This is a genomic window from Mobilicoccus pelagius NBRC 104925, from assembly GCF_000247995.1.
Taxonomy (GTDB): Bacteria; Actinomycetota; Actinomycetes; order Actinomycetales; family Dermatophilaceae; genus Mobilicoccus; species Mobilicoccus pelagius.
Genome location: NZ_BAFE01000076.1, coordinates 1 through 57,671 on the forward strand (window position 1 = coordinate 1; position 57,671 = coordinate 57,671).

Below are 57,671 nucleotides of genomic sequence, written 5' to 3' on the forward strand. Positions count from 1 at the left end.
TGCACTCGGTGACTCGCGCCTTTGTGCGGCGTTCGCCTCCGGGGCAACTCCTCAACCTTACCCGATCGACCTTGCGGTGTCAACTCCGTGTTTCGGACTTCATCAGTTCGAAACCTTCGTTTCCCGGCCGTTCGGGCCTGTTGAAACTTACTGTGTCCGTCCGTCTCGGTCAAATCGGCCGATCCGGTGTGGGTTTCGCGGTTGCGATCCCCGTTCGGACAACTCGAGAACCATAGGACGGCCGGCCCGCAGGATGCAAATCGGCCCGGCCCTCCCCTCCATCGGGGTGGGCCGGGCCGATCCTGCGACGGGCGTACACCTGCCCATTCGCACTGGTCGTGGGGCCGGGACCGTGCCCGCCCCGATCGGTCACACCGGCGGGACGCCGTGCCGGCGCCGCGAGAAGTACCGCTCCCGACCACGGGCATACGTGAGCCGGGCGAGCAGATCCTCACGCAGGGCGTCGGCCTCGACGACGCTGTCGATGACGAGGTCCGCGGCGAGTCGCTCCAGGTCGACGTCCGCCTCGTACTCCGCGCGACGGGCGGCGACGAACTCCTCACGCTCCGTCTCGTCGGCGATCTCGGCGATCTTGTTCGCGTACACCGCGTTGACCGCGGCCTCCGGACCCATGACCGCGATACGGGCCGTGGGGAGAGCGATCGTCGCGTCCGGCCCGAAGCCCGGACCGCCCATCGCGTACAGCCCCGCTCCGTAGGCCTTTCGGATCACGACGCAGAACTGGGGCACCGTGGCCTCCGACACGGCGCTCACCATCTTGGCGCCGTGCCGGATGATCCCCCCGCGCTCGACCTCCGAGCCCACCATGAACCCGGGGACGTCGGCGAGGTACACGATCGGGATGCCGTAGGCGTCGCACTGCCAGACGAAGCGGGCCGCCTTGTCCGCGGAATCGGTGAAGAGCACCCCTCCCTTGACGGCGGAGTTGTTGGCGACGATCCCGACGGTACGGCCCTCCATGCGTCCGAACCCGATGACGAGCTCGGGGGCGAAGAGGGGCTTGATCTCGAAGAACGACTCATCGTCCAGGAGTCCGTCGATGACCGTGTGGACGTCGAAGGGGACGCTCTCCACCTCGGGGACCGTCGACGGCGTGAGCGGCGCGGCAGGCTCGTCGACCTCGTAGACCGGCGGCTCCTGCTCCCACGTGCTCGGCAGGTAGGAGAAGTACAGACGCGCGAGCTCGATGGCCTCGGCGTCGTCCTCGACGAGCAGGTCGCCCACCCCGGAGACCGTGCAGTGCATCCGCGCACCGCCCATCTCCTCGAGACTCACCTTCTCCCCCACGACCATCTCGGCCATGCGCGGGCTGCCCAGGTACATCGAGGCGTTGCCCTCGACCATGATGATGACGTCGGTGAAGCTCGGGATGTAGGCGCCACCCGCAGCGCTCGGGCCGAACAGACAGCAGATCTGCGGCACGCGTCCCGACAGCGCGACCTGGTTGTGGAAGATGCGCCCCGCGCCACGGCGACCGGGGAACATCTCCACCTGGTCGGTGATGCGCGCGCCCGCCGAGTCGACGAACCAGAAGACCGGCAGCTCCTCCCGCAGCGCCGCCTCCGTCGCCCGGATGATCTTCTCCACCGTGCGGGAACCCCACGAACCCGCCTTCACCGACGGGTCGTTCGCGATGACGATCGCCGGACGCCCCTCCACGGTTCCTCGACCGGTGACGACGCCGTCCGCCGGCAGACCCTTTGCCGTCGAGTTCGCGTACCGCCCGTCCTCGACGAAGCTCCCCTCGTCGAAGAGCAGCGCGATGCGGTCACGCACGAAGAGCTTGTTCTGCGACTCGAGCTTGGCCTTCGCCTTCTCCCCCGGCGCGGCCGACGTGGCGTGCGAGGCCGCGAGACGCCGCCGAATGTCCCCGACCCGGGCGTCACCCCCCTTCTCGACCGGTGTCGCCGGGGCGAAGGGTCCCTCGACGGAAGCGGATGCGGAACGGGGGCCGGCCATGACGACCTTCCTGATCGGGACGGACTCGGAGGCGCGCCGCGGAGGATGCGCCGCCTCGACACGTGCAGGTTATCGGGGAGAGAGGCCGTCCGGGTCGAAGCGCGCCAGAGTTCGACGCGCCGCCCGGCGACCGCCCCTCCCCGCGGCGAGATCGCCACGGGGACGAGAACGGGGCGGGAGGACGGGTGGGTCAGAGACCGTACGAACGCGCGATGAGCATGCGCTGCACCTCGGAGGTGCCCTCACCGATCTCGAGGATCTTGCTGTCGCGGTAGAACCGCGCGACGGGGTACTCCTCCATGAAGCCGTTGCCACCGAAGATCTGCGTCGCGATGCGCGTGGCCGACACGGCGGCCTCGCTGCTGTAGACCTTGGCGATCGACGCAGCCTTCTTGACCTCGGTGTGCGAGCGGCGACCCGCGTGCATCTCGTCCTTGAGCCACGCCGCCTTGTACGTGAGGAGACGCGCCGTCTCCGCCATGACCGCGAGGTCGGCGATCTTGAAGCTCACGCCCTGGTTCGCACCGATGGGCCGACCGAACGCCATCCGGGTACGGGCGTACTCCGACGCCTCCTCGAGCATCCGCTGGATGCAGCCGGTAGACAGGGCCGAGATCGCGATGCGGCCGTCGTCGAGGGTTGCGAGGAACTGCTTGAACCCGTGGCCTCGCTCACCGAGGAGGTTCTCCTCCGGCACGCGGGCGTCCTCGAACGTGAGGCCGTGGGTGTCGGAGATGTTCCAGCCGAGCTTGTCGTAGGCCGGCTCGACCGTGAACCCGGGCGTGCCGTTCGGCACCATGATCGCACTGATCTCGGGCTTGCCCTCGGCCGTCTCCCCCGTGCGCGCGGTGACCGTGACGACAGACGTGATCGACGTTCCGGAGTTCGTGATGAACGCCTTCGCACCGTTGACGACCCACTGGCCGTCCTCGAGACGCGCGCGGGTCTTCGTCGCGCCGGCGTCGGAACCCGCGTCGGGCTCGGTGAGGCCGAAGCCCGCCATCGCACGACCCGCAGCGAGGTCGGGGAGCCACTTCTCCTTCTGCTCCTGCGTGCCGTACGTGAGGATCGGGTTGATGCCGAGACCGACACCGGCCTGCAGCGTGATGCCCATCGACTGGTCGACGCGGCCGAGCTCCTCGATCGCGAGGCACAGGTACGTGAACTCGCCGCCGTCGCCCGCGTGACCGCCGAACTCCTCCGGCACGACGAGGCCGAACAGGCCGAGCTCACCCATCTTCGGGATGAGGTCGGCGGGGAAGTGGTGCTCCTTGTCCCACTGCGCGGCGTGGGGGGCGATCTCGGACTCGGCGAAGTCGCGGACGGTACGGCGGAAGTCCTCGTGGTCCGCGGAGAGCTCGAACATCGTTGTCCCTTCTCGACCTGTCAGGTCTGGGGTGGCTGGGTCGGGCCGGGCCTCGCCGGGTGGCGGGGCGGCCGGTGGGTCGGGCGGGCTCTCACGAGTCCCGCCGTCTCGCTTGACGTTGACGTCAACGTAAAGCACGGTGTGGCTCATGACAACCCGGCCGACACCCTCCGACGACGAGCCTCGCACCATCGCCCAGGTCGCGGAGGAGTTCGGGGTCACCCATCGCACGATCCGCCACTACGAGTCCCTCGGGCTCCTCTCCCCCGAACGGGACGGGACACGCCGCCTCTTCCACCGCCGCGATCGCATCCGACTCGACCTCGTCCTCCGCGGACGCCGACTCGGTTTCCCCCTCGAGGAGATCCGACGCATCGTCGACATGTACGACGACCAGCCGGGCGAGCGCGGGCAGCTCGAGTACCTCCTCTCCCAGATCGACGAACGACGCGCCGACCTCGAGCAGCGTCGCGCCGACATCGAGGTCGCCCTCACCGAGCTCGGCACCCTCGAGCGCCGCTGCCGTGAGGACCTCGACTCCCTCCGAGGCTGACCCGCCACCGCTCGCGCGCGACACCGCGACGCCGGTGACACCGAGCTCCCGAAGGACGAGGTCATCCCGCCTCCACGGGCCCTCCCGCGCCCCACACCCTGAGCCCGACCCCCGCACGACGCGACGGCCCTACCGATCGGTATCCCCCAGGAACACGAACGCATTACTATGACCGACCTAATTGCGCCGGTTCCTCCGCGAGGCCCCTCGCGCCGGTGCTAGCTTCACGCCAATGCGCAGGCACCTCCGACCGGAGGCCGGCTGCGCGCGGTACCCACGAATGCCGCCCCGGCCACCGGGCCGAGTCGGCGACGATGGACCCCGTCCGACGGGAGGAACGACGAGATGACCCACAGACTCGTGGCGCACCGAGGGGCGTCCTGCACGGGAGGACAGCGCCGATGGACCTGATCGTCTACATCCTGAAGCGGCTCGCGAACTACGTCGTCATGATCTTCGTGGCCACGTCCGTCGCCTACTTCGCGGCCGTGAGCTTCATGAAACCGCAGACGCAGCTCCTGCAGCGCACCCCCCGGCCCACGCCGGAGCAGGTCGACACCCAGCTGCGTCTCCTCGACCTCGACCCGCACATGAACGCGGTCGACCGCTACTGGCAGTGGCTCACGAACATCGTCCTCCACTGGGACTGGGGCTACAGCCCCACCGGCGCCCACGTCAACGACGAGTTCTTCTCCCGCGCCTTCATCAGCGCCCGCCTCGTGCTCCTCGCGACGCTCCTGTCGATCCTCATCGGCATCGCGCTCGGCGTCGTCGCCGCGGCCCGCCAGTACAAGCTGAGCGACCGCGTCATCACGTACGGCACGTTCCTCATCTCGGTCATCCCGTCGCCGATCATCTACCTCCTCGTGCAGATGGGCGGCATCAAGATCAACGAGAGCGCCGGCTCCCGACTGCTCTACGTCACCGGCATGCGCTCGGCCCGCCCGCCGGAGGGCACGTGGCCGCGGTTCCTCGACGAGATGCAGCACCTCGTTCTGCCGACCATCGCGCTCACCGTCGTCGCGTACGCGAGCTACACGCTCCTGCAGCGCTCGCTCCTCCTCGACAACGTCAACGCGGACTACGTGCGCACGGCCCGCGCCAAGGGCCTGACCCGCATGACGGCGATCCGCAAGCACGCGCTGCGCACGTCGTTCATCCCCGTCGCCCAGAGCATCGCGTTCCAGCTGCCGGGCATCTTCGTCGGCACGTTCATCATCGAGACGGTCTTCGCCTGGCAGGGCCTCGGCCGCTGGACGCTCGACGCCATCACGATGAGCCAGAGCGTCAACATCGCCGTCGCGAGCATCGCCTTCGGTGGCCTGATGTTCGCCATCGGCGCCATCCTCGCCGACCTGTCCGTCGCCATCGTCGACCCGAGAGCACGGGTGAGCTGACATGACCGACAACAACACCTTCGAACCCGCCGACGGCATCCGTCGTTCCTCCTTCGAGGACGCGGGTGACTACCTGCCCGAGACCCCCATCGCGGACAACGCCAATTCGGCCGAACGTCTCGGCAGCGGTGCCGTCCCGATGAGCTCCCTCCCCGAGGCCGTCGCCACGCAGGGCGGGTCCCCCGCCGAACGCGAGGGCGTCCTCGACGCCTCCTCGGTGGCCGCGCCCCTCCTCGCCGCCGCCCCCGAGCTCGTCGGCTCCGTGGACCCGGTGCAGGCCGAGGAACGCATCACCAACAAGACGGTCCTCATCCTCAAACGCCTCCTGCGCAACAAGGGGGCCGTCCTCGGGCTGATCATGCTCGCGGCCATCACCCTGTTCGCCCTCGTCGGCAACATGGGCCGCCCGTTCACGTACCACGACCAGGACGTCCTCAACCTCGGCTCACCCCCCGGCACCGACGGCCACATCCTCGGCACGAACAGCGGCGGCATCGACCTGTGGGCGATGCTCGTCCACGGCACCGGCAAGTCGCTCCTCATCGCCGCGTTCGTCGGCATCGGCGCCCCGCTCATCGGCGCCGTCTACGGCACCGCGATCGCCTTCTGGGGCGGCCGCCGCGAGAAGGCCGGCATGTGGATCCTCGACATGCTCATCCTCATGCCGTACTTCCTCATCGTCGCGGTCTTCATGGGCTCCACCGGCGGCAGCGCCGTCATCCTCGCCCTGCTGCTCACCGCGTTCGGCTGGATGGGCCTCGCCCGTGTCATCCGTGCGACGACCGCCTCGCTGCGCGAGCGGGAGTTCGTCAAGGCCGCCCAGTACATGGGCGTCTCCGACTGGAACATCATCCGCCGGCACATCATCCCGAACATCGGGTCGCTGCTCATCATCAACATCATCACCGGCACGTACGGCGCGATCATCTCCGAGACGGCCCTGTCGTTCCTCGGCGTCGGCGTCCGCGCCCCCGACGTGTCGCTCGGCTCCCTCATCGGGCAGTCCGCCAGCCAGCTCTACGCCTACCCGTGGATGTTCTGGGGCCCGGCCCTCTGCCTCGTGATGATCACCTTCTCCCTCGCGCTCATCGGCGACGGTCTGCGTGACGCCCTCGACCCGAACAGCAAGTCAGGAGGCCGGGCATGAGCACCGCCATCGACGGCACCGTCGCACCCACCGACCGTCGCGGGGAGCCCGTCCTCCGGGTCCGTGACCTCCACGTCCGGTTCGGCACCGAGGCCGGCTCCGTCCACGCCGTCCGCGGCATGGACTTCGACCTCCACCCCGGCGAGGTCCTCGGCATCGTCGGCGAGTCCGGCTCCGGCAAGTCCGTCACGTCGCTCGCGATCATGGGGCTGCTCACCGACAACGCCAAGGTCACCGGCTCGATCACGTACAACGGCAAGGAACTGCTCGGCCTCTCCGACAAGCAGATGAGCGCGCACCGCGGCAAGGACATCGCCATGGTGTTCCAGGACCCGCTGAGCTCGCTCACCCCCGTCCACACCGTCGGCGACCAGATCATCGAGGCGCTGCGCGTCCACGGCGACATCGACGACGCCGCCGCCCGGGCCCGCGCGATCGAGCTCCTCGAGATCGTCGGCATCCCCAGCGCGCAGACCCGCGTCGACTCCTACCCGCACGAGTTCTCCGGCGGTATGCGCCAGCGCGTCGTCATCGCCATCGCGATCGCGAACAACCCGCGCGTCATCATCGCCGACGAGCCCACCACGGCCCTCGACGTGACGATCCAGGCCCAGATCCTCGACGTCCTCAAGGTCGCCCAGAAGGAGACCGGCGCCGCGGTCATCATGATCACGCACGACCTCGGGGTCGTCGCCGGCATCGCCGACGAGGTCATGGTCATGTACGCGGGCCGTCCCGTGGAGAAGGGCCCCGTGGAGCGCCTCTACGGCAAGCCCCTCATGCCGTACACGATCGGCCTCCTCGGTTCGATCCCCCGCGTCGACCGGGGTGAGAAGCGGAGCCTCGTCCCCATCGAGGGCAACCCCCCCAACCTCATCCACGAGCCCACCGGTTGCCCCTTCGCGTCGCGGTGCCCGCTCACGATCGAGGCCTGCATGAACGGTGAGCCTCCCCTCGACCTCGTCGAGCCGACGCACCGCACCGCCTGCATCCGCAGCGAGGAGCTCCTCGGCATCGAGGGCGCGGAGGACATCTTCCCCGTACCGCCCGTCGCCGTGGGTCAGCTCGACGAGGTGCCCCGCGACCGACGTGAGACCGTCCTCTCCGTCGAGAACCTCCACCGCCACTTCCCCCTCATGAAGGGGGCCGTCTTCAAGCGGCAGGTCGGTGACGTCAAGGCCGTCGACGGGCTCAGCTTCGACATCCGCGAGGGCGAGTGCCTCGCCATCGTCGGCGAGTCGGGCTGCGGCAAGACGACGACGCTCCTCGAGATCATGGAGATGTCGCCCAAGACGAACGGCAACATCGTCGTCCTCGGCTCCTCGATCAAGGACGTCAAGAAGAAGGCCGAGATCACGGCGCTGCGCCGCAACGTGCAGCTCGTCTTCCAGGACCCGATGGGTGCCCTCGACCCCCGGTTCACGGTGTTCGAGATCATCGCCGAGCCGCTCCAGACCTTCGGCATGAAGAAGGAGGAGTGCGAGGCCCGCGTGCGGGAGCTCATGAAGACCGTCGGTCTCATGCCCGACCACCTCAACCGGTTCCCCACGCAGTTCTCCGGCGGTCAGCGCCAGCGCATCGGCATCGCCCGGGCCCTCGCCCTGAACCCCAAGGTCATCATCCTCGACGAGCCGGTCTCGGCCCTCGACGTCTCCATCCAGGCCGGCGTCATCAACCTGCTCGACCACCTCAAGGCCCAGCTCGGCATCAGCTACCTCTTCGTCGCGCACGACCTCGCCGTCGTCCGCCACATCGCCGACCGCGTCGGCGTGATGTACCTCGGCAAGTTCGTCGAGATCGGCGACGTCGACGAGGTGTTCGACAACCCCACCCACCCCTACACGCGCTCGCTGCTCTCGGCGATCCCCCTGCCCGACCCGGTCAAGGAACGCTCGCGTCAGCGCATTCTGCTCTCCGGCGACCTGCCGAGCCCGCTCGACCGCCCCGTGGGATGCGACTTCATGTCCCGCTGCCCGGTCTACAACGGTCTCGACGAGAATCGCCGTCAGCATTGCCGCACCGAGGAGCCCCCGCTGGTTACCGTCGGGTCGGCAGATCACCGGCAGGCCTGCTTCTACCCCGAGGAGAAGCTGGTCACCACCCGGGTTTCGACCCACAGCACGACGGCCGCCGACGCCCAGTCGCGGACGACCCAGGAAAGGAACACTCGATGAAGAGTCGTCGTACCAAGATCGCTCTGGCCGCGGCCATGAGCAGCGCTCTGGTTCTCTCCGCCTGCGCCGACGGCGGGTCCGCCGGCCAGGGTGACGGCAAGGACGGGGGCAACGCCGGCTCCGGCAACTCCCAGGTCAGCGACAAGGTCTCGAACAACCCGCAGGACCGCAACTCCCTCGAGCAGGGCGGCACCGTCACGATGGCGATGGAGTCGTTCCCGACGAACTTCAACGGCTTCCACGTCGACGGCAACCTGGGCGCGTGGAGCGACGTCACCCGCGCGACCGACCCGGGCCTCTACCTCTACACCCCGGAGGGCAAGCCCTCGCCGCGCACCGAGTACCTCCAGGACATGCCGAAGATCGAGCAGAAGGACGGCAAGGAGGTCATCACCTACAAGATGAACCCCAAGGCCGTCTGGAACGACGGCACCAAGATGGACTGGAAGTCCTTCGAGGCGACGTGGAAGGCCAACCGCGCCCCCGTCGACAAGGAGGGCTTCAACAACATCCTCACCACGGGCTACGAGGACATCGAGAAGGTCGAGCAGGGCTCGACCCCCGAAGAGGTCGTCGTCACGATGAAGAAGCCCTTCTACCCCGTGACGGAGATCTTCGGTAGCCTCATCCACCCGAAGCTCGGCACCAAGGACGCGTTCAACGAGCTCATGAAGAACGACGTGCACGCCGAGCTCCGCTCCGGCCCGTTCACGATCGACAAGGTCGACAAGCAGGCCCAGACGATCATCCTCAAGCCGAACGAGAAGTGGTGGGGCAACAAGCCGCTGCTCGACCAGGTCGTCTTCCGCCAGATGGAGGACCAGGCGACGATCTCCGCCTTCAAGAACGGCGAGATCGACATGACCGGCGTCGCGAACAAGGCCCGCCTCCAGCAGGTCCAGGGCACGCCGAACATGGAGCTGCGTCGCAGCCAGCGCCTCTCCACCGGCGTGTACGTCTTCAACACGAAGGCCCCCTCGCTCAAGGACGTCGCCATCCGCAAGGCCATCTGGCAGGGCATCGACCGCGAGCAGCTCAAGCAGGTCCGCTTCAACGGCCTCGACTACACCGAGAAGCCCGTCGGCTCGGCGCTGTACTACAACTTCCAGCCCGAGGCCGAGGACAACATGCCGGTCACCTTCGACAAGGCCGCGGCGGAGAAGACGCTCCAGGACGCCGGCTACGCCAAGGGTGCCGACGGCTTCTACGCCAAGGACGGCAAGAAGGCCACGGTCAAGTACACGACCTTCGGTGACGACCCGCTGTCGACCGCCCTCGCGCAGACGACGCAGAACCAGCTCAAGGCCGTCGGCATCGACCTCCAGCTCGACGTCCGTCCGAGCTCCGCGTTCGGCACGACCATGGAGAAGAAGGACTTCGACTTCCTCTCGATGGCCTGGAGCTCCAACACCAACAGCCCCGTCGGCGCGGTCTGCCAGTTCTACTGCTCCGACTCGACGAGCAACTACTCCGCCACGGGCAAGCCCGAGCTCGACGCCCGAATCAAGAAGATCGGTGCGATCTCCGACCCGGCCGCGCAGGCCAAGGAGATCAACGCGATCGAGAAGGAGTGGATGCAGGAGTTCGGCCAGATGCCACTGTGGAACGGCCCGGTCATCGCGGCCTACCGTCAGGGTCTCGCCAACTTCGGCCCCGCCCTCTACACCACCGTCACCCCGAAGTGGGAGGACGTGGGCTGGATGAAGGGCTCCACGCACAACTGATCGACCTCCCCACCGAGGTGACCCGGAGTCACCTCACGTGAGACACCACGGGCCGGGTTCGTGCGGACATCCTCCGCACGGGCCCGGCCCGTCGCCTTGCCCCCACCCGGTCGAACGACTTGGATGTGCTTGGACGACACGATGTTTCGCCCACTGGGAGGGCCGCCACCCGGAGATCACGAGAGGACGTCACGATGACGCCGCGCCGCAGGACCATCACCGCCGTCGGCGCGCTCGCCGGCTTCCTCGCTCTCGGCGCCTGCGCCGCACCGGTCGACCGGGCGGCAGCCCCCACCTCCCCCACGACCACCTCCTCCCCCGCCGGTGACGCGGCCTCCGCCGCACCCACCCCGTCCCCCGCACCGGCCGACCTCGTCGCCGACGACCCCCACCCCCGCGCCGACCTCGCACGGGGCGGCACCCTCGTCCTCCCCCTCGCGAGCCTCCCGGCGAACCTCAACGCGTTCCACGTCGACGGCACCGTCGCCCCCTGGCGAGAGGTCACCTCCGCCACCGACCCCGGCCTCTACCGCTACTCACCCGAGGGGAAGGTCCTCCCCCGCCGCGAGTACCTCACGGCCCTGCCGACCGTGCGCCGCACCGCCGACGGCACGACGATCACCTACCGCCTCGACCCGAGGGCGGTGTGGAACGACGGCACCCCCATCGACCACCGCACCTTCGAGGCGACGTGGCGGGTCCACCGCGCCCCCGTCGACAAGGGCGGCTTCAACGCCGTCCCCACGACCGCCTACGCGCAGATCAGCCGCGTCGCCCCCGGCAAGGACCCACACGAGGTCGTCGTCACGACCCGCGGGCACGTCCACCCCGTCACCGACCTCTTCACCCGGCTCGTCCACCCCCGGCTCGCCGAGGAGGGCACCTTCGACACCCTCATGAGAGACGAGCCCCACCCCGAGCTCCGCTCCGGCCCCTGGACGATCGCCGCGCTCGACCGGCAGGCAGGAACGGTCACCCTCGAACCCAGCCCCCGTTGGTGGGGCGACGAGCCCGTCCTCGAGCGCATCGTCTTCCGCAGCCTCGAACCCTCCGCGGCACTCCCCGCGTTCCGGGCGGGCGAACTCGACGTCGTCGACGTCTCCCACCCCGCGGCCAGCGCCCAGATCGACGGCGCGCCCGACCTCGATCTCCGCCACGGGCCGAGCCTCGCGACGACCGTCCTCGTCCTCAACTCCGGATCCCCCGTCCTCGCCGACCGACGCGTCCGCGCCGCCGTCCGGCAAGGACTCGACCGCGAGCAGCTCCTCGCCGTCCGCTTCGGCGGCCTCGGCCACACCGAGAAGCCCGCCGACTCGGCCCTCTACCAGCCGTTCCAGCCGGAGGCCCGCGACAACACGCCTCGCAACGGAGGCCCCGGCGCCGCCCGCGCCGCCCTCGACGCCGCCGGATGGACGCCGGGCGCCGACGGCGTGCGGACGAAGGACGGCACGCCCCTCGCCCTCCGGTTCACCCTCCACGGTGACGATCCCCTCGGCGTCGCCCTCGCCCAGACCGTACAGACCCAGGTCCGTCCCCTCGGCGTCGACGTGCGGATCGACACCCGCCCCGCCTCGGCGTTCGGCACGACGATGGCGAACAAGGACTACGACCTCCTCCTCGCCGGCGGCGGCTCCGACACCCCCTCGCCCGTCTCCGCGATGTGCCAGACGATGTGCTCGACGTCGCCGGGCAACGCCTCCGGCATCGGCACACCCGAGATCGACGCCCGCATCGCCGCCCTCCCCGACATCGCCGACGACGCCGCCCGCGCCCGCGCCGTCAACGACGTCGAACGCGACTGGCTCGCCCTCGACGGGCAGGTCCCCCTCTGGCACGGCCCCGCGCTGCGCGCCACCCGCGCCGGCCTCGCCAACCTCGGCCCCTCCGGATTCGCCGCCCTCACCCCCCGCTGGGAGGACGTCGGCTGGGTCGAGGGCTCCGCCGCCGCGAACCGCTGACACCCCTGGGCCGTCGTTCTCCCCGAGCGGACGGGGAGGAGGGCCGGGGAGCAGTGCCCACGCCGGGCCGCGACGCGATCAACCCCTCTGGGCCATCAGGACCCCGCCTCGACGCCCCCGTCGCTCTCGCCCGTCACCGTCGCGCACGAACCCCACACGAAAGGTTGAGCATCCCGACCCCGGGGGGGCGCCGACGCGGCGGTCCGCACGGGCGAGGACGGACCCCGCACCCCGCAGCGGCGGAACCGGGCCGCGTGGCGGAGAATCAGCCCGTGCCCCGATGAGGCACGATGAGACGCATACCCGATACACGACCACGGGCGCGACCCCGATGCCCGAACCCGATGCACATCCGACGCGCACCCCGGTGCGGACCCGGCACGAAGGAGCGGCGTGAAGAACTCGGCCCTCGCACCGATGCTGATGCTGCTCGGCGTGCTCGCCCTGGCGTGGGGAGGCATGTTCGGCCTCTCCTACGTCGCACAGCATCGGAGCAACTCGAACACCGCCTCCGCGCCCACACCGACGACGACCGTCACCACGGCGCCCCCACGGGACGGCGTCGGTGGCGGTGCGGGCAAGCACGCCCCGGAACGACCCTCCGGCACCTTCACCGATCGCGTCCGCGGCGGCACACCCGACCCGACGCGTCGAGCCACCGAGGGCGGCCACGGGGCCACCGACGAGGGGACCACCCGCGAAGGGGCACGCCGCGACCGTGCCGAGGGTGACGGCCGCGGCGCCTCCGACAGCGCGACCGCCCGGCCCAAGGCGCGTCACGACGACCCCGCCCCGCACGAGGTCTACACGGCCCCGCCGGACTCCCCCGCGGGACGCGACGCCCTCGCGGCCGGATCCACCGATGACGGCGCCTCCGGTCGAGGAGGGCTGCAGGGCCTGCTCGACCGGATCGCCTCCCACGACGCACGCTCCGACTCCGGCGATCCCGCCGGCCTCAGCGGTCGGGGCGCCGCGGCGCTCATCCTCGTCCTCCTCCTCGTCGGCGCCGGCTCCCGGCGTCACTGAGGCGACCGGACACGGCGCAACACCCCCGCCGCTCGTGTGGCGCCGGTCACGACGAGACCGTTGACGGCAAGACGACCATCGCCCCCCGCAGCGCGCTAAAGTCCGAATCATGGCGCCCATCAGCAAGGTTTTGATCGCAAACCGCGGCGAGATCGCCGTCCGTATCGCGCGCGCGTGCACGGACTCCGGCATCAAGTCCGTCGCCGTCTACGCCGACCCCGACCGCGACGCGCTCCACGTCAAGGTCGCGGACGAGGCCTACGCCCTCGGGGGCTCGACCCCCGGTGACAGCTACCTCGTGCAGGAGAAGCTGCTCGACGTCGCCAAGCAGTCCGGCGCCGACGCCGTGCACCCCGGCTATGGGTTCCTCGCCGAGAACGCGGACTTCGCGCAGGCCGTCATCGACGCCGGCCTCACCTGGATCGGCCCGTCCCCCGAGGCCATCGACGCCCTCGGTGACAAGGCCAAGGCCAAGCACATCGCCGTCAAGGCAGGCGCCCCTCTCGCCCCGGGCACCAAGGACCCGGTCAAGGACGCCGACGAGGTCGTCGCCCTCGCGGAGGAGTTCGGCCTGCCCATCGCCATCAAAGCCGTCTACGGCGGTGGCGGACGTGGCCTCAAGGTCGCCCGCACGATGGAGGAGATCCCCGAACTCTTCGACTCCGCCGTCCGCGAGGCCGTGACGGCCTTCGGCCGCGGCGAGTGCCTCGTCGAAAAGTTCCTCGACAAGCCGCGCCACGTCGAGACCCAGTGCCTCGCCGACGCCCACGGCAACGTCGTCGTCGTCTCCACGCGTGACTGCTCATTGCAGCGTCGCAACCAGAAGCTCGTCGAGGAGGCGCCCGCCCCGTTCCTCACCGACGAGCAGAACGCCGAACTCATCCGTGCCTCGGTCGCCATCCTCAAGGAGGCCGAGTACCAGGGCGCCGGCACCTGCGAGTACCTCGTCGCCGCCGACGGCACGATCAGCTTCCTCGAGGTCAACACCCGCCTCCAGGTCGAGCACCCCGTCACCGAAGAGGTCTCGGGCATCGACCTCGTCCGTGAGATGTTCCGCATCGCCAACGGCGAGGAGCTCGGCTACACGCAGGAGGACCTCCTCGCGGCCCAGCGCTGTCACTCCTTCGAGTTCCGCATCAACGGCGAGGACCCGGGCCGCGGCTTCCTCCCCGCTCCGGGCACCGTGCTCACGTTCTCCCCGCCGAGCGGCCCCGGTGTCCGCCTCGACTCAGGCATCGAGCAGGGCGACGTCATCTCCGGTCAGTTCGATTCGATGCTCGCCAAGCTCATCGTCACGGGCGCCACACGTCAGCAGGCGCTCGAGCGTTCGCGCCGAGCGCTCGCCGAGTTCGAGGTCGAGGGCATGCCTACCGCACTCACCTTCCACCGCGTCGTCGTCGACGACCCTGCCTTCGCACCCGAGGGCGACGAGCCGTTCTCCGTCCACACCCGCTGGATCGAGACCGAGTTCGAGAACGAGATCGAGCCCTACTCCGGCCCCACCGCGGACGCCGCGAGCGAAGAGGCCGACCGCCAGAAGGTCGTCGTCGAGGTCGGCGGCAAGCGCCTCGAGGTCAGCCTCCCCGGCGACCTCGCCATCGGCGGTAACGGTGGCGGTGGCGGCACGACCGCCCGTCGCAAGGCTCCCCGCCGCTCCAGCGCCGGTGGCCGTGGCGGCGCCGCCGCGTCCGGCGACTCGCTCACCGCACCCATGCAGGGCACGATCGTCAAGCTCGCAGTCGAGGAGGGCGCGTCCGTCAACGAGGGCGACCTCGTCGTCGTCCTCGAGGCCATGAAGATGGAGCAGCCGATCAACGCGCACAAAGCCGGTGTCATCACCGGACTCAAGGCCGCCGTCGGCGAGACCGTCACCAGCGGCACCGTCCTCGCCGAGATCAAGGACGCCGAGTAAGAACCCGAGCACGACCGGCAACCTCACCCGAGCGTCGGGAGGAGCACCACGGGGCGCCTCCCGGCGCTCGTGCGTGGCGGGGCCCATGCGTCGGCCCGGCCGACGGCGGCCCAGGCAACGTCGTCGACGTCGCCTCCTCGGGGCGAGCCGCAGGAGGTCGGGTGCCGCAGCCGGCCACCCCTCGCCGAGGCCGCGTCGACGACGGACGGCCCCCGGGAACGACCTCCCCGCCCGCACGCACGAGGCGTGGGGCAGTAAGGACAACGGCATCGGATCGTCACCGCGCCGGCGGCGAGGTCAGAGCGGTTCGGGCCTGTCGATGGGGGCGGGTGGCTCGATGGGGTCGGGCCGATAGCTCTCGGACCGTTCGCCCTCCCGAGCGGCCCCGGCGCGGAACGCGTCCCGCACCTCGGCAGGGGTGCGCCCGACGCGTCCGGCGACCTCCCCACCACGCTCGAGAACCTCCCCGAAGCGACCGCCGGTGCGTTCGTCGAGGACCTCGCTCACCGCACCGGCCGTGCGACGGGTCTCCTCCGCCGCCCGGCGGGCCTGCGGCGGGGCGTCCTGCGCGAGGTCACGCGCCTTGTCACGTGCCCGCCGGAACAGGCGGGGCAGGTCGGCCACGACCGTCAGTCCTCGGGAGTGACGTGGAGGCGACGTGCCGCCTCCGCGATCGACCCCGACAGCGACGGGTACACCGTGATCGTCGAGGCGACCTGGTCGACGGTGAGCCGCTGCTGGACAGCGAGCGCGATGGGGAAGATGAGCTCCGAGGCCCGCGGCGCCACGACGACACCGCCGACGAGGGTGTTCGTGCCCGTACGTGCGAAGAGCTTCACGAAGCCCTCGTGGAGGTTGTCCATCTTGGCGCGGGGGTTCGTGGCGAGTGGCATGAGGATCTGACGGATGCCCTCCTCGCCCTCGATGGGCGAGCCCATCTCCTTGGCCGCAGGCGAGGCGAGGCCCGTTCCCACGGTCGCGATCTCGGGCTCGGTGAAGATGTTCGCGCTGATGCCGCGCACCTGCAGCGGGGCCACCGCGTCACCGAGGGCGTGCGCGACGGCGATGCGTCCCTGCATCGCCGCGACGGACGCGAGCGGGAGGACGCCGGTGCAGTCGCCCGCCGCGTAGACCCCGCGGGCCGACGTGCGGGAGACGCGGTCGACGACGATGTGGCCGCTCGGGCTCGTCTCGACACCGGCCTCCTCGAGACCGAGGTCGGCCGTCTGCGGGATCGACCCCACGGCGATGAGCGCATGCGAGCCGGTGACCTCGCGGCCGTCCTCGAGGACGCACACGACCCCGTCGTCGGTACGGCGCACACTCGCCGCACGGGACCGGTTGAGGACCTCCATGCCCTGCGATCGGAACACCCGCTCGATGAGAGCCGCGGCGTCGGCGTCCTCGCCGGGAAGGACCCGGTCGCGCGAGGACACGAGGACGACCTCGCTGCCGAGACCCAGGTAGGCCTGCGCGAGCTCGGCGCCGGTGACACCGGAACCCACGACGATGAGCCGCTCCGGCACCTCCGTGAGGTTCCAGATCTGCTTCCACGTGAGGATGCGCTCGCCGTCGGGCGTCATCGAGTCGAGCACCCGCGGCGTCGCCCCCGTCGCGAGGAGGACCATGTCGGCGTGCAGCGTCGTCGGTCTGCCCTCGGCGGGCGTGACCTCGACGGTCGAGGAGTCGACGAGGCGACCCGTGCCCTCGACGACCGTGACGCCCACCTGCTCGAGGCGGCTGCGGATGTCGCGGCTCTGCGCCTGCGCGAGCGAGAGGATGCGGGAGTTGACCTCGGTGAGCTCGGCCTCGAGCCGCGCGTGGACGTCGTCGCCCCCCTCGAGGTGGACACCCCGCTTGCTCGCCTCCTCGACCTGACCCACGTACGCGGCCGTCGAGATGAGGGCCTTGCTCGGGACGCAGTCGGTGAGGACCGCCGCGCCCCCCAGCCCGTCGCGATCGACGACGATGACGGATCCTCCGATCGCCGCCGCCACGAGGGCTGCTTCGTACCCGCCGGGCCCGCCGCCCAGCACAACTACGGACGTCTGTCGCTCATTCACAGGCCCATCCTCTCAGAGTGGACACCGACCCACCTTCGGGTCGGTGTGGGTGATGATGACCGGGTACACGACATCGAGGAGGGGGCCGATGAGCCGCTGGGACGATCCCACAGGGGAATTCGACGACGGGTGGGGCGGCTCCAGCTCCTCGCACGGCACCGGCGGGGGTGCGGGCACCGGCACGAACGCAGGTGGCCCCCGTCCCGGTGAGGCACCGTCGGGGGCGGCCCCGTCGAGCCCGGTCCCGCCGAGCGCGCTCCCCCCGGGCGCGGTGCCGCCGTACCCGCCGGCGGATACGCCGCAGCCCGCCCCGGTCCCGCCGACCGCCCCGCCCGCGGACCGCCTGGGGTCATCGGGGGCGCAGGGCGCGGCGAACGTCCCCGGCGTCTATCACCGCGTCGCCCCCGACGGGACGCCCGAGCTGTGGCCCGGGCCGATCCCGCTGCGGCCCATGTCGTTCGGGGAGATGTTCGAGATCGCCTTCGGCGTGCTGCGGTTCAACCCGCGCACGATCTTCGGACTCTCGTTCCTCACCCTCGGCGCCTTCGCCCTCGTCGGCCTCGCCATCGCGGTGCCGCTCATCATCCTCGCCTCGACCGCGCAGCCCGACGTGCTCGGGGCCGGTGACAACGGGGCGTCGAACTCGTTCAACGCCGGTTCGAGTCTCGCCGGTTCGATCCTCGGCGGCATCATCGTCGCGGTCGTCGCCGACACGGCCCTCGGGCGCCGTCTCTCGTTCGGGGAGGCCTGGGCCCGTGTCAAGGGCCGCATCCTCCCCCTCATCGGATTCATCGTCCTCGAGGGGCTGCTCTTCCTGGCCCTCGTCGTGCCCTTCGCCGCGCTGTGGATCGCGCTCGCCGTCACGGAGAACTGGTGGGCGTTCGGTGTCTCCCTCGCCGTGGGGATCCCGGTGCTCATCGTGCTCTACACGTGGCTCGGCGTGATGTTCACCTTCGCGCCCTCCGCGATCGTCCTCGAGCACACCGGCCCCGTCGCCGCGTTCCGCAGGTCGAGGACGCTCATCCGGGGCGCCTGGTGGCGCACCTTCGGGATCATCGCCCTCACGGGCATCCTCACCTCCGTCGTCGTCGCCACGCTCATGCTGCCCCTCGGTCTCGGCATCGGCCTGCTCTCCGCAGGAGGGGCGGTCGCGGGCGGCGGCACGATGACGGCGACGACGATCCTGGCCCTCGTCCTCCTCGCCGCCGCGACGGTCCTCACGGGGAGCCTCGTCCAGCCGTTCTCCTCGGCGATGGTCGCCCTCCTCTACCTGGACCGCCGGTTCCGCACCGAGGCCCTCGCCGTCGACCTCCTCGCCGAGGCCGAACGCGACGCCGGCCGCCTCGCGCCTCCGCGGTGACGCCCACGGCCTCGCGCGCGGCGCACACGCCCAGGGTGGCGATCCACCGATGACTCCGACGACGACCACCGTGACGGCCTCGGTCGGCGCGGTGGTCGTCGCTGCCCTCCTGGACGCTGCGGGTTTCCGTCCCGTCGCTGCCACGCCCGCACCACCGGGTGCCGAGGAGGCCCGTCGCGCTCTTTCGGAGGAGCTCACCGACCCCCGATACGTCCGCAGCTGGTGGGGGCTGATCCAGCAGTGGATCCGCGAACGCCTCGCGCTCCCCCAGGGCGACACCGACCTCGCCTCGGTCCTCGCCCCCGCCCTCGTCCTCCTCGGTCTCCTCCTCGTGGGCGGTGTCGTCGCGCTCCTCCTGCGTCGTCGCCGGCGCCCGACGGAACCGGCGACGGCGTCGGTCTTCGGCGACACCGCGCCGCTCACGGCCGCCGAGCACCGGGAACAGGCACGCGCCCACCTCGCCGCGGGGCGTCACGAGGCCGCCGTCGTCGCCGCGTTCCGGGCGATGACCGCCGCCGCCGTCGTCCGCCACGAGGTCCGCGACGCGCCCGACCTCACGGCCCACGAGGTCGGGCGGGCGCTCACCCACGCGCATCCCGCCCAGGCGGACGCGGTCCGACGAGCCGATCGCACCTTCGCCGCCGTCCGGTACGGCGGCGCCACGGCCGACGCCGACACGGCCCGCGACGTCCTCGCCACCGCCGACACGCTCGACGACGCCCCGGCCGCGGCCAGCTCGTCGACCGGACGCACGGACTCCGTCGGCGGGGCCTCCTCGACTCGTCCCGACGGGGGTGGGCCCCGATGACGACACCCACCGGCGGCCGCCGGAACCTGCCGCGCGAATCGGATGCACGGATCGGCTCGACCCCCGCCGCGCCCACCATTCCGGCCACCGCACGCGAGGAGGCCCCGACCCGGCGCCCGCGCGCGGGGCGGGGCCGGACCGACGCGTCGCGTACGGCGAGGCGTCTGCCCCGTGCGGTCGTGCTCGTCACCCTCCTCGCCATCGCGGCCGTGGCCGCGGCGTCCCTGCTCCTCGCCTCCCGGTCGACCGTGCGGCTGCCCCTCGACCCCGAGACCACGGGGCCGCGGGGAACGCGAGCGGTCACCGAGGTCCTCACCGACCGCGGTGTATCCACCCACGTCGCCCGCTCCGCCGAGGACCTCGCGAGCGCGCGGATCGGTGCGGGGACGACGGTCGTCGTCCCCCAGCCGCAGCTCCTCTCCTCGACCGAACTCGACCGGGTCGCGCGCCTGCGCCCCGGACGCCTCGTCCTCGTCGCTCCCGGGGCCGAGGCGCTCGACGCCCTCGGGATCCCCGCGCACCCCGTCGGGCGGGCCGGGCGCGGCCCCCTCATCTCCGAATGCGCGACCGACCTCGCGGCCACGACGGACACGCTCGGGGGCGGTGGCCTCACCTACCGCGCGACCTCCCCCGGCATCGCCACCTGCTTCCCCGACCACACCGACGAGGACGACGACCCGAGCCACCCCCCGGCGGGCCTCCTCGACGTCCCCGCGCGCGGCGACCGCCCCCGGACGATCATCGTCGGGCTGCCCCAGGCGATGACGAACGTGGGGATCACCGAGGCGTCCCACGCGGCCCTCGCCCTCCGCACCCTCGGTGGCACCGGCGACGTGCTCTGGTACCTCCCCGAGCCCGACCCGGACGACCCGCGGGCAGGGTCGACCTCAGCACCCCCGGCGCCGGAGTGGGTGGATCCCGTCCTCCTCCTCGTCGCCACCGCCGTCGTCCTCTTCTGCCTCGTGCGCGGTCGACGACTCGGGCGGCTCACGACCGAGCCGCTGCCTGTCGTCGTCCCCGCCGAGGAGACGACCCTCGCCCGATCCCGCCTCTACCGTCGTACGGGTGACGTCCGAGGCGTCGGTGACTCCCTCCGTGACGCGGCTCGCGCCGATCTCCGCCACACCCTCCGCCTTCCCGCGGACGCCGACGACGGCCGCATCGTCGAGGCCGCCGCCGCCCGGCTCGGCGACGACGACGCCCGCACGCTCCTCGACCTCCTCACCCGCCCTCTCGCCGCCGGGGATCTCCCCGAGGCGACCCGAGCCCTCCACCGCCTCCGCAGGAAGGTCCGCCGCGCATGAGCGACACCCCCAACCCCGACGTCCCTCTCCCCGACTCGCCTCTTGATTCGCCCCTCTCGGAGAGCACCCACGAAGACACCACGCCTGCCGTGGACGCGCGGGCCGCCCTCGACGACGTGCGCCGCGAGGTCGCCAAGGTCGTCGTCGGGCAGGACGGTGTCGTCACCGGCCTGCTCATCGGTCTCCTCACCGGCGGGCACGTCCTCCTCGAAGGCGTCCCGGGGGTCGCCAAGACGCTCCTCGTCCGCAGCCTCGCCGCCGCGCTCGACCTCGACACGCGCCGCGTGCAGTTCACCCCCGACCTCATGCCCGGCGACATCACCGGCTCGCTCGTCTACGAGCAGCACCGCGACGCGTTCGCGTTCCGTGAGGGCCCGGTGTTCACGAACCTCCTCCTCGCCGACGAGATCAACCGCACCCCGCCGAAGACGCAGGCCGCCCTCCTCGAAGCGATGGCGGAGCGTCAGGTCACCGTGGAGGGGCACGCCCGCTCCCTCCCCACACCGTTCCTCGTCGCCGCGACGCAGAACCCCGTCGAGTACGAGGGCACCTACCCCCTGCCCGAGGCGCAGCTCGACCGATTCCTCCTCAAGCTCCACGTCGACCTGCCCGGTCGCGAGGACGAGATCGAGGTGCTCCGTCGTCACGCCCGCGGCTTCGATCCCGGTGACCTCGACGCGGCAGGTGTCCGGCCCGTCGCCGACGCCGCCGACGTCGCCGCCGCGGCCCGGGCCGTGTCCGCCGTGTCCGTCTCCGCGGAGGTCGGCGGGTACATCGTCGACATCGTCCGCGCCACGCGCGCCCTTCCCTCGGTCGCGCTCGGCGTGAGCCCCCGCGGCGCCACGGCCCTCCTCGCGACGAGCCGCGCCTGGGCCTGGCTCGACGGCCGTGACTTCGTCACCCCCGACGACGTCCAGGCCCTCGCCCAACCCACCCTCGCGCACCGCCTCGTGCTCCGCACCGAGGCCGAACTCGACGGGGTCACCGCCCGCGACGCCCTCGCCGGTGCCGTGGGATCGGTCGCCGTCCCCCGCTGATGTCGCTCACCGGCCGGGCCGTCGTGCTCACCCTCCTCGGGCTGCTCGCCGTCCCCTTCGCACCGCGACTCCTCACCGCGGTCGTGTGGCTCCTCCTCGTCGCCGTCATCGTGGCCGCCGACGTCGCGCTCGCCGCGCGGATCTCCGACCTGCGTCTCGTCCGCGTCCCGCTCGACCCCGTCCACCTCGACGAGGACACCGCGACGAGCCTCGTCGTCCACCACGGGGGCAGGCGGCACGCCCGCGGCGTCCTCCGGGACGCGTGGCAGCCGTCGGCCGGGGCCCGGATCGTCCACGACCTCGACCTCGCCCCCGGCGAGGAGACGACGCTCCTCACCCCGCTCCATCCCACCCGCCGCGGGCATCTCGCCGCCGACCGGGTCACCGTGCGCCTGCACGGCCCCCTCGGCGTCGCCGCGCGCCAACGATCGGTCCCCGTGCCCGGCGCACTGCCGGTCCTCCCCCGCTTCCCCTCCCGGCGCCACCTGCCCGGGCTGCTCCACCACCTCCAGCTCCTCGACGGCCGCGCCACTGTCCGCACCCCCGGCCAGGGCACGGAGTTCGACTCCCTCCGCGACTACGTCCGCGGCGACGATGTCCGCAGCATCGACTGGCGCGCCACCGCACGACGTCACCACGCCGTCGTCCGCACGTGGCGGCCCGAACGCGACCGGCACGTCGTCCTCGTCGTCGACACCTCCCGCACGAGCGCCGCCCGCATCGGTGACGTCCCCCGCCTCGACGCGGCGATGGACGCCGCCCTCCTCCTCACCGCCCTCGCCACGCGCGGCGGGGACCGGGTCGACGTCGTCGCCGGCGACCGCGTCGTCCGGTGTCTCGACCCCGGTGGACGCGGCGCCTCGGGCCCGGACGACCGTCTCCACCGCCTCGTCGACGCCCTCGCACCCCTGGAACCCTCTCTTGTCGAGGCGAACTGGCCGATGCTCGCCGCGGCGACACTCCGCCTCGCCTCTCGTGGCGCACTCGTCGTGCTGCTCACGCCCCTCGAACCCGTCGTCGTCGAGGAGACCCTGCTGCCCGCCCTCGAGGCGCTCGGGGACCGACACACGCTCGTCCTCGCCTCCGTCCGCGACCCCGGCCTCGACCACCTCGCGACGGGCGATCCGCGCACCGCCGGCGCCACCCGCGACGACGACCTCGACGCCGTCCACGACGCGGCCGCTGCCGAGCACGCCCTCGCCCGGCGCGCACGGACCGCCGCCGTGCTCACCGGCCTCGACGTCACCGTCCTCGACCGTCCCCCGGCCGACCTCCCCGTGGACCTCGCCCACACCTACCTCGACCTCAAGGCCCGCGGGCGGCTCTGAGCGTCATCCCATAGGGTCCCGGCCGACACGAGCGAGGTTCCGTGCGGCGGCACCGACGACGCGGGCGATCCACCGGTGCGACGCCACCCTCGAACGGTGGAGCGACGAGCCCCCGCACCCCGCGACGCGCGTCCCACGGCGGACCGCTCGCGAGCCATGACGATCCGACCACTCAGGCGCGAGCGCGCCGCCGTCGGGGCGGTGCCGCGTCCACGGGCCGTTCGGCGACGACATCGGCTCCCTCGACGTCACCCGTGACACCCAGGTCGGCCGCACGCCGCCCGGCGACGAACACGTAGGCGAGGAACGCGGCCTCGACGACGAGTCCGATGCCGATGCGCACCGGCGTGGGCCACCCCGACGGCGTGACGAGCGCCTCGACGACCGCGGCGGTCGCGAAGAGGGCGACGAGCCCCATCGCGATCCCGACGACCCGACGCCCCTCCGCCCCGAGCGACGAGAGACGCGACCGCGGGCCCGGATCCACCCACGACCAGAACAGGCGCAGCCCCGCCGCCGCGGCGACGAAGAGGCCCGTGAGTTCGAGGAACCCGTGCGGAAGGATGTAGGCGAAGAACTGCCCCACCTGCCCGTACCGCCCGTGGAGCGCACCCGCAGCGGCGAGACCGGCGAGGTTGCCGTGGAGCACCGCCGCCACCGGCAGGCCGAGGATGCCGAGCACGACGAGCTGGGCGCTCAGCCACGCGTTGTTCGTGAACACCTGGAGGAGGAAGCTCGCCGGGTGGTATCGGCTGTAGTACTCGACGAACGAGTGGTCGACGTAGCGGCGCGCGGACTCCTCGGCCCCGGCCGCGACGAGGGCGTCGGGGTGCGCGGCGAACCACCACCACATGCCCGCGGTGTAGAGCACCGACAGGACCATCACCGTGAGCCACCACCACCGCAGGCGGTAGAGGGAGGCGGGGAAGCTGCGCGTGAAGAACCGGGCGAGCGCCACGTGTGCGGGAGTGCGACGCCCACCGGTGAAGGCCCGCGCACGAGCGCGGGCGACGAGCCACGAGAGGTACGGGACGAGGTACGGATCGGGCGGCGACGTCGAGTGGAGAACCGACAGGTGCGTCGCCGTGCGCTGGTAGAGGTCGACGAACTCGTCGACCTCTACCGTCGTCGTCGGCGACCGGTCGCACAGCTCCTCGAGCCTGTCCCACGTGGCGCGATGCACCTCGGCGAACGCATCGACATCCATACCCCTCACTGTAGGGCCGCCCACCCGCGTGGGTCCTCATGCGCGGGCGGGCCCCCTACGCTGGGGTCATGAGAACGGGGACGCGCCGGGACGACATGATCACAGGCGAGGGCGTCGTCGTCGCCGTGCCCGTCGCCGGCCCCGCGATCCGGCTTCTCTCGGGGTTGATCGACGCGGCCGTGACGCTCGTCGTCGCGCTCCTCCTCGCCTGGTTCACGTCCTGGATCCTCAGCCTGCTCGACGTCCACCTCGACGACGCGCTCGCCGCCGCGTGGGGCACGGCCCTCGGCGTCCTCGTCCTGCTCGGGGTGCCCGTCGTCGGCGAGACGCTCGGCCGCGGCCGCACCCCCGGAAAGCTCGTCACCGGTCTCCGCACCGTCCGTGACGACGGAGCTCCCGTCGACCTCCGCCGCACACTCACCCGTCACCTCGTCGGCGTCGTCGAGGTGTGGGGACTCATGGGCTCGGCCGCGGTGATCTCGCTGCTCCTCACCCGCCCCACCCGTCGCCTCGGCGACATGGCGGCGGGCACGTACGTCGCCCGCGACCGGGTGCGTCTCGCCCTGCCCGCGGCGGCCGAGATGCCGCCCACCCTCGCCGACTGGGCTGCGCGGGCCGACATCCACGTCCCCGACGACCTCGCGATGCTCGTCCGGGTGTCCCTCGTCCAGCGGGCCCAGTTCTCCGCGACGACCGCCGACCGCACCGCTCACGACCTCGCCGGGCGGCTCCTGCCCTGCGTCCGACCGGCGCCGCCCGAGGACACCCCGCCCGCGGCCGTCGTCGACGCGATCATGGCCGAACGCCGCCGCCGGGAGACCGCCCGGCTCCTCCGGCGGCAGCAACGCCGCGACCGCCTCTTCCCCCGCTGACACCCGGTTGACGCGCGGACGCCGCCGACCGCGCCGCCGCGCACCCTTCTCAGAAGGACGGAGCCGTCGACATGCGCGTGGCCAGGGCGGTGAACGGCGCCGACGCGTACAGCCGGGCGCCGATGCCGATCGCCCGCTCGTCGACGACGAGATCACCCCGGTGCAGGTCGTGCGTGGGCCCGCCGGGCGTGCGAGTGCCGAGACGTGCGAGGGCGCCCTCCCGGTTCATCACGAGCCAGGCGAAGTCCTCACCGCCGAGGGACTGTTCCGCCGGGCCCACCGCCGACGCCCCGAGGAACCCCGTCGTCGCGAGCGACAACGCGTCGAATCCCCACTGCGTGTTGACGACGGGCGGCACGCCGGGGACGTGACGCAGCTCCGCCTCCACGCCGTACGGCGCGACGACCGCATCGACGAGCTGCTCGAGGAGCGGCCCGACCCCCTGCCAGGCGCTCGCGTCGAGCATGCGGAGGGTGCCGGTGACCTCGCCGGAATCGGGGATGACGTTGGGGACGCCGCCCGCATGGACGCCGCCCCACACGAGCAGGGCCCCCGTGCGGGGATCCATCCGCCGCGACATCGCCCCCGGCAGGTCCGTCATGACCTTGCCCAGGGCGAACGTGAGGTCCTCGGTGAGAAACGGCCGCGAGGTGTGACCGCCGTGACCGGAGAGGCGCACGGTCACCTGGTCCGCCGCGGCCGTGATCGGCCCGACCCGTAGCCCGATCTCGCCGACGTCCCGACGCGGGTCGCAGTGCACGGCGAAGACGATCTCGAGCGCGTCGACGAGACCCTTGTCGAGGACGACCTTCGCGCCGCCCGGCATCGACTCCTCCGCCGGCTGGAAGATCACCCGGACGCCGATACCCGCGTCACGGAGCGCATCCTCGTGCGCGACGAGCGCGAGCGTCGCACCGAGCAGCGCGGTCGTGTGGACGTCGTGCCCGCAGGCGTGTGCCGTGCCCTTGCGGCGGGAGGCGAACTCGAGACCCGTGTGCTCCGTGAGCGGCAGCGCGTCCATGTCGGCACGCAACCCCACCCGCACGATCGGGTCGGTCGCGCCGAGGTCGGCGTAGACGCCCGTCTGGTCGATCTTCTCCAGGCGCAGCCCCGCCGCCGTGAGCCGGTCGGCGACGACGCGGGTGGTGCGCACCTCCTGCCACGACGGCTCGGGGTTGCGGTGCAGGTCACGCCGGAACTCGACGAGCTCCGGTTCGAGGTCGGCCACCGCGGCGGAGAGGGAGTCGATCACTGTTCGAGGGTCCACAATCACGCGAGTCTAGGCCCGCGCGGCCGCCGGTGCGGCCGAACCTCACGCGGTGGTCACCACGTCACGGCCGCGTCGTACCCACCCGGGGTCGTGTCGGTGGAGAAACCGCGGCATCACCGGCCACCGCACGCGACCGCGTCACATGTCCCCCGGGCACGCCGACGGGGCGGCGGCACCCGGAGGTGCCACCGCCCCGTCGAACGGGCGTCGGCTCTACTCAGAAGGCGTCGACCGGGGTGTACATGCCCCACACGTCGCGCAGCGCGTTGCTGACCTCGCCACCGGTGGCGTTGGCCGCGAGCGCCTCCTTCATCGGGTAGAGGAGGTTGTCCTTGCCCTCCGCCGCACGCTTGACCTCGCCGAGGGCCTGCTCGACCTTGGCGTTGTCACGCGTCGAACGGAGCTTCTCGAGGCGCTCGTGCTGCTCCGCCTCGATCGCCGGGTCGACCTTGAGGGGGACATACTTCTCGTCCTCCTCGATCTGGTACTTGTTCAGGCCGACGACGATGCGCTCGCCGGAGTCGATCTTGAGCTGCTGCTCGTACGCGGAGCGCTCGATCTCCTGCTTCTGGAAGCCCTGCTCGATCGCCGCGGCGGCGCCACCCTTGTCGTCGACCGCCTGGATGAGCTCCATGATCTTGTCCTCGAGGTCGTTCGTGAGCGACTCGACGACGTAGCTGCCCGCGAACGGGTCGACGGTCTTGCAGACGTCGGTCTCGTACGCGATGACCTGCTGCGTGCGCAGCGCGAGGCGGGCGGCCTTCTGGGTCGGGAGCGCGATGGCCTCGTCGAAGGAGTTCGTGTGCAGCGACTGCGTGCCGCCGAGCACGGCCGCGAGGCCCTGCAGGGAGACGCGGACGAGGTTGACCTCGGGCTGCTGCGCCGTGAGCTGCACACCGGCCGTCTGCGTGTGGAAGCGCAGCATCTGCGACTTCGGCTTCTGCGCGCCGAACTCCTCCTTCATGATGCGCGCCCAGATGCGGCGTGCCGCACGGAACTTCGCGACCTCCTCCAGCAGCGTGGTGCGGGCGACGAAGAAGAAGGACAGACGCGGCGCGAACGTGTCGACGTCGAGCCCGGCGGCATGCGCGGCCTTGACGTACTCCTTGGCGTTCGCCAGCGTGAAGGCGACCTCCTGCGCGGGCGTCGCGCCGGCCTCGGCCATGTGGTAGCCGGAGATGGAGATCGTGTTCCAGCGCGGCATCTCCTTGGAGCAGTAGGCGAAGATGTCGCTGATGAGCCGCAGGGACTCCTGCGGCGGGTAGATGTAGGTGCCGCGGGCGATGTACTCCTTGAGCACGTCGTTCTGGATCGTGCCCGCGAGCTGCTTGGAGTCGACGCCCTGCTCGGCGGCGACGAGCTGGTACATGAGCAGCAGCGTCGAGGCCGGGGCGTTGATCGTCATCGAGGTGGAGATGTCGCCGAGCGGGAGGCCGTCGAAGAGGACCCTCATGTCGTCGACCGAGTCGATGGCCACACCGACCTTGCCGACCTCACCGGAGGCGAGGGGGGCGTCCGAGTCGTAACCCATCTGCGTCGGAAGGTCGAAGGCGACGGACAGACCGCCGGTGCCGGCGGCGACGAGCTGCTTGTAGCGCTCGTTCGACTCCGTGGCAGTGCCGAACCCCGCGTACTGCCGCATCGTCCACGGACGTCCGGTGTACATGGTGGGGTAGACGCCGCGCGTGTACGGATAGCTGCCGGGCTCCCCGAGCCGCGCCTGGGCATCGAAGCCCTGCAGGTCGGCGGCGGAGTAGACCGAACGCATCTCCAGGTCGGACTCAGTACGTGCCGTGGATTCACCCATGCATCCCAGGGTAGACGCGAAAGGGCACCGGGCGGGAGGTGAAGGGGGTGCGAGGACCTAGGTCCCCGCACACCCGAGGCTCACGTGAGGTCGGTGCGGCCGGACGCCTTGAGGGTGTCGACGACGCCCTTGACGTGCTGTGCTCTGCCCCTCGTGGTGACGAGGAGGGCGTCGGGGGTGTCGACGACGACGACGTCGTCCATGCCGATGACGGAGACGAGACGGCCCGTGCGGGACGCGACGATGCCCGTGGAGTCGACGGAGACGACGTCGGCGGTGCCCACCGTGTGCAGCGCGGTGTCGCCCGTACCGGCGTCGCTCGTCGAGCCGCCGTCCGCGCGCGCGTCGTCGACGGCGGAAGCGGTCGCGAGCAGCCCGGCGAGGGAGTGGAAGTCGCCGATGTCGTCCCACGGCACGTCGCACCGGACGACGGCGACCCGTCCGGCCGCGGCGGCGGGCTCGGCGACGGCGTGGTCGATGGCGATGCGCTCGAGGGAGTCCCATTCCTCGTCGAGGCGGGAGGGGTCGGCGGCGATGCGACGCAGACCGGCCGTGAGCTCCGGGTGCCAGGTGGCGAGGAGGTCGAGCAGCACCTTCGCCTTGACGACGAACATCCCGGCGTTCCAGCGGTACTCGCCCGTGGCCAGGTACTTCTCGGCAGTGGGGAGGTCGGGCTTCTCGACGAACTCGACGACGGCGTGGGCGTCGGGCGCCCCCTCGACGCCCAGGGCATCGCCCTCGCGGATGTAGCCGAATCCCGTGGCGGGATAAGTGGGTTCGATGCCGAGCGTGACGACGTAACCCTCGCGGGCCACGGCGACCGCCTGCTCGACGAGCTCGCGGAACCGTGCCTCCTCGCCGATGACGTGGTCGGCAGCGAACGACCCGATGATCGCGTCGGGATCCTGCTGTTCGACGACGGCCGCGGCCCAGCCGATCGCCGCCATCGAGTCACGCGGCGACGGCTCGGCGAGGAGGCGCCCACGCGCCACCTGCGGCACCTGCTCGGCGACGGCCTCGACGTGCCGACGGCCGGTGACGACGAGGAGGTGGTCACCGGCGAGCGGCTCGAGCCGGTCGACCGTCGATTGGATGAGAGTGCGGCCCGTCCCCATCAGGTCGTGCAAGAACTTGGGTGCGCCCGACCGCGACAGCGGCCACAGGCGCGTCCCCGCTCCCCCTGCGGGAATGACGCACCAGAAATCGTCCTGGGTGTTGGTCATGCCGTCACGGTAGACGACAGTTGGACGGTCGCTCGACTCACCCGAGATACCACGGCCCGGTGCGCCAGTGCGGAACAGGTGAGGACGTCACCGCCGCACCGGGATCCACCCTGGGTGAACCGCGGACGGACGAGGGGCGAGCCCCGGGTGTCGGAGGTCCCGAACAGGTCGTCCGCCCGTCACCGCGGCCACGTGTCGGGGTCGTCGTCCCGACACCGCCGCGGACGACGCTGACGACGTGCGCATCGCCATCGTGACGGAGTCCTTCCTGCCCTCGCTCAACGGCGTGACGACGAGCGTCTGCCGGGTGCTCGACTGCCTGCGTCGCCGTGGCCACGAGGCCGTCGTCGTCGCCCCCTCACCGGCCCCACGGGAGTACCACGGGTTCCCCGTGCACGGGGTGGCGAGCGTCCCGGTGCGTCAGTTCCAGGTCGGCCTCCCGACGCGGGAGATCGAGGCCACCCTCGCCGACTTCGCCCCCGACGTCGTCCACGTGGCCTCCCCCTTCTTCCTCGGGGCTCGGGGGTTGCTCGCTGCGCGGGCCCTCGACATCCCCGCCGTCGCGCTCTACCAGACCGACATGGCCTCGTACGTTCTCCAGCACGGCGGCGCCGCAGGACGCCCCGCCGCCCGCGCCACGTGGCGCTACCTCCGCTGGGTCCACTCCCTCGCCGACCTCACCCTCGCGCCCTCCTCCGCCGCCCTCGACGACCTGCACCGCAACGGCATCGGCGACACCGGCCTGTGGGGACGCGGGGTCGACACGGCACTCTTCCACCCCGGGTGGCGTGACGACGCGGGGTGCCGGGCCCTCCGCCGATCGCTCGCCCCGCGTGGCGAGACCGTCGTCGGCTACGTCGGTCGCCTCGCGCCCGAGAAGGAGGTCGAACGGCTGCGCGCCCTCCTCGATCTGCCCGGCGTCAAGGTCGCGATCACGGGGGACGGGCCGTCGCGACCGTCGCTCCAGGCCCTCCTACCCGGGGCGACCTTCCTCGGTCGCCGCGAGGGCGACGACCTCGCGCGGGCCTACGCCGCGTGCGACGTGTTCGTCCACACCGGCACGCACGAGACCTTCGGGCAGACGCTCCAGGAGGCCGCGGCGACGGGCCTGCCGGTCGTCGCCCCTCGACGGGGCGGGCCCGTCGACCTCGTCGACCACGGCCGCACCGGCCTCCTCTTCGACCCCGACGACGCCGACGACCTCCGCCGTCACGTCGAGACGCTCACCGTCGCCGACGACGCGTGGCAACGCCGCGCCGTCATGGGCGAGGCCGCCCTCACGCACGTCGCCGGACGCTCCTGGCTGCGGCTCGTGGACGACCTCATCGGGCACTACGCCGCCCTCGCACGCGTGCCCGTCGCCTGAGCTCACTCACCCCGGTCTCTCCCCGAGGGCCCGTCGTATTTCTCCCTGAGCCGGTGACCTGCACGAATGCGTTACTCTCGGAACGGGGCACACGTCGTCGTCATCGGGGAGAGCCAGTGGAACCACGCCGCGTCGCCTGCACGACGCTCGTCCTCGCCGCCGTCTGCACCCAGGCGACGGCCGCCGAGGCCGTCCCCACGCCGACCCCCACTCCCCCCGCGACGAGCGCCACGACGCCCGCCACGACGCCCACCGCCACCCCACCCACCCCGTCGCCGACATCGACGATCGGTGGCGCCGGGCTCCTTCGCCCGGGCGTGCTCCACAGCCTCCCCGCGGGGGTGGCGAAGCCGCCGGAGCTGCAGGCGGGTGCCTATCTCGTCGCCGACCTCGACGACAGTCGGGTCGTCCTCGCGAAGAACGCCCACGTGCAGTCACGGCCGGCGTCCACCCTCAAGACGCTCACCGCCCTCACCGTCGCTCCCAAGCTCGCGCCGACGCAGATCGTCCTCGGCACACCGGAGGACACGGCGAAGGACGGCACCAAGGTCGGCATCCTCCCCGGTGAGGAATACACGGTGAAGCAGCTCCTCGAGGGGCTGCTCCTCACCTCCGGCAACGACGCGGCGGAGGCACTCGCCCGCGCCAACGGCGGAGTCCCCACGACCGCCCGGGAGATGACGGAACGGGCCCACGCGCTGGGCGCACTCGACACCTACGCCAAGAATCCCAGCGGGCTCGACGCCACCGGGCAGCTCACCTCCGCCTACGACCTCGCGCTCCTCGGCCGGGCCGCCGTGAACGACCCGATCGTCGCGCCCTACCTCACGACCAAGACCGCGACGTTCCCCGGCGCGCGCACCAAGGGCAAGGGCAGCAAGCGCGCGACGTTCCAGATCGGGAGCCACAACCGGCTCCTGTGGAACTACGACGGGATGATCGGCGTCAAGAACGGTTTCACCAAGGCTGCGGGACAGACGTACATCGGCGCAGCCCGGCGCGGCGACCAGGCCTACGTCGTCACCTACCTCGCGGGCACCGGCGTCGACTGGCGCGACACCGCAGCCGTGCTGGACTGGGCGTTCGCGAACGGCCGCAAGGCCCGACCCGTCGGTCAGCTCGTCGACGCGGCCTCCTTCGACGCCTTCCGCACGGCGCCTTCCTCACCCGTCGAGAGCGCCGCCACCAAGGGACCCGAGGCTCCGGCCAGCACGGTGGGCGCGATGGACCTCTCCCCGGGGAGCGGGCGAGGCCGACTCGCGCTCCTCGGCGCGGGCGCCGCCGCCCTCGTCATCGGCGGGGCGCTCGCCTCCCTGCGCGTGCGGCGGATGCGACGCCGCGGTCGGCGCGGCTGAGCAGCCCGTCCCCCGACATCCCGGCGACGCTCACCGGGTCGGCGGTCGTGCGTCGTGGCGTCAGCTGCCGAGGGCGAAGGTCCCGACGATCTCCCACGGCGCCTCGACGGGGTGGGCGTAGAGCACGAATCCGCCGACGGTGAACCGTTCATCCACGTCGGCCATCTCCGAGCGCGCCCGGTCGAGACCTGCCTGCGGCACGTCATGAGCGAGGGTCACGTGAGGGTGGTAGGGGTAGCGCAGGTCGACGGCGAGAGGACCGCGGCGCACCGCATCCTGCACGTCGTCGAGCTCCTCCGCACCGCCGACGACGGCGAGGTACACGACGTCGGTGACCGGCTGGAACGTGCGTGTGCCCTGCAGATGCACCTCGAACGGACGCCCGAGCGCGGCAACCGTCGACAGGTGTTCGACGATCGCCGGCAGAGCCGCCGCATCGATCTCCGTGGGCGGGACGACCGTGACGTGCGGCGGGATCGGCCCGCCACGCGGGTCGCCGATCGCGGTGCGCAGCGCACGGACCCGGCCAGAGAGCGGCTCTGGCACGGGCACGAGCACCCCGATCTCGACACGCGGACCGCTGCCGGGCAGATCCTCACCGTCCGGCGCCGTCTCCCCCCGACTCATCTCGCCGACCTCAGCGGCGCGCCAGCAGACCGACCCGGTCGTACACGCGGGCCAGCGTGGCTGCGGCGATCGGACGCACCCGCTCGGCGCCCTCGGCGAGGATCCGGTCGAGCTCGGCCGGATCCGAGAGGAGCTCCGTGGCCCGCTCGCGGATCGGGCCGACGACACCGACGACGACCTCGGCGAGGTCCTTCTTGAGGTCGCCGTAGCCCTTGCCGTCGTAGTCGGACTCGAGCTGCTCGATCGAGCGTCCGTCGAGGGCACTGTAGATCGACAGGAGGTTGGAGACGCCCGGCTTCTCGGCCTCGTCGAAGCGGATCTCGCGGCCCGTGTCGGTGACCGCGGAACGGACCCGCTTGGCCGTGACCTTGGGGTCGGCGAGGAGGTCGATCGTGCCCGTCGGGGACGTCTTGCTCATCTTCGCCGTCGGGTTCTGCAGGTCCTGGATCTTCGCCGTGGCCTCGAGGATGTGCGGCTCGGGGACGACGAACGTCTCGCCGTACCGGCCGTTGAACCGCTGTGCGAGGTTGCGGGAGAGCTCGAGGTGCTGACGCTGGTCCTCGCCGACCGGCACCTTGGCCGCGTCGTAGAGGAGGATGTCGGCCGCCATGAGGATCGGGTACGTGAACAGGCCGACGTTCGTGCCCTCGGAGCCGCGCTTGGCCGACTTGTCCTTGAACTGCGTCATGCGGCTCGCCTCACCGAATCCCGTGAGGCAGGAGAGGATCCACGTGAGCTCGGCATGCTCGGGCACGTGGCTCTGGACGAAGACGGCGGACTTCGCGGGGTCGACGCCGGCGGCGAGGTACTGCGCGGCCGTCGCGCGGGTGCGCTGCCGCAAGACGTCAGGATCGACGTCGACGGTGAGGGCGTGCAGGTCGACGACGCTGTAGATCGCGTTGAACGACTCCTGCATCTGCACCCAGTTGACCAACGCTCCCAGGTAGTTGCCGATGTGGAGCGAGTCCTGGGTGGGCTGCATGCCGGAGAAGAGGCGCGGACGCGCCGTCGTGGGAGTGCTGGTCATGCCTGCCATTGTGTCAGCCGTGGGTGTGCACGACGTCACCGGTGCGTGGCCGGTGGATCGTCCTCCTCCGAGGCGTCGAGGACGAGGTCGGCGCCCCCGGCATCCTGGGCGGCGACGGTGATCCGGACTGCCCCGGAGTGGGAGACGAACGTCACGCCCGGCGGGAGGCTCCGGTCGTAACGACGCCCGCCCGGGGTCGCGTCGAGTTCGACACTCGCACCGTCCGCCGTCTCGCGGAGGACGCGGACACCGGGAGAGGGACGCCACGATCCGGCGACGATCCGCGCGTCCCGCCCCGCCGGAGTGCGGTACTCGACGAGGTACGCCGGCTCGTCCGGCACGAGGACGCGCAGGACGCGGACGCCGGTCCCCCGCGCCGACATCGGCACGAGACGTACCCTCACCGCCGTCGCGCGGGACGCCCCCGTCGCCGACACCGTCCGGATCGCACCGGGCTCCGCCCCCACCCGCACGAGACCCGCAGCGCCGAGCTGGCCGCCGCCGAACCCCTCACCGGAGTAGCCCATCACCTCGAAGAGGTCGTCGTACTCGTCCACGCGGCAGCCGCGCCAGGTGCGCCCCGTCCACTCCCCCTCGGAGCGGGAACCGCAGTCGAGGGCGCCTGCGTGCCCGAGACCCAGGTTGTGCCCGAGCTCGTGGGCGAGGAGATGCGGCGTGAGCGCCGTGAGGACGACGGCCCCACCGGGCCCTCCCGCCCCCTGCGTGTCGCCCGCGTCGACCGCATCACCCGCGTCGACCGCATCACCCGCGTCGGCCGCGTCGAGCGATCCGAACCCGTAGGGGCATCCGGGGTCCTCCGTGGCGACCGCACCGGGGGAGGACGACGACGAGATGGCCGCCGGACACGTCGGGGGCGACCCGGCGGGCCTCCCGCCACAGCCCGGCGACGTCGCGGCACGTGCGCCGCGTGTCCGTCCACGACGACACCGAGACGAGCCGGAACGCGATGTGCCCTTGCGTGTCCTCCGCCCAGAACCGGGAGGCCCCGTCGACGGCAGCCCGGACGGCGTCCTCCGTCATCGACGGGTCGGGTGACGATCCCGGCGGGGTCATCCGCACGACGGCGACGGGCCGGGGAACACCCGCGCGGGACTCGCCGGGCGGCGACGTGCTCGCGGCGGCCCCCCGCACGGGGGCGGCCGGGCCGAACACCGCGGCGGCACCGAGGCCCGGCGTCGACGCCTGCCCGGCCCCGAGGACGATCGTCGCGGCGGCGAGCATCACCACCGACACGGCCGACATCACCGACCTCATCCGGTCACCCGCCGACGGGCCGCGGTGCCCCCTCCGGACGGCGCGGGTCGAACCACGCACGGGGAGGGAGGGGCGGGACACGGCACTCCACGGGGAGGACACGGGGCGACGTCACGTCGCCCGCAACGACGACGGGCCCCTCCCTATCGGCCGAAACCCCACCTGCCGTAAGCGATTCACCTCGTCGACGACGAAACCCGGCCCGCCGGTACGAGACCGACGGGCCGGGCGTGGAGCAGGACGGGCCGCGAAGGACCGCGCAGGAGGGATCAGCGCATGGCGTCGATGATGCCGTTGAGCGTGGCGCTCGGACGCATCGCCGCGGCCGCCTTCTCCTCGTCGGGACGGTAGTAACCGTCGAGGTCCACCGGCTTGCCCTGCGCGGCGATGAGCTCGTCGTTGATCTTCTGCTCGTTCTCCGTAAGCTGGGCCGCCACCGGCTCGAAACGCTTCTTGAGGTCGGCGTCGTCGTCCTGCGCGGCGAGCGCCTGCGCCCAGTAGAGCGCGAGGTAGTAGTGGCTGCCGCGGTTGTCGATCTGGCCGAGTTTGCGGGCCGGCGACTTGTTGTCGTCGAGGAACCGGCCGATGGCCGAGTCGAGCGTCTCGCCGAGGACCTTGGCCTTCGCGTTGTCCGTGGTCTGGGCGATGTGCTCGAAGCACGCACCGAGGGCGGAGAACTCACCGAGGGAGTCCCAGCGCAAGTAGTTCTCCTTGAGGAACTGCTGCACGTGCTTGGGGGCCGAGCCGCCCGCACCCGTCTCGAAGAGGCCGCCACCGTTGAGCAGCGGGACGACCGAGAGCATCTTGGCGCTCGTGCCCAGCTCGAGGATGGGGAACAGGTCGGTGAGGTAGTCGCGGAGCACGTTGCCCGTGACGGAGATCGAGTCCTCGCCGCGGCGGCACCGCTCGAGGCAGTACGTGATCGCGTCGACGGGCGACTTGATGACGTACTCGATCTCGTCGCCACCGGCCTCCGGCAGGTACGCCTTGACCTTCTCGATGACGTTGGCGTCGTGGGCGCGCAGCTCGTCGAGGAAGAACACCGCCGGCGCACCCGTCGCCTTCGCACGCGTGACGGCGAGCTCCACCCAGTTGCGCACCGGGATGTCGCGCACGCGGCTCATGCGCCAGATGTCGCCCTGGTGGACCTCGTGGTCGTAGAGCTTCGCGCCGTCCTGATCGGTGACCGTGACGGTGCCGTCGGCGTCCATGACGAACGTCGTCGGGTGGCTGCCGTACTCCTCGGCCTTCTGCGCCATGAGGCCGACGTTGGGCACCGAACCCATCGTCGCCGGGTCGAGCGCGCCGTTCTTCTTGCAATCCTCGAAGACGGCCTCGTACATCGGGCCGTAGCTACGGTCGGGCACCATCGCGAGGGTCTGCTGGAGGTTGCCGTCCGCGTTCCACATCTGGCCGGAGTCACGGATGACGACGGGCATCGAGGCGTCGATGATGACGTCGTTCGGCGCGTGGAGGTTGGTGATGCCCTTGTCGGAGTCGACCATCGCGAGGCGCGGACGCGACTCGTACTGCTTGGTGATCGCGTCCTCGATGCGGGCCTTCTTGTCGGCGTCGAGCTTCTCGATCTTGGAGTAGAGGTCGCCCAGGCCGAGGTTGGGGTTGACGCCCACGGCCTCGAGGTCGTCACCGAACTCGTCGAAGACGTCCGAGAAGAAGACCTTGACCCCGTGGCCGAACATGACCGGGTCGGAGACCTTCATCATCGTCGCCTTGAGGTGCAACGACAGGAGGAGGTCCTCGGACTTCGCGGCCTCGATCTGGTCGCGGTAGAAGCTCTGCAGGGCCGAGACGTCCATGACGGTGCCGTCGACGATCTCGCCCTCGAGGACTCCGAGACCGTCCTTGAGGACCTTCTCGGAGCCGTCCTCGCCGCGGAACGTGATCGTCAGGGTCGAGTCGGCGCGGGCGACGACGGACTTCTCGTTGCCGTAGAAGTCGCCACCCTCCATGCTCGCCACGCGGGCCTTGTTGTCGGAGGTCCACTCGCCGAGGCGGTGCGGGTTCTTCTTCGCGAACGCCTTGACCGAGAGCGGCGCACGGCGGTCGGAGTTGCCTTCGCGGAGCACCGGGTTGACGGCCGAGCCGAGGACCCTGGCGTAGCGTGCCTGGATCTCCTCCTCCTCGGGATTCGCCGGCTTCTCGGGGTAGTCGGGGATGTCGTACCCCTTCTCCTGCAGCTCCTTGATCGCGGCCTTGAGCTGCGGCACCGAGGCGCTGATGTTCGGCAGCTTGATGATCGCAGCGTCGGCGTGCTGGGTGAGCTCACCGAGCTCGGCGAGCTTGTCGGGGATGCGCTGGTCGTCACCGAGGCGGTCGGGGAACTGCGCGAGGATGCGTCCCGCGAGAGAGATGTCGCTCGTCTCCACGTCGATGCCCGTGCCGCGGGTGAAGGCCTCCACGATCGGCAGGAACGAGTACGAGGCGAGCGCGGGAGCCTCGTCGATCCGGGTCCAGATGATCTTCTGCTGTGCCACGGCTGGCAGCTCCTTCGTCGAGCGGGATGGAAAAGGCGTCGGAATCGACACTACCCGGCAGCCCTGCACCCGGACGGCCCGACCGTGAGGAAGGATGGGCCACATGGCCGGCAACTCGTATCCGCACATCATCTTCGCCAAGGACGCCCAGGTTCTGCCCCAGCAGGCTCTCGCCGACGAACTCACGGGGATGTTTCCCGGTGCCGAGGTCGAGCAGGGCGAGATCAAGGCGGTGCTCCGCCTCCCCCACTTCGCCTACACCTTCTGGTACGACGACGACGCCGACGGTCTCGGGGAGCGGTACGCCGACTTCGCCACCCCGTTGCGGCGCAAGCGCGTCATGCGGTGCACGACGATGATCGACGCGTCCGGTGACGCCGATCCCGACGGCGCCCACGCCGACGACGTCGCCCGCATCATGGACGCCCTCGCGCGCCGTGACGGCGTCTACGTGTTCTCCGAGGAGACCAAGCGGTTCCTCGGCATGGACTACGACGGCACCCCCGAGGCCGCACCCGTGGTCGTCACCCCCGCCGACGCCACGACCGTCCACGACACCACCACCCCCGCGCACGACGCCTCCGCGCCGGTGGAGAGCACGACGATCTCCGAGGTCGCCGCCGAGACGGGCAGCCGCGAGGAGGAGTTCGTGTCCTCGCTCGAGGGCGGCGAGACCCCCGCGGCGAACCTGCAGTCGACGTACTCCAACCCGGCGCATGTCGAGGCCGAACACAGCGAGGTCGTCCTCGAGTCCGAGGAGCGCTCGGGCGACCTGCCCCACACCGAGGTCAGCCCCGTCGACGGGACCGTCCCCCCGGCGCCCGCCGGAACCCCCGTCCCCGACACCACCCCCACCGCCGGCGGCGACGCGGTCCACGAGGAACACCCCACCAGGACCCGTCGGGAGGAGCACGTCGAGCCCCGTGAGCCGGTCACGACGCCGCACCACGACGTGCCCGCCACCTCCACGGGGCACGTCGAGACGGTCGCGCCCGCCACCCCGACCCCCGCACCGGAGTCGCGGCCCACGACGCCGGAGCCCGTCACCGAATCCGCCGCGGAGACCGAGGAGGAGCAGGGCAGGCCCGGCTTCTTCAAGCGCTTCTTCAAGCGCAAGGGCTGACCACCGCGCCGGCCCCGCCCGGCCGGACGCCCACCCCGTGAGGGCCTGCCACGTGCGGGCCCTCACGCATGTGGCGGAGCGGACCGCCCGTCGCGGGTCGCGACCGCGCGCAACGGGCGATGCCGCGACGATCGGGTGGGGCAGAGGGCACGAGGCGCGCCGAGCGAGGCGGGGGCGAGACGAGCAGGAGCGGGCCGACGCACCCCGGGACGGGAGCCGAGCACAGGGGCGACCGGAAGGGTCAGGACGGGTAGGGCCGACCCCGGACCATCGGTCCACTCCGGATCGCCGGAGAGCGCCCCTTTGATAACGTCGAGAGCACTTCTGTTCCCTCGTTGGAAGGGTCACACCGTGAGCAACACCCCCGTCAAGGTCGCCGTCACCGGCGCCGCCGGCCAGATCGGCTACAGCCTCCTCTTCCGTATCGCCAGCGGTGCGCTGCTCGGCCCCGACACCCCCGTCCAGCTGCAGCTCCTCGAGATCGAGCCCGCGCTCAAGTCCCTCGAGGGCGTCGTCATGGAGCTCGACGACTGCGCGTTCCCGACCCTCGCCGGCGTCGAGATCGGCTCCGACCCGAACGTCATCTTCGACGGCGCGAACATCGCGCTGCTCGTCGGCGCCCGTCCCCGCACGAAGGGGATGGAGCGCGGCGACCTCCTCTCGGCCAACGGTGCGATCTTCACCGGCCAGGGCAAGGCCCTCAACGACCACGCCGCCGACGACATCCGCATCGGCGTCACGGGCAACCCGGCCAACACCAACGCGCTCATCGCGATGAGCAACGCCCCCGACATCCCCTCCGAGCGCTTCTCCGCGCTCACGCGTCTCGACCACAACCGCGCGATCTCCCAGCTCGCGGCCAAGCTCGGCGTGCCGGTCACCGAGATCAAGAAGATGACGATCTGGGGCAACCACTCCGCCACGCAGTACCCCGACCTGTTCCACGCCGAGGTCTCCGGCAAGAACGCGGCCGAGGCCGTGGGCGACCAGGCCTGGATCGAGAACGACTTCATCCCGACCGTCGCCAAGCGTGGCGCCGCGATCATCGAGGCCCGTGGCGCGTCCTCGGCCGCCTCCGCCGCGTCCGCCACGATCGACGCTGCCCGCGACTGGATCAAGGGCTCCGCCGAGGGCGACTGGATCTCCATGGCCGTCGCGTCCGACGGGTCCTACGGCGTTCCGGAGGGGATCATCTCCTCCTTCCCCGTCACCACGAAGAACGGTGACTGGGAGATCGTCCAGGGTCTCGAGATCGACGACTTCTCTCGCGGCAAGATCGACGCCTCCGTCAAGGAGCTCGAAGAGGAGCGCGACGCCGTCAAGGAGCTCGGCCTCATCTGAGTCCTCTCCCCACGCACGAGGGCGCCCGTCACCGGAACTCTCCGGGGCGGGCGCCCTTCGTCGTGTTCGGGGTGCGGGCATCGATGGGTGGGCCGACGGAGGGGTCGGGCAGCACGTCGATACCGGCGCGGGCGGCGAGGCCCGGGCAGGGCTGCTCCTGCGGTGCGCCGCAGCAGGTGGCTCAGGCCGCCTCGCGCAGCCAGACGAGGACGACGGCGGCCGCGACGGCGAGGGCGGTACCGGCCTGGAAGGCGGCGTCGAAGCGGGGGCCGCGCATGTGGAGCCCGCCGATGCGGTCCTCGGGGAGGACGAGGCGGAGGACCGCTGCGAGGGCGAAGCCCGCCGCCATCATGAGCCCCCCGCCGAGGAGGGCGTCGCCGACGACGAGCCAGGCGAGGCCTGCGAGGACGACGGCCGCCGCACACCACCACCCCGCCCCCAGCGCGATGCGGGGACGGGGTGGTGGTGGTGGGGTGGCCGTGCTCACGGGCCGATCATCTCAGGTGAGGACCGGCGACACGACGGGGCGGCCTCCCGCTCAGGCCTGGGCCTGGCGCTCGGCGACCTCGACGACGTTCGAGAGGAGCATCGCGCGGGTCATCGGGCCGACGCCGCCGGGGTTGGGGGTGAGCCAGCCGGCGACCTCGGCGACGTCCTTGGCGACGTCACCGGCGACCTTGCCGTCGCGGCGGGAGACGCCCACGTCGAGGACGGCCGCGCCGGGCTTGACCATGTCTTTCGTGATGATGTCGGGCACGCCCGCCGCGGCGACGACGATGTCGGCCTCACGCACGTGCTTGGCGAGGTCCTTCGTGCCGGTGTGGCAGAGGGTCACCGTGGCGTTCTCGGACTTGCGGGTGAGGAGCAGCCCGAGGGGGCGGCCGACGGTGAGGCCACGGCCGACGACGACGACCTCGGCACCGGCGATCGGCACCTCGTAGCGGCGGAGCAGCTCGACGACGCCGACCGGGGTGCACGGCAGCGGCGCCGGGCGGTTCATCACGAGGCAGCCGAGGTTGAACGGGTGGAGGCCGTCGACGTCCTTCTCGGGGTCGATGCGCGAGAGGAGCGCGAACTCGTCGAGGCCCGTGGGCTGCTGCACGATGTAGCCGGTGCAGGCCGGGTCGGCGTTGAGCTCGTCGATGACCGCCTCGACCTCGGCCTGCGTGGCCGTCGTGGGGAGGTCCTTGCGGATGCTGTGGATGCCGACCTCGGCGCAGTCTTTGTGCTTGGCACCGACGTACCAGCTGGAGGCGGGGTCGTCGCCGACGAGCACGGTCGCGAGCCCTGGCGTGATGCCCTTGGCCGCGAGTGCCTCGACGCGAGCCTTCAGCTCGGTCTTGATCTGTGCGAGGGTCGCCTTGCCGTCGAGAAGTTTCGCAGTCACGAGGCTCATCCTCCCATCGGGAGGGGCCGGGTGAGGGGCGCATTCGGGAACTCCGTCCCTCGGTGGCGGCTTCCTGCTCACCGCCGTCGACGAGGATCGCCGCGCCGTTGCGGTATCCCAGGGTCCTGGCCGCGGGAGGGTGCCGTTCCTATGCTGACAAGGTGAGAGCCTCCCGATCCGCCCTGTTCGCAACCGTTCTCGCGGTGTCGACGCTCTCCGGCTGCGCGGGTCTCGGGCTGCCGCCCGCCGCGCCGCTCTCGACGCCGGGCACGCAGACGCTCACCCCGGGCGCGACGTCGGCCGCCGAGACGCCGGCACCGTCGAGCACGGCGCCGGGCGCCTCCCCCACCGGCTCCGCGGCATCGGCGCCGACGGCGACCTCGCCTTCCGCGCCCACAGAGTCCACCGAGCCCGCCGACCCGGCCGACGGGGAGAGCTCCCCGCCCGACACTGTGGCCCGGATGAAGGGCGGCAACGGCAGCGCGTCGCCCCTCCTCGTCCCGACGTCGGCCCTGCCGTCGGGCTGGACGGCGACGAAGGCCCGCGACACGCGCGGCTACCGGATGACCGTGTGCGGGGTGGACCTCGAACCCACCGCGCCCCTCGACAGCGCGCAGCAGAACTGGCAGGGGTCGATCGCGGGGCCCTACCTCGAGCAGCACGTGCGCGTGTATCCCGACGCCACGGCCGCGAAGGTCGTCGCCGACCTCGCGAAGAAGGTGCCGGGCTGCCGCAGCTATACGGCGAAGGACGCGAAGGGCCAGAGCACGTTCGCCGTCGAGACGCTCGCGCTGAAGGGCGCCCCGTCGGGGACCGTCGCGTGGCGGCAGAAGGTGCCGCTGTTCGTGCCCGTCGCCGGCGCCTCGCCGAGCGCGTCCCCGACGATGCGGAGCGTCGAGGTCGTCCAGGACGTCGCCGTGCGCCGTGTCGGAGCGGCGATCGTGCTCCTCAACGCCTACGCGGTGGAGAAGAACCCCGATGACGCCGTGCTCGTCACCGCCCTCACGCACGCGGGCTGAGCACGCCACGTCGAACCGATGCCCTCGGGCCGGGAGTCCTCGCCGCGCCGACGCAGGCACGCGGAGGCACCACGACGCGACGCCCCGCCGTCCCCGGCGGACGGGGAGGACGGGGCGTCGATCGGCGTGCCCGCGGGAGCAGCCCGTGGTCTCAGGCCGCGGCGCGAGCGCGACGGAGCGTGGCGCGGCGGCCGGCGACGGCCGCGAAGATCGCGGAGGCGAGCGTGACGGCCACCCCCACGAGGACGAGCGCGGACAGGTGGGAGGTGCCGCCGAGGAGGTCGACGAGCACGGCCCCGATGAGCTGGCCCGAGAGAGTGAGCAGCGTCGCGAGCAGCACCCCGAGGTGGTGCACGACGACGGCGCCGGCACCGACGAAGAGGATGCCGATGACGCCGCCGAGGAAGGTCCACGCCGGGGAGTCCCACGTGCGGGGCGGGGTCCACGTGCCGCGGAGGACCTGCGCGAGGAGCACCCCGCCGATGAGCACGAGACCCCACGTGAAGTTCACCCACGTCGTCGACACGATGTTGCCGGAGTGCCGGTTGACGCGGCCGTTGATCGCCTGCTGCACGGCCATCCCGGCTCCGGCGGCCACGGCGAGGAGCACGGGGGCGAGGACGAGACCGTGCCCCCCGGCCCCCCGACCGAAGGAGGCGAGCGCGACGCCCGCGATGGTGCCGACCGCCCCGAGCACCCGGGTCCCCGTCACCGGTGACTTCCCGGCCGGGCCGAGGCCGACGGCGTCGACGAGGAGGGCGTTGAGGGTCTGCCCGCCGACGATCGCGATGGTGAACAGCGCGACGCCGATCTGCGGGACGCTCCACGTCTGCGCGACGACGAAGAACCCGCCGCCGAGGCCGCCGAGGAACATCCACCACCGCAGGTCGCTCCCGCGGAACGCCCGGTAGGCGTCGACCAGGCCGCCGCGCACCCGCGGGTGGAGCATCGCGAGGGTGAGCACCACCCACCCGCTGCCGAACGACCACAGCGCCGCGTCGATCGCCGAGGCGAACACGGTGGCGAGGGTGCCGTTGGCGCGGGACTGCACGGCGCCGAGGGCGCCCGCGAGGAACGCCGCGGCACCGGCGAGGACGACGGCGCCGCCCACCCGCTCCGGTGCGAGGGCGGACGTCGGGGTGGAGGTGGGCTCGCCCGACCCCGGGGTGGGGTCGGGCGAGCGGTACTGCGGATCAGTGGGCAAAGTGGCGGGTCCCGGTGAAGTAGAGGGTGACGCCGGCGGAGCGGCAGAGCTCGATGGTTTCGTCGTCGCGGATGGAGCCGCCGGGGGCGACGATCGCGCGCACGCCCGCGTCGACGAGGATCTGCGGGCCGTCGGAGAACGGGAAGAACGCGTCGGACGCCGCGACGGAGCCGCGCGCCCGCTCCTCGCCCGCGCGCTCGACGGCGAGCTTGCACGAGTCGACGCGGTTGACCTGGCCCATGCCGATGCCGACGGAGGCGCCGCCCGAGGCGAGGAGGATGGCGTTCGACTTCGTCGCCCGCACCGCGCGCCACGCGAACTGCAGGTCGCGCAGGGTGGCCTCGTCGGCGGCGTCACCGACGACGAGGGTCCAGCGGGAGGCGTCGTCGCCGTGGCCGGCGGTGGGCTTGTCGTCGTCCTTCTTCTCGATCTCCGCGTCGATGCGGTCGACGGTCTGGACGAGGAGGCCGCCGCTGATGGGGCGGTACTCGAGGTCGGCGCCGGTGCGTGCGGCCTCGGGCACCCGGAGGAGGCGGATGTTCTTCTTCGCCGTGAGGATGTCGAGGGCCTCGGGCTCGAAGCCGGGCGCGGCGACGACCTCGGTGAAGATGTCCTTGACGGTCTCCGCCATCGCGGCCGTGACGGGCCGGTTGGTGGCGATGACGCCGCCGAACGCCGACAGGGAGTCGCACTCGTGGGCGCGGCGGTGCGCCTCGGCGATGTCGGCCCCCGCGTCGGCGATCGCGATGCCGCACGGGTTGTTGTGCTTGACGACGGCGCAGGTGGGCACGTCGCCGTGGTCGTGGGCGGCGCGCCAGGCGGCGTCGGCGTCGACGTAGTTGTTGTAGCTCATCGCCTTCCCGTGGAGGAGCTCGGCGCCGGCGATGCCGCCGCTCTCCTCGCCGCGGTAGAGCGCGGCGCTCTGGTGGGGGTTCTCGCCGTAGCGCAGGCCCTGGACGCGCTCGTAGGTGGAGCCGGTGAACGCGGGGAAGCCCGTCCCGTCGTCGGTGTGGGCGTAGTCGGTCGCCATCCAGCTCGCGACGGCGACGTCGTAGGCGGCGGTGTGGGCGAAGGCCTCGGCGGCGAGGCGGGTGCGCATGCCGAGGGTGAAGCCGCCCGCACGCACGGCGGCGATCGCGTCCGCGTACTGCGCCGGGGAGGTGAGCACGGCGACGCTCGGGTGGTTCTTGGCCGCGGCGCGGACCATCGAGGGGCCACCGATGTCGATCTGCTCGACGCACTCGTCCGGCGTGGCGCCGGAGGCGACGGTCTGGCGGAACGGGTAGAGGTTGACGGCGACGAGCTCGAACGGCGCGACGTCGAGCTCCTCGAGCTGCCGCAGGTGGTCGGGCTTGCGCGTGTCGGCGAGGAGCCCGGCGTGGACGCGGGGGTGGAGGGTCTTCACGCGGCCCTCGAGGCATTCGGGGAACCCGGTGAGCTCCTCGACGCGCGTGACGGGCAGGCCGAGCTTCTCGATCGCGGCGGCGGATCCGCCCGTGGACACGAGCTCGACGCCCGCCTCGTGCAGAGCCGTGACGAGCTCGTCGAGGCCGGTCTTGTCGTAGACCGAGACGAGCGCGCGGCCGACGGGACGACGCCCCTCGGCGGCGTCACCGGCGTGCAGGGGGGCGGGTTCGGGCGTGGGGGACATGCGTGCTCCTGGGGTCTCGTGGACGCGACGAGCAACTCGTCGCTCGTGTGTCTCGGCACCCAGGCGGGCGATGCCGCACGTGTCACTCCCCGGTGGTCATCCACCCGCGCCAGTCGTGTGGGGCCACCCTATCGTCGGGCCGGTCAGGCCCCGGCGCGGAGGGCGTCGATGGGTTCGATGGTGGCGGCGCGCCAGGAGGGGTAGAGGCCGGCGAGCAGGCCGATGAGGGTGCCGATGACCGGCCCGGCGAGCAGGACCCATCGGTCGAGGGTGGGCGGCCAGCCCTGGACGGCGGCGACGGCGACGGTGATCCAGGCACCGGCACACGTGCCGAGGAGGGCGCCGAGGGCGCCGATGATCGTGCTGGTGGCGAGGAAGTGGGTGAGGATGTCGCGGCGGCGGGCGCCGATGGCGCGGCGCAGACCGATCTCGGTGGTGCGTTGGAGCACGGCGACGAGCGTGACGTTGGCGATGCCGACGCCGCCGATGACGAGGGAGACCCCGGCGAGGGCGAGGAGGAGTCCGCGGGTGTCGGAGGAGACGGCGTCGCGCGTGGTGGTCGCGGTGGGGGGTACGGAGGTCTGGACGATGCCGGGGTTGCCGGGCCGGAGCGCGAGGGAGGCCTGGGCGGCGACGGCGTCGGCGGCGCCGGGGCGGGTGAGCGCGACGACCTGGGTGGGCCCGTCGAGGTGGAATCGGGTGCGGGCGAGGCCGTCGGGCACGACGATGGCGCCGAGGACGGAGCTCTTGCGTGCGGTGGAGTCGATGATGCCGACGACGACGAGGGGCAGGCCGTCGGCGATGACGACGGGGCGGCCGCGGGTGTCGGTGATGCCGAGGCGGCGGGCGGCCTCGCGGCCGAGGACGGCGACGGCCTCGCCGCGGCGGTCGTGGAACTCGGTGAAGGGGGCGCCGGTGAGGTGGGCGCCGAGGGTCTCGAACACGCCGGGTGAGGCGGCGATGATGCGGAGGGTGTCGACGCGGGCGCGGGTGGGGTCGTGCACGGGGCTGCCCTGGACGGGGCGTTCGGGGGTGAGTTCGCTGAGGTTCGCGGCGGCGACGACGCCGTCGATGCGGGTGAGGCGGGCAGGTGCGTCGAAGGGGAGGGCGTCCGCGGCATCGGCCTGGGGGCGGCCGGGCGGGATCTTGGGCGTGATGGTGACCTCGCGGGGCGCGATGGCGTCGAAGCGACGGGTGATGCTCGATTCGAGGCTGGTGGCGAGGCCGAGGGCGGCGAGAGCACGGCGATGCCGACGAGGGTGCCGAGAGCGGTGAGCAGGGTGCGGCCGGGGCGGGCGAGGAGGTCGTCGGCGACGTCCCGCAGGATGTCGGTGAAGGCGACGTGGCCGGTTCCCGCGGTGGTGGCCCCGGTGGTGGTGGCCCCGGTCGCATCGGCCCGGGCGGTGCGCCGCAGTCGTGACCGAAGGCCCGGGCGGTGGCCAGGGGCTGCGTCGGGGTGGGCACGCCGGAGCGCCGGGAGAGGCGAGGTGGGCCGAGGCAGGGTGGGTCGTCGCATCACGCCACCGTGAGGACGCCGTCGGCCATGACGGCGACGCGGCCGGCGCGGGCGGCGACGTCGTCGCTGTGGGTGACGACGATGAGGGTGAGGCCGTCGGCGTGGAGTTCGTCGAAAAGCTGCAGGATGCTCTCGCCGGTGGCGGAGTCGAGGTTGCCGGTGGGTTCGTCGGCGAGGAGCACGTCGACGTCGGCGGCGAGGGCGCGGGCGATGGCGACGCGTTGGCGTTCGCCGCCGGACATGGTGGCGGGTGAGGCGTCGAGGCGGTGGCTGAGGCCGACGCGGTCGAGGGCGGCGCGGGCGCGGGTGGTGCGTTCGGTGCGGGGCAGGCCGCGGTAGAGCATGCCGAGTTCGACGTTGGCGGTGGCGCTCTTGTCGCCGAGCAGGTGGAACGCCTGGAACACGAACCCGATGGTGGCGCCGCGGAGGGCGGCGCGGCGGTGGTCGGGGAGGCCGTCGACGCAGGTGCCGTGGACGATCACGTGGCCGCTCGTGGGGCGGTCGAGCAGCCCGAGGAGGTTGAGCATCGTGGATTTGCCGGAGCCGCTCGCCCCGCAGATGGCGAGGTAGTCCCCGGCGGGGACGGCGAGGTCGACGGGTGAGAGCACGTCGACCTCGCCGAAGGAGCGGGTGACGCGGTCGAGTGCGATGACGGGCGTTTCGCCCGCGGTGAGGGCCTCGACCGTCATCAGGACACCACGACCCGGTCGCCGACGGTGAGGGGGTGTGCGGGGTCGGTGGGGGTGACCTCGACGAATCCGTCGGCGCTGAGTCCGGCGTCGACGGGGATGTCGTGGCGTTCGCCGCCGGCGTCGAGGACGGTGACGCGGGCTCCGCCGTCGGCGCGTCCCTTGACGACGGCGGTGGGGACGACGAGGACGGCGCCCTTGGTGGTGGAGGTGGCGACGGTGACGCGCAGGTCGCTGCCGCGGCGGTCGGCGGGGAGGGGTCGGGCGGGGGTGATGTCGAGGACGGTGTCGGTGCCCTTGGCGCGGATGGCGGTGATGGTGCCGGTGCCGCTCGTTCCGCCGCCGTCGTCGGCGAACTTCACGGCGTCGCCGCGGTGGAGCAGCTTGGCGTCCTGCGCGGAGACTCCGGCCTCGATGGTGAGGGCGCCCGGCGCGAGGGTGGCCCAGCCGGAACCTCCGCCGGCTGCCGCGCCGGCGGCGTTCGGGTCGTCGCCACCCTGGGGGGCGTCGCCCCCGGCCGCGGGGGCGGCGGCGTCGCCCGTGGGCGCGGCGGATCCGTCGGGGGTGGAGTGGGCGGCGACCACGGTGGCGGGCAGGCTGGGCACGAACACGATCTCGCAGTAGGGCACTCGGGTGCCGACGGTGGCGGCGACGCGGTCGCGTTCGGCGGCCGCCTCGGCGCGGCGGGTGGTGGCGGCGGTGAGGGCGGCGCGTTGGCTGCGGGTGTCGGGGGCGCGGCGGAGGGCGGCGACGTGGTCGCGGGCCCGGCCGGCCTCGAGGGCGAGGAGGTCGTGCTGGGGACCTGTCGCGGGGCCGGCGGCGAGGGCCTTGGCGGCCTCGTCCGCGGCGATGCGGGCGCGGAGCACCTCTTCGCGGGAGGGTCCGGCCTTCGCGGCGGTGAGGGCGGCGCGGGCGCGGGTGACCTCGGCGTCGGCGGCGCGGACGTCGTCCTGGGCGGTGCGCAGGCGGGTGCGTTCCTCGTCGGTGGGTCCGACGGGTGTGAATCCGGCCTTGGCGTAGACCGCGTCGACGGCGCGCTGGGTGCTGGGGCCGTAGGTGCCGCGGCGGTCGGTGATGTGGTGGCCGATGCGGGTGAGGGCGGCCTGGAGTTGGCGGACGTCGGTGCCGGTGGCGCCGGGGAGGAGGTCGCGGAAGGCGGCGACGGCGCCGGTCATGGCGATGACGGGGCGGCCGTTGACGGCGGCGACGACGCTGCCGTCGCCGATGCGGGCGCCGGTGGCGGGTCTGCGGGTGAACACGGTGGCACCGCCCGCGCCTCCGGCACCGCCGGTGGCGGGGGCCGCGGAGGTGCAGGTGAGGCCGACCTCGTCGTGGGTGACGACGCTGCCGCGGGTGACGATCTGGGCGGAGAGGGTGCGCTTCTCCACGGGTTCGGTGAGGGTCGTCGCCGGAGGCGCGGAGGAGGCCTCCCGCACGGCCTTGCTCGTCGTGGTGAGCAGCGGGATGAGCACCGTGCTCGCGAGGACGAGCACGACGAGAAGAGCCCCGAGTACCCACCAGGGGTCAACGCGGCGCAGCGCGCGGGGCCACCGGGGTTCCGAGCCTGCCCCCTCAGGTTCGAGAGGCGGCTGCGGGCCGGTGGCACCCGGAATGTCCGGAGTAGTGTCGTCACTCACCGTGCTGCCAGGGCGGTCGCCCGCTCCACCGCCTTCTTCTGTAGCTCCACGAACGCCATGATGTCGTTCTCGTGGGCGTCGAGGACGGACTTCTCGTGTTCGGCCATGACCTGCCGTCGCACCTCCGGCGCCCCCACGGCGTTGACACACTCGGCATCGGCCGTGGCCATCGCGATTTCCTGCTTCCTCGCGTCGGACTGATCGAGCTGCCCCGCACGGACCTTGTCCATGATGGCGTCGGGCGCCGTCTCCGGTTCAGTCACCTGATAACCCCGGCCAGCCATGCATTCCGCCCAGTCCCTCTTCTTCGCAGCAATACGCGGGTCGGCATCGACAGCCCGTTGAACCTCGTTCGCGAGGTCCTGCACGCGCGTCTGCGAAGACATCCACTGCACTTCGTCCCCCTGAACTTGCTCATCGGCATAGGTGCGGCAGGCGCTGCGACTGAAATAGCTCGCACCCTCGGCGGTTTTGATCTCCACCAGATCGGGGTCCTTTCCAATCGCGTCGGGATCGCCGACGGAGGCCCCGTTCAGCGCCGCCTGCCATGCCGTGCGTGTCGCGGCAGGAAGTCGACTGGGATCATTGCGGGGCGGCGCCTCCGTAGGGGTCGATGCGTCACGGTCAGGTTCGCCCGAGTAGTTCAGCCCGTACCCGTGTTCACGCGCATAGGCAACGTCACCCGACGAGTTCATGAGGTCATCCGGCGCCCGGTACGGCTCAGGCAGATACTCGAAACCCCGAGACTTCATGCATTGCGCGATGGCCGCTTCCTTGGCGTCGAAAATGGCCTTCTGCTGATCTGCGCTGATCTTGGTAAGACCCTCAAATGGATACCAAGACTCAGCTGCAGCGGATGTAGGGGACGACGAAGACCGGGCCTGGGACGAGCCCTTTTCGGCAACAGTCGAGCAGCCGGCGAAGAACGTAGATGCCACCAAGAGGGCGGCTGTGCACGACGCAACGGGGGGGCGCGGCCCCCTGGCGCCACGCATCAGCACCACTTGTTCGAGTTGACGATGTTTCGCCACACGTCAGACTTACCGGGGGCGATCACGTGACGGGTACCGCCCCAGGAATTGTGCACATAGGTGCAGGCGGAAGCAGACGCGCGGTTGTTGTAGAACCAGTCCGCTCGCGAGCCCCAGCCGAAGTCGGCCCAGCGGGCGTTCGCATCCTTGAGCCCGCGCGTCGTCTTGGTCTCGTAGTCCTGGATGCACAGCTGACCATCCGCACATGCGCCTGCCACAGCAGCCGGGGCCTGCACCGCGGTGGGCGCCGGCGACGGGGGCGTGGGGGTGGGGCCGGGCTCGACGGCCTGGGCGGCCATGGGGAGGGCGAGGATCGCCAGAGCGGGGAGGGCGGTCGTGAGAACGAGACGACGCATGGGACTTCACTCCCTTGTGAAAGGGTTGCGGGTGAGGGATTCACCCGCTGACTCCGATCCTGGCACCCCGCAACGGGTTGGAGAACTGGCCATTCGGCCAGGTTTTCGGCGACGCCCCTCACTCCCTGGCCGTTCGGCCAAGTGCCGGCTGGGTGTCGGGTGACGCACCACCGGAAGCGCCCCCTGGAGGCGACGTAGGGAGGAAGGCCTCCAGCACCCACTCCCCGTCGACCACGCCGGTCCGGAGCGTGCCGTGCAACAGTGCGCACCTCCGTTCGAGGGCCAGGAGACCCAGGCGCGTACCGGTCTCCCCGCCGCCCTCGCCCACCGTGTTGCGGACCTCGACCCGCACCCCCTCCGGCTCGACCTCCACCCGGATCGAGCACCGCGCCTGGTCCCCCGCGTGCCGCGTGATGTTGGCGGCGCCCTCCTCCACGATGCGCGCGACCGTGCCACGCAACGGCTCCCCCACCTCGTCGGGGCAGGACACCTCCACGTGATGGCCGTCCCCCCGCAGCCGCTCCGCCTCCGCGTGTACCACGCTCGACACCGCCGGTGGCGCCACCCCCGACGGTTCTCCCTCACCCGCCGTCAGAGTGCGCATGAGCAGCCTCAACTCGTTCGTCGCCTCCTGACACAGCCTCTCCACCTCCGAGACCTCCCGCAGCCCGCGCGTCTCCGCGAGTAACCCCAATTGCATCGACGCCAACGCCAACTTGCGAGCCACTCCGTGATGCAACTCGTCGACCAGTGCACGCCTCTCGGCCTCCCGAGCCTCCGCCAACCGGCGTTCGACCTCTCGACGAGCCACCTCGGCCTCCGACGCCCGCCCCTCCGCCAGCGCCGCACGACGCTGCCCGTCGCCCACGGCGAAGCCCAACCCCAGCACGAGCGTCGCGCCGATCAAGGGCAGCCACAAACCCGGTACCCGGATCAACGGGACCCCCCGCCCGTACAACGCCCCGACCCACACAGCCACGGTGACGCCCCACCCGATCACGAGCCGTCGACGCCCCGTGTACGCCGCGGCGAAACCGGCCACCAGCAGCGTGAAGGAGGACGCCACTCCGAATCCCCACACACCGTCGAACAGCGCTCCCAGCACCGCGAGAACGACACCCGCGGTCGCGCCCGACGCGCCCCGCCACAGCACGGCACAGACCGCGATGAGAAACAGCTGTGAGACCAGGTCCCGCCAGGCGCCCGTGGCCATGTCGAGGCGCACGTCGTCCACGGCGCTGATGACGACGACGGCGAGCACGGCTCGCGCGACGACCGATCGGGCAGTACGACGCCACATCACTCAACCTCTGGGACACAACCGGGGGAACACGCGGCACAGCGTTCCTCCCCCGCCCGCCGGCGTCCCGTCGAGGAGCACCGCCACACACACTCACGGCCGCCCACCGTCCCGCCGCCGACGGGCACCTGGGGACCGCCCACGACCACCGCCAGAACCGCCCACACCGCAAGCGTCTTCGACACGACGCACCCCCGTTCTCCATCCGGACCCCCATCCTGCCCCGCGCACGGTGGCCGGGGGCGTCACGGCTCACCGCGGGCGGCAAACCTGGCCGTTCGGCCAGGTTCCCGACCTCGCAGGGTGGCCGTTCGGCCACATCTGCGGGCTTCGCGACCTCACCACACGCGCCACGGCCCTCGATCCGGTGCACCGTCCCTACACTCACCACCATGACGACCGACACCGCCACCGCCCCCGTCCGCGTGTTGATCGTCGACGACGACGACGAGTTCCGGTTCCTTCTGGTGAAGTTCTCGGACCTCGCCGACGACCTCGAGGTCGTGGGCGACGTGTCGGCGGGCGCGGAGGTCGTCCAGGCCTGCGAGGAGTTGCGCCCCGAGGTCGTCCTCATGGACATCCACATGCCCGACGTCGACGGCATCGAGGCCACGACCAGGCTGACGAAGGCCCACCCGGAGATCGTCGTCCTCGCCCTCACCGTCATGGCCGACCCCGCCACCGTCGCGCGGATGCTGCGCGCCGGCGCGCAGGGCTACCTCCTCAAGTCCACCAACCCGAGCGAACTCGCCGCCCACGTGCGGGCCGTCCGCGCAGGGGGCGGCGCTCTCTCCCCGAGCGTCGCGGCCGCCCTCATCGACGACCTCCGCCGCCGCCCCGAGCCCTCTGCCGCCACGTCATTGCCCCCGCCCAGCGCGGCCGAGCAACAGGTGCTCGACGGGTTGGCCCGAGGCCTCACCAACGCGCGGATGGCCGAGGACCTCGGCATCTCGCCGAGCGCCGTCAAAGCCCGGCTGGAGTCGCTGTCGAGGAAGTGGGAGATCTCCGGCCGCACCCGCCTGCTCATGGCCGGTGTGCAGGCCGGGTACGTCACGCCCCCGGAGCAGCCGAGGTCGTCCATCCCCCCGATCCCGCCCATCGTGCCCGAGCCGGTGGAGCCCTCACCCCTGATGACCTGGTGGCGTCACCTCACCGGCCCGAAGCGCACCTGACGCCCGTCGACCCGCCAGCCCTCGCGGGCGAGACGCCCGACGACGTCGACGAGCATCGCGCGTTCCTCGACCTTGATGCGGTCGTGGAGGGAGTCGGCCGTGTCGTCGTCGCGGACCTCGACGGCGCGTTGGGCGATGATCGGGCCCGTGTCCACGCCCGCGTCGACGAAGTGGGCCGTGCAGCCCGTGACCCGCACGCCGTACGCGAGGGCATCCGGGACGCCGTGGGCCCCGGGGAAACTCGGCAGCAACGCCGGATGGGTGTTGACGACCTTGCCCTCGAACCGGGTGAGGAACGCCGCCCCGAGGATCTTCATGAACCCCGCCCCCACGACGAGATCCGGCTCGAACCGCGCAACCTCGTCGGCGAGCGCTGCATCCCACGCGGGCCGGTCGGCGTGGTCACGCACCCGGACGACGAACGTCGGGATGCCCGCACGCTCGGCGCGGGCGAGACCCTCGATGCCGTCCCGGTCGGCACCGACCGCGACGACCTCCACGCCGTAGCCAGGATCGGCCGCGGCGTCGAGAAGGGCCTGAAGGTTGGTTCCACCACCGGAGACGAGCACCACGACGCGCATGAGGCGAACTCTACGGGGCGGCCGGGCCGGGACGGACCTGACGGAGCAGAGGGTGAACAGGGGACGAGGACGGGTGGGCAGGAACGATCACCGTCGTGCACCCCGGTACGGATCCGGCCCTCCTCGGTCCTCCTCGACCCTCCTCTCCCCCGGACGCACGACGGCCGCCTCACCCCGAGGGGGGGAGGCGGCCGTCGTGCGTCACCGGGAGACGCCACGCCCGGTGCGAGCAGGATTCAGGGGCGAGGCGCGTCGTCCTCGCCCGACGCGGACCCGACCGGCTGCTCGGCGGAGCGATCGACGCGACCGTGCGGGCGGGCGAGACGCGCGCCCGTGACCGCGGCGACGAGCAGGGCGACACCCCCGACCTCACCGGTGAGCACGAGCGTCGTGAGGACGGCGTCGACGCCGACGTGTGCGTAGCGACCGGCGCCCACAGGGCCGGAGGCCGCCACGGAGAGGACGAGCATCGCGAACGCGTAGAAGGCGATGGCGACCGCGGTGACGCGCATCCGCGCCGCCCACGTCCGTTCGCTGTGCCGCACGCACTGCCACCCGAGGAACACCCCGACGCCGAGCGGGACGAGGACCCCGATCGGCGCCCACGACGGCATCGGCCCGGGCGGCGGAACTGCCGCGAGCACCGGCACCATCGGGATGACCCCGGGCCCCGAGTGCAGCCACGTCACCGCCGTGTCGCCCCCGAGACCGAACCCCGTCCCGGCGAGCCACGAGGCGCCCCACACCGTGAGGGTCGGGAGGTAGCCGAGCTGCGCGATCGTGAGGAGCGTGCCGCCGACGACACCGCCGCCGACCCGCGCGTACACCTCACCGATCTGCCCGGCGGACAGGACGATCGCGACGACCACGAGCAACGCCCCGCCGACGAGCGTCGCGAGGACGGCCCCCATCGCCGGACGCACCGCGTGCCCCACCCACGCGGGCACGTACTCCCGGCGGGCCCATTCGACGCGGGGAGCGAGATCCCCGAGGTGGCCGTGGAACCCGGGACGCAGTGCGAGACCGAACGCGAGCGCGGCGACGACGAACGCGCCGAACATCGTCGCGGGGAACGAGGGCCGCGCCCCGCCGAGGTGGGCACCGAACCCGATGACGACCCCGGTGAGGACGTACCCGCCGACGAACGACGCGACGGTCGTCGCGACGTCACGCCGCACCCCGCCGAAGCCCCGCAACCGCGGCGAGCGGGTCGTCCGCGACGGGACGACCCGTTGCGCGGACAACCAGGCGCACAGCAGCGGCCACCCGGCGAGCAACCACGGGACGAGCCCCACGCTTCCCTTGTCGAGCGCGAGGGGTGCACCGTGGGAGAAACACCAGGCGGCGAGCCCGGCGGCGACCGTCGCCCCGGCGGACTCCGAGCCGCCCGCGCCGGTGAGCCAGCCGAGCACGGCGAGCACGACGAACATCGTCGCCGACGCCGCGGCCGCTCCGGCGCCCGAACCGGCGGCGATCAACCAATCGGGGAGGACCTCCTCCTCGGCGGAGGGGCCGGCTTGTTCTCTCACACGCCTCAGGGTGTCACGCATCAGGGCCTCATCCTCACCCGCCCCGCGACGCGCCCCACGCTCCCACGCCGAGAGGACGACCGTCGCCCCGACGCCCGGGGACGAACCGCGGGAGAGACCACCCCGCGGGGGCTCCGAGGCAGGGGCGGCCGCGCCACGACGCGCGCGCCTGGGGAGAACGTCGTCGGGGTGACCACACACCACCGGCGGGGTGACAGAGTCCGACTCACCCCGGTAGCGCCGGCCCGGGCGGTAGGAGGCGGACCATGACCCACCCCGGCTGGTCGCCGTCCCTCTCCGCCGCCCCGGTGCCGGTCCCCGCGTCGACCTCCTTATCGACGTCCGCGTCGATCGCCGTGCCACTCCCCGCATCGAACGTCGCATCGAATGCCGTGGCGCCTCCTGTGGCGCTCCTCGTCCTCACGCTCGCCCTCGTCGCCGGGATCGCCCTGGAACGGCGTCACCGCCGGGGCCGACATCTGCGCCCCGAGGAGATCCCCGTCCGGCGCGTCCCCACCGGCACGATCACCACCGCCACCGTGGTCGTCACCGGGCTCCTCCTCGACACCCTCCCCCACGACACGCCCGCCGCGCGCGTCGCTCTCGGCCTTCACCTCGTCGTCGCGGTCGCGGGCGTCGCCGCGTGCGTCGTCGACGCGGCGGTCCACCGCCTCCCCGACACGATCACCATCCCCCTCGCCGGGGTCACCATCGTCGGGTTCGCCACCCTCGGCGCCGTCGCCGCCGCAACCTCCCAGGAGACCGCCGCCCTCGACGCGGGTCGCGCTCTGCTCGCCGGCCTCGCCGCCCCGGTGGTGTTCCTCCTCCTCACCCTGACGATCGGGGGCATCGGTCTCGGAGACGCGAAGTTCGCGTGCCCCCTCGGGGCGGTACTCGGCTGGCACGGATGGGGATGCGTCGTCGAGGGATTCGCGCTCGCCTGGGTCCTCGCCGGACTCACCGCCGCGTGGTGGCTCCTCCGCCGCCGCGCCCACCGCGACAGTCCCCTCCCCCTCGGCCCGTTCCTCGGCGCCGGCGCCCTACTCGCGGTCCTCGCCGCCTGACCCGGCCCTCCTGCACCGATCACCCCCGCACCTCCCACACCCGCGCCGCCCGCACCTCTCCCCCACCGGACACGCCGACGGCCGGCCCCCGCAGCGGGGACCGGCCGTCGTGGACGTCGAAGGTCAGAGATGGACGTCGAAGGTCAGAGACCCTTGACGATCTCGCGCATGAGCTCGGCGGTCTCGGTGGGCGTCTTGCCGACCTTGACACCGGCGGCCTCGAGGGCCTCCTTCTTGGCCTGCGCCGTGCCGGAGGAGCCCGACACGATGGCGCCGGCGTGACCCATCGTCTTGCCCTCGGGAGCCATGAAGCCCGCGACGTAGCCGACGACCGGCTTCGTCATGTTTTCCTTGATCCACGCGGCGGCGCGCTCCTCGGCGTCGCCACCGATCTCGCCGATCATGACGACACCGATGCACTCCGGGTCCTTCTCGAACGCCTCGAGGCAGTCGATGTGCGTCGTGCCGACGATCGGGTCGCCGCCGATGCCGACGCCCGTCGTGAAGCCGATGTCACGGAGCTCGTACATCATCTGGTACGTGAGCGTGCCCGACTTCGACACGAGGCCGAGCTTGCCCGGGCCCGACACGTCGGCCGGGGTGATGCCCGCGTTCGACTTCCCGGGACTGATGATGCCGGGGCAGTTCGGGCCGATGATGCGCGTCGTGCCCTTGTCCTTGCCGTAGTTGAAGAACTCCGCGGTGTCCTTGACCGCGATGCCCTCGGTGATGACGACGACGAGCGGCATCTCGGCGTCGATGGCCTCCATGACGGCCGCCTTGGCGAACGCCGGGGGCACGAAGACGACGGACACGTTCGCGCCCGTCTCCTTCATCGCGTCGGCCACGGCGCCGAAGACGGGGATCTCCTCGCCCTGGGGGAACGAGACCGTCTGACCGGCCTTCTTGGGGTTGACGCCACCGACGATCTTGGTGCCGCAGGCGAGCATGCGTGTCGTGTGCTTCATGCCCTCGGAGCCGGTCATGCCCTGGACGATGACCTTGGAGTCGGAATCGAGAAAGATTGCCATGAGTGTGTCTGTCCTTCTGCTCAGGTCGTCGATTACTTGGCGGCGAGCTCGGCGGCCTTGCGGGCAGCGCCGTCCATGGTGGCCTCGACCGTGACCAGCGGGTGGTCGAACTCGGCGAGGATGCGGCGGCCCTCCTCGACGTTGTTGCCGTCGAGGCGGACGACCAGAGGCTTGGTGGCGGAGTCGCCGAGCGTCTTGAGCGCCCCGACGATGCCGTTGGCGACCGCGTCGCACGCGGTGATGCCACCGAAGACGTTGACGAAGACGGACTTGACCTGCTCGTCGCCGAGGATGACGTCGAGGCCGTTGGCCATGACCTCCGCGGAGGCGCCACCACCGATGTCGAGGAAGTTGGCGGGCTTGGCGGCGCCGCCCGTGT

The 57,671-nt window shown here is 71.9% G+C and carries 48 protein-coding genes, 2 pseudogenes and 1 riboswitch (1 of these 51 running past the window's edge); of the genes and pseudogenes, 21 read left to right on the forward strand and 29 right to left on the reverse strand.

All coding sequences use genetic code 11. The features are described 5' to 3' along the window. Positions 1-369: 369 nt before the first annotated feature. Both MOPEL_RS11575 and MOPEL_RS11580 read right to left on the reverse strand, forming a co-directional pair. Complete coding sequence (locus MOPEL_RS11575; RefSeq protein WP_009483098.1) at positions 370-1,980, reverse strand: acyl-CoA carboxylase subunit beta; 1,611 nt, start codon at positions 1,978-1,980, stop codon at positions 370-372. A 190-nt stretch (positions 1,981-2,170) separates the two neighbouring features. Then, on the reverse strand, positions 2,171-3,346 hold the full coding sequence (locus MOPEL_RS11580) for an acyl-CoA dehydrogenase family protein (protein ID WP_009483099.1): 1,176 nt from the start codon (positions 3,344-3,346) through the stop codon (positions 2,171-2,173). A 148-nt stretch (positions 3,347-3,494) separates the two neighbouring features. Here MOPEL_RS11580 and MOPEL_RS11585 point away from each other — a divergent pair, with 148 nt between their 5' ends. The 8 genes from MOPEL_RS11585 (at position 3,495) to MOPEL_RS11620 (ending at position 15,237) form a co-directional block, all read left to right on the forward strand. Then, the gene (locus tag MOPEL_RS11585) at positions 3,495-3,899 is read left to right on the forward strand and encodes a MerR family transcriptional regulator (protein WP_040634273.1); all 405 of its coding nucleotides are present in this window, start codon (positions 3,495-3,497) and stop codon (positions 3,897-3,899) included. A 407-nt stretch (positions 3,900-4,306) separates the two neighbouring features. Further along, complete coding sequence (locus MOPEL_RS11590; protein ID WP_040634311.1) at positions 4,307-5,296, forward strand: ABC transporter permease; 990 nt, start codon at positions 4,307-4,309, stop codon at positions 5,294-5,296. A 1-nt stretch (position 5,297) separates the two neighbouring features. Then, a complete protein-coding gene (locus MOPEL_RS11595) occupies positions 5,298-6,443 on the forward strand; it encodes an ABC transporter permease (protein WP_009483102.1) in 1,146 nt (381 codons plus the stop codon). Continuing rightward, positions 6,440-8,617, forward strand: coding sequence for an ABC transporter ATP-binding protein (locus MOPEL_RS11600; RefSeq protein WP_009483103.1), 2,178 nt, complete (start codon positions 6,440-6,442; stop codon positions 8,615-8,617). Before MOPEL_RS11595 ends, MOPEL_RS11600 begins: the two co-directional genes overlap by 4 nt. Further along, positions 8,614-10,341 (forward strand): ABC transporter family substrate-binding protein, encoded by a 1,728-nt coding sequence (locus MOPEL_RS11605; protein ID WP_009483104.1) that lies wholly within the window; start codon positions 8,614-8,616, stop codon positions 10,339-10,341. Before MOPEL_RS11600 ends, MOPEL_RS11605 begins: the two co-directional genes overlap by 4 nt. A gap of 194 nt (positions 10,342-10,535) precedes the next feature. After that, positions 10,536-12,299, forward strand: a complete 1,764-nt coding sequence (locus MOPEL_RS11610) for an ABC transporter family substrate-binding protein (protein ID WP_009483105.1) — start codon at positions 10,536-10,538, stop codon at positions 12,297-12,299. Between the two features lie 393 nt (positions 12,300-12,692). Then, positions 12,693-13,325 (forward strand): hypothetical protein, encoded by a 633-nt coding sequence (locus MOPEL_RS11615; RefSeq protein WP_009483106.1) that lies wholly within the window; start codon positions 12,693-12,695, stop codon positions 13,323-13,325. 109 nt (positions 13,326-13,434) lie between these two features. Continuing rightward, a complete protein-coding gene (locus tag MOPEL_RS11620) occupies positions 13,435-15,237 on the forward strand; it encodes an acetyl/propionyl/methylcrotonyl-CoA carboxylase subunit alpha (protein ID WP_009483107.1) in 1,803 nt (600 codons plus the stop codon). Between the two features lie 297 nt (positions 15,238-15,534). Here the strand turns inward: MOPEL_RS11620 and MOPEL_RS11625 are convergent, their stop codons facing one another. Beyond that, positions 15,535-15,861, reverse strand: a complete 327-nt coding sequence (locus MOPEL_RS11625) for an antitoxin (RefSeq protein WP_009483108.1) — start codon at positions 15,859-15,861, stop codon at positions 15,535-15,537. A gap of 5 nt (positions 15,862-15,866) precedes the next feature. Beyond that, positions 15,867-17,300: an NAD(P)H-quinone dehydrogenase gene (locus MOPEL_RS11630; RefSeq protein WP_009483109.1), complete on the reverse strand. Its 1,434-nt coding sequence runs from the start codon at positions 17,298-17,300 to the stop codon at positions 15,867-15,869. Between the two features lie 88 nt (positions 17,301-17,388). On the opposite strand from MOPEL_RS11630, the gene MOPEL_RS11635 reads away from it, so the two are divergent. The 5 genes from MOPEL_RS11635 (at position 17,389) to MOPEL_RS11655 (ending at position 23,137) form a co-directional block, all read left to right on the forward strand. Beyond that, positions 17,389-18,660, forward strand: a complete 1,272-nt coding sequence (locus MOPEL_RS11635; protein ID WP_009483110.1) for a DUF7847 domain-containing protein — start codon at positions 17,389-17,391, stop codon at positions 18,658-18,660. 49 nt (positions 18,661-18,709) lie between these two features. Then, positions 18,710-19,468 carry a DUF4129 domain-containing protein gene (locus MOPEL_RS16100; protein ID WP_009483111.1) on the forward strand — a complete coding sequence of 253 codons (759 nt, stop codon included), beginning with the start codon at positions 18,710-18,712 and terminating at the stop codon, positions 19,466-19,468. Between the two features lie 179 nt (positions 19,469-19,647). After that, positions 19,648-20,772, forward strand: coding sequence for a DUF4350 domain-containing protein (locus MOPEL_RS11645; RefSeq protein ID WP_141631324.1), 1,125 nt, complete (start codon positions 19,648-19,650; stop codon positions 20,770-20,772). Further along, positions 20,769-21,809, forward strand: a complete 1,041-nt coding sequence (locus MOPEL_RS11650; RefSeq protein WP_009483113.1) for an AAA family ATPase — start codon at positions 20,769-20,771, stop codon at positions 21,807-21,809. Before MOPEL_RS11645 ends, MOPEL_RS11650 begins: the two co-directional genes overlap by 4 nt. Continuing rightward, positions 21,809-23,137 carry a DUF58 domain-containing protein gene (locus tag MOPEL_RS11655; RefSeq protein WP_009483114.1) on the forward strand — a complete coding sequence of 443 codons (1,329 nt, stop codon included), beginning with the start codon at positions 21,809-21,811 and terminating at the stop codon, positions 23,135-23,137. The genes MOPEL_RS11650 and MOPEL_RS11655 overlap by 1 nt, the downstream gene beginning before the upstream one ends. Before the next feature lie 172 nt (positions 23,138-23,309). On the opposite strand, the gene MOPEL_RS11660 is transcribed toward MOPEL_RS11655, so the two are convergent. Next, complete coding sequence (locus MOPEL_RS11660) at positions 23,310-24,344, reverse strand: stage II sporulation protein M (protein WP_009483115.1); 1,035 nt, start codon at positions 24,342-24,344, stop codon at positions 23,310-23,312. A 68-nt stretch (positions 24,345-24,412) separates the two neighbouring features. On the opposite strand from MOPEL_RS11660, the gene MOPEL_RS11665 reads away from it, so the two are divergent. After that, the gene (locus MOPEL_RS11665) at positions 24,413-25,216 is read left to right on the forward strand and encodes an RDD family protein (RefSeq protein WP_169316315.1); all 804 of its coding nucleotides are present in this window, start codon (positions 24,413-24,415) and stop codon (positions 25,214-25,216) included. A gap of 49 nt (positions 25,217-25,265) precedes the next feature. Here MOPEL_RS11665 and MOPEL_RS11670 read toward each other — a convergent pair whose 3' ends face one another. The 3 genes from MOPEL_RS11670 to MOPEL_RS11680 all read right to left on the reverse strand — a co-directional run bounded on the left by MOPEL_RS11670 (position 25,266) and on the right by MOPEL_RS11680 (position 29,516). Further along, positions 25,266-26,468, reverse strand: a complete 1,203-nt coding sequence (locus MOPEL_RS11670; protein ID WP_009483117.1) for an amidohydrolase — start codon at positions 26,466-26,468, stop codon at positions 25,266-25,268. Between the two features lie 235 nt (positions 26,469-26,703). Then, positions 26,704-28,293, reverse strand: a complete 1,590-nt coding sequence (locus tag MOPEL_RS11675) for an acyl-CoA mutase large subunit family protein (RefSeq protein ID WP_009483118.1) — start codon at positions 28,291-28,293, stop codon at positions 26,704-26,706. 80 nt (positions 28,294-28,373) lie between these two features. Further along, positions 28,374-29,516: a mannose-1-phosphate guanylyltransferase gene (locus tag MOPEL_RS11680; protein WP_009483119.1), complete on the reverse strand. Its 1,143-nt coding sequence runs from the start codon at positions 29,514-29,516 to the stop codon at positions 28,374-28,376. Between the two features lie 238 nt (positions 29,517-29,754). Between MOPEL_RS11680 and MOPEL_RS11685 the strand changes: the two genes are divergently transcribed. After that, positions 29,755-30,882 carry a glycosyltransferase family 4 protein gene (locus MOPEL_RS11685; RefSeq protein ID WP_009483120.1) on the forward strand — a complete coding sequence of 376 codons (1,128 nt, stop codon included), beginning with the start codon at positions 29,755-29,757 and terminating at the stop codon, positions 30,880-30,882. A gap of 116 nt (positions 30,883-30,998) precedes the next feature. Beyond that, positions 30,999-32,237 carry a D-alanyl-D-alanine carboxypeptidase family protein gene (locus MOPEL_RS11690; protein ID WP_009483121.1) on the forward strand — a complete coding sequence of 413 codons (1,239 nt, stop codon included), beginning with the start codon at positions 30,999-31,001 and terminating at the stop codon, positions 32,235-32,237. A gap of 60 nt (positions 32,238-32,297) precedes the next feature. On the opposite strand, the gene MOPEL_RS11695 is transcribed toward MOPEL_RS11690, so the two are convergent. From MOPEL_RS11695 to MOPEL_RS11715, 6 genes and pseudogenes are all read right to left on the reverse strand, one after another. Beyond that, on the reverse strand, positions 32,298-32,864 hold the full coding sequence (locus MOPEL_RS11695; RefSeq protein WP_009483122.1) for a 2'-5' RNA ligase family protein: 567 nt from the start codon (positions 32,862-32,864) through the stop codon (positions 32,298-32,300). A 10-nt stretch (positions 32,865-32,874) separates the two neighbouring features. Beyond that, positions 32,875-33,900 (reverse strand): tryptophan--tRNA ligase, encoded by a 1,026-nt coding sequence (trpS, locus tag MOPEL_RS11700; RefSeq protein ID WP_009483123.1) that lies wholly within the window; start codon positions 33,898-33,900, stop codon positions 32,875-32,877. Positions 33,901-33,926: 26 nt separating this feature from the next. Continuing rightward, positions 33,927-34,448 (reverse strand): hypothetical protein, encoded by a 522-nt coding sequence (locus MOPEL_RS18550; RefSeq protein WP_009483124.1) that lies wholly within the window; start codon positions 34,446-34,448, stop codon positions 33,927-33,929. A 72-nt stretch (positions 34,449-34,520) separates the two neighbouring features. Beyond that, positions 34,521-34,745, reverse strand: a pseudogene (locus MOPEL_RS19015) (hypothetical protein); the annotation flags it as partial. Next, positions 34,654-35,154 (reverse strand): hypothetical protein, encoded by a 501-nt coding sequence (locus MOPEL_RS11710; RefSeq protein WP_009483125.1) that lies wholly within the window; start codon positions 35,152-35,154, stop codon positions 34,654-34,656. The pseudogene MOPEL_RS19015 and the gene MOPEL_RS11710, both read right to left, overlap by 92 nt. A 281-nt stretch (positions 35,155-35,435) precedes the next feature. After that, positions 35,436-37,661 carry an NADP-dependent isocitrate dehydrogenase gene (locus tag MOPEL_RS11715; RefSeq protein WP_009483126.1) on the reverse strand — a complete coding sequence of 742 codons (2,226 nt, stop codon included), beginning with the start codon at positions 37,659-37,661 and terminating at the stop codon, positions 35,436-35,438. A gap of 103 nt (positions 37,662-37,764) precedes the next feature. Here MOPEL_RS11715 and MOPEL_RS11720 point away from each other — a divergent pair, with 103 nt between their 5' ends. Together MOPEL_RS11720 and MOPEL_RS11725 are read left to right on the forward strand one after the other, a co-directional pair. Next, positions 37,765-38,784: a hypothetical protein gene (locus MOPEL_RS11720; RefSeq protein WP_009483127.1), complete on the forward strand. Its 1,020-nt coding sequence runs from the start codon at positions 37,765-37,767 to the stop codon at positions 38,782-38,784. A gap of 351 nt (positions 38,785-39,135) precedes the next feature. Continuing rightward, positions 39,136-40,125: a malate dehydrogenase gene (locus MOPEL_RS11725; RefSeq protein ID WP_009483128.1), complete on the forward strand. Its 990-nt coding sequence runs from the start codon at positions 39,136-39,138 to the stop codon at positions 40,123-40,125. Positions 40,126-40,306: 181 nt separating this feature from the next. On the opposite strand, the gene MOPEL_RS11730 is transcribed toward MOPEL_RS11725, so the two are convergent. Continuing rightward, on the reverse strand, positions 40,307-40,612 hold the full coding sequence (locus tag MOPEL_RS11730) for a DUF3017 domain-containing protein (RefSeq protein WP_009483129.1): 306 nt from the start codon (positions 40,610-40,612) through the stop codon (positions 40,307-40,309). A gap of 51 nt (positions 40,613-40,663) precedes the next feature. Then, on the reverse strand, positions 40,664-41,512 hold the full coding sequence (locus MOPEL_RS11735) for a bifunctional methylenetetrahydrofolate dehydrogenase/methenyltetrahydrofolate cyclohydrolase (protein WP_009483130.1): 849 nt from the start codon (positions 41,510-41,512) through the stop codon (positions 40,664-40,666). 161 nt (positions 41,513-41,673) lie between these two features. On the opposite strand from MOPEL_RS11735, the gene MOPEL_RS11745 reads away from it, so the two are divergent. Then, the gene (locus MOPEL_RS11745; RefSeq protein WP_141631326.1) at positions 41,674-42,531 is read left to right on the forward strand and encodes a hypothetical protein; all 858 of its coding nucleotides are present in this window, start codon (positions 41,674-41,676) and stop codon (positions 42,529-42,531) included. 151 nt (positions 42,532-42,682) lie between these two features. Here MOPEL_RS11745 and MOPEL_RS11750 read toward each other — a convergent pair whose 3' ends face one another. From MOPEL_RS11750 to MOPEL_RS11785, 9 genes and pseudogenes are all read right to left on the reverse strand, one after another. Then, positions 42,683-43,735, reverse strand: a complete 1,053-nt coding sequence (locus MOPEL_RS11750) for a DMT family transporter (protein WP_083841845.1) — start codon at positions 43,733-43,735, stop codon at positions 42,683-42,685. Further along, a complete protein-coding gene (gene purH, locus MOPEL_RS11755) occupies positions 43,725-45,386 on the reverse strand; it encodes a bifunctional phosphoribosylaminoimidazolecarboxamide formyltransferase/IMP cyclohydrolase (protein ID WP_009483134.1) in 1,662 nt (553 codons plus the stop codon). Before purH ends, MOPEL_RS11750 begins: the two co-directional genes overlap by 11 nt. A 50-nt stretch (positions 45,387-45,436) precedes the next feature. Beyond that, a riboswitch (ZMP/ZTP riboswitch) is annotated at positions 45,437-45,513 on the reverse strand. A gap of 16 nt (positions 45,514-45,529) precedes the next feature. Further along, positions 45,530-45,976, reverse strand: coding sequence for an ABC transporter permease (locus MOPEL_RS18765; RefSeq protein ID WP_308417712.1), 447 nt, complete (start codon positions 45,974-45,976; stop codon positions 45,530-45,532). Between the two features lie 45 nt (positions 45,977-46,021). Further along, positions 46,022-46,609, reverse strand: a pseudogene (locus MOPEL_RS18770) (ABC transporter permease); the annotation flags it as partial. 292 nt (positions 46,610-46,901) lie between these two features. Next, positions 46,902-47,591, reverse strand: coding sequence for an ABC transporter ATP-binding protein (locus MOPEL_RS11765; protein WP_009483136.1), 690 nt, complete (start codon positions 47,589-47,591; stop codon positions 46,902-46,904). Beyond that, complete coding sequence (locus tag MOPEL_RS11770) at positions 47,591-49,084, reverse strand: peptidoglycan-binding domain-containing protein (RefSeq protein ID WP_009483137.1); 1,494 nt, start codon at positions 49,082-49,084, stop codon at positions 47,591-47,593. Before MOPEL_RS11770 ends, MOPEL_RS11765 begins: the two co-directional genes overlap by 1 nt. A 140-nt stretch (positions 49,085-49,224) precedes the next feature. After that, on the reverse strand, positions 49,225-50,166 hold the full coding sequence (locus MOPEL_RS17330) for a hypothetical protein (protein ID WP_141631328.1): 942 nt from the start codon (positions 50,164-50,166) through the stop codon (positions 49,225-49,227). A gap of 56 nt (positions 50,167-50,222) precedes the next feature. Beyond that, on the reverse strand, positions 50,223-50,615 hold the full coding sequence (locus MOPEL_RS11780; protein ID WP_009483139.1) for a hypothetical protein: 393 nt from the start codon (positions 50,613-50,615) through the stop codon (positions 50,223-50,225). Positions 50,616-50,733: 118 nt separating this feature from the next. After that, complete coding sequence (locus tag MOPEL_RS11785) at positions 50,734-51,876, reverse strand: sensor histidine kinase (RefSeq protein WP_009483140.1); 1,143 nt, start codon at positions 51,874-51,876, stop codon at positions 50,734-50,736. Between the two features lie 431 nt (positions 51,877-52,307). On the opposite strand from MOPEL_RS11785, the gene MOPEL_RS11790 reads away from it, so the two are divergent. Beyond that, positions 52,308-53,087, forward strand: a complete 780-nt coding sequence (locus tag MOPEL_RS11790) for a response regulator transcription factor (protein WP_009483141.1) — start codon at positions 52,308-52,310, stop codon at positions 53,085-53,087. Here the strand turns inward: MOPEL_RS11790 and purN are convergent. Together purN and MOPEL_RS11800 are read right to left on the reverse strand one after the other, a co-directional pair. Then, positions 53,060-53,668: a phosphoribosylglycinamide formyltransferase gene (purN, locus tag MOPEL_RS11795; RefSeq protein ID WP_009483142.1), complete on the reverse strand. Its 609-nt coding sequence runs from the start codon at positions 53,666-53,668 to the stop codon at positions 53,060-53,062. The genes MOPEL_RS11790 and purN overlap by 28 nt on opposite strands. A 236-nt stretch (positions 53,669-53,904) precedes the next feature. Next, entirely contained in the window at positions 53,905-55,197 is a 1,293-nt protein-coding gene (locus MOPEL_RS11800; protein WP_141631329.1) for a cell division protein PerM, read from the reverse strand. A gap of 392 nt (positions 55,198-55,589) precedes the next feature. Between MOPEL_RS11800 and MOPEL_RS11805 the strand changes: the two genes are divergently transcribed. Then, on the forward strand, positions 55,590-56,261 hold the full coding sequence (locus MOPEL_RS11805) for a prepilin peptidase (RefSeq protein WP_169316316.1): 672 nt from the start codon (positions 55,590-55,592) through the stop codon (positions 56,259-56,261). 143 nt (positions 56,262-56,404) lie between these two features. On the opposite strand, the gene sucD is transcribed toward MOPEL_RS11805, so the two are convergent. Together sucD and sucC are read right to left on the reverse strand one after the other, a co-directional pair. Further along, positions 56,405-57,292, reverse strand: a complete 888-nt coding sequence (gene sucD / locus MOPEL_RS11810; protein ID WP_009483146.1) for a succinate--CoA ligase subunit alpha — start codon at positions 57,290-57,292, stop codon at positions 56,405-56,407. A 32-nt stretch (positions 57,293-57,324) separates the two neighbouring features. Beyond that, positions 57,325-57,671, reverse strand: partial view of an ADP-forming succinate--CoA ligase subunit beta gene (sucC, locus tag MOPEL_RS11815; protein WP_009483147.1) — the 3' portion only. The gene runs 835 nt beyond the window's last position; the window shows 347 of its 1,182 coding nt (coding positions 836-1,182); the start codon falls outside the window, past its right edge; the stop codon is at positions 57,325-57,327.

What these genes read in the sequence shown, in the direction of transcription:
- MOPEL_RS11600 (WP_009483103.1), top strand. Translation starts at nt 6,440, where the DNA reads ATGAGCACCGCCATCGACGGCACCGTCGCACCCACCGACCGTCGCGGG.
- purN (WP_009483142.1), bottom strand. Translation starts at nt 53,668, where the DNA reads ATGCGCGTCGTGGTGCTCGTCTCCGGTGGTGGAACCAACCTTCAGGCC.
- MOPEL_RS11765 (WP_009483136.1), bottom strand. Translation starts at nt 47,591, where the DNA reads ATGACGGTCGAGGCCCTCACCGCGGGCGAAACGCCCGTCATCGCACTC.
- MOPEL_RS11780 (WP_009483139.1), bottom strand. Translation starts at nt 50,615, where the DNA reads ATGCGTCGTCTCGTTCTCACGACCGCCCTCCCCGCTCTGGCGATCCTC.
- MOPEL_RS11650 (WP_009483113.1), top strand. Translation starts at nt 20,769, where the DNA reads ATGAGCGACACCCCCAACCCCGACGTCCCTCTCCCCGACTCGCCTCTT.
- MOPEL_RS11655 (WP_009483114.1), top strand. Translation starts at nt 21,809, where the DNA reads ATGTCGCTCACCGGCCGGGCCGTCGTGCTCACCCTCCTCGGGCTGCTC.
- MOPEL_RS11695 (WP_009483122.1), bottom strand. Translation starts at nt 32,864, where the DNA reads ATGAGTCGGGGGGAGACGGCGCCGGACGGTGAGGATCTGCCCGGCAGC.
- MOPEL_RS11710 (WP_009483125.1), bottom strand. Translation starts at nt 35,154, where the DNA reads ATGTCGGCCGTGTCGGTGGTGATGCTCGCCGCCGCGACGATCGTCCTC.
- MOPEL_RS11575 (WP_009483098.1), bottom strand. Translation starts at nt 1,980, where the DNA reads ATGGCCGGCCCCCGTTCCGCATCCGCTTCCGTCGAGGGACCCTTCGCC.
- MOPEL_RS11595 (WP_009483102.1), top strand. Translation starts at nt 5,298, where the DNA reads ATGACCGACAACAACACCTTCGAACCCGCCGACGGCATCCGTCGTTCC.
- MOPEL_RS11790 (WP_009483141.1), top strand. Translation starts at nt 52,308, where the DNA reads ATGACGACCGACACCGCCACCGCCCCCGTCCGCGTGTTGATCGTCGAC.
- MOPEL_RS11680 (WP_009483119.1), bottom strand. Translation starts at nt 29,516, where the DNA reads ATGACCAACACCCAGGACGATTTCTGGTGCGTCATTCCCGCAGGGGGA.
- purH (WP_009483134.1), bottom strand. Translation starts at nt 45,386, where the DNA reads ATGTCCCCCACGCCCGAACCCGCCCCCCTGCACGCCGGTGACGCCGCC.
- trpS (WP_009483123.1), bottom strand. Translation starts at nt 33,900, where the DNA reads ATGGCAGGCATGACCAGCACTCCCACGACGGCGCGTCCGCGCCTCTTC.
- MOPEL_RS11665 (WP_169316315.1), top strand. Translation starts at nt 24,413, where the DNA reads ATGAGAACGGGGACGCGCCGGGACGACATGATCACAGGCGAGGGCGTC.
- MOPEL_RS11720 (WP_009483127.1), top strand. Translation starts at nt 37,765, where the DNA reads ATGGCCGGCAACTCGTATCCGCACATCATCTTCGCCAAGGACGCCCAG.
- MOPEL_RS11585 (WP_040634273.1), top strand. Translation starts at nt 3,495, where the DNA reads ATGACAACCCGGCCGACACCCTCCGACGACGAGCCTCGCACCATCGCC.
- sucD (WP_009483146.1), bottom strand. Translation starts at nt 57,292, where the DNA reads ATGGCAATCTTTCTCGATTCCGACTCCAAGGTCATCGTCCAGGGCATG.
- MOPEL_RS11610 (WP_009483105.1), top strand. Translation starts at nt 10,536, where the DNA reads ATGACGCCGCGCCGCAGGACCATCACCGCCGTCGGCGCGCTCGCCGGC.
- MOPEL_RS16100 (WP_009483111.1), top strand. Translation starts at nt 18,710, where the DNA reads ATGACTCCGACGACGACCACCGTGACGGCCTCGGTCGGCGCGGTGGTC.
- MOPEL_RS11580 (WP_009483099.1), bottom strand. Translation starts at nt 3,346, where the DNA reads ATGTTCGAGCTCTCCGCGGACCACGAGGACTTCCGCCGTACCGTCCGC.
- MOPEL_RS11605 (WP_009483104.1), top strand. Translation starts at nt 8,614, where the DNA reads ATGAAGAGTCGTCGTACCAAGATCGCTCTGGCCGCGGCCATGAGCAGC.
- MOPEL_RS11635 (WP_009483110.1), top strand. Translation starts at nt 17,389, where the DNA reads ATGAGCCGCTGGGACGATCCCACAGGGGAATTCGACGACGGGTGGGGC.
- MOPEL_RS11660 (WP_009483115.1), bottom strand. Translation starts at nt 24,344, where the DNA reads ATGGATGTCGATGCGTTCGCCGAGGTGCATCGCGCCACGTGGGACAGG.
- MOPEL_RS11675 (WP_009483118.1), bottom strand. Translation starts at nt 28,293, where the DNA reads ATGGGTGAATCCACGGCACGTACTGAGTCCGACCTGGAGATGCGTTCG.
- MOPEL_RS11620 (WP_009483107.1), top strand. Translation starts at nt 13,435, where the DNA reads ATGGCGCCCATCAGCAAGGTTTTGATCGCAAACCGCGGCGAGATCGCC.